Origin of the sequence: Amycolatopsis sp. NPDC026612, assembly GCF_040638285.1 — a bacterium.
Taxonomy (GTDB): Bacteria; Actinomycetota; Actinomycetes; order Mycobacteriales; family Pseudonocardiaceae; genus Amycolatopsis.
In genome coordinates this window covers 1-55,668 of the sequence record NZ_JBEZYB010000029.1, presented here as the reverse complement: position 1 = coordinate 55,668, position 55,668 = coordinate 1, and the positions used below count along the sequence as shown (strand labels likewise).

Annotated in this window: 53 protein-coding genes (1 of these 53 only partly in view); 26 read left to right on the top strand and 27 right to left on the bottom strand. The window is 71.7% G+C overall.

Annotated elements, in window-relative coordinates:
• Positions 1 to 610: the 5' portion of an NAD(P)-dependent oxidoreductase gene (locus tag AB0F15_RS25035; RefSeq protein ID WP_360274740.1), read on the bottom strand. It extends 194 nt beyond the left edge of the window; the window shows 610 of its 804 coding nt (coding positions 1–610); its start codon is at positions 608 to 610; its stop codon lies off the left edge, out of view.
• A 21-nt stretch (positions 611 to 631) separates the two neighbouring features.
• The gene (locus tag AB0F15_RS25030; RefSeq protein WP_360274738.1) at positions 632 to 1,441 is read right to left on the bottom strand and encodes an IclR family transcriptional regulator; all 810 of its coding nucleotides are present in this window, start codon (positions 1,439 to 1,441) and stop codon (positions 632 to 634) included.
• A gap of 159 nt (positions 1,442 to 1,600) precedes the next feature.
• Here AB0F15_RS25030 and AB0F15_RS25025 point away from each other — a divergent pair, with 159 nt between their 5' ends.
• From AB0F15_RS25025 to AB0F15_RS25000, 6 genes are all read left to right on the top strand, one after another.
• Complete coding sequence (locus AB0F15_RS25025; protein WP_360274735.1) at positions 1,601 to 3,106, top strand: sodium:solute symporter family protein; 1,506 nt, start codon at positions 1,601 to 1,603, stop codon at positions 3,104 to 3,106.
• Between the two features lie 51 nt (positions 3,107 to 3,157).
• Positions 3,158 to 4,093, top strand: coding sequence for a 5-dehydro-4-deoxyglucarate dehydratase (locus AB0F15_RS25020; protein WP_360274733.1), 936 nt, complete (start codon positions 3,158 to 3,160; stop codon positions 4,091 to 4,093).
• The gene (locus tag AB0F15_RS25015; protein ID WP_360274730.1) at positions 4,093 to 5,349 is read left to right on the top strand and encodes a glucarate dehydratase family protein; all 1,257 of its coding nucleotides are present in this window, start codon (positions 4,093 to 4,095) and stop codon (positions 5,347 to 5,349) included. The genes AB0F15_RS25020 and AB0F15_RS25015 overlap by 1 nt, the downstream gene beginning before the upstream one ends.
• Before the next feature lie 4 nt (positions 5,350 to 5,353).
• Positions 5,354 to 6,484 (top strand): hypothetical protein, encoded by a 1,131-nt coding sequence (locus tag AB0F15_RS25010; protein WP_360274728.1) that lies wholly within the window; start codon positions 5,354 to 5,356, stop codon positions 6,482 to 6,484.
• Positions 6,485 to 6,499: 15 nt separating this feature from the next.
• On the top strand, positions 6,500 to 7,954 hold the full coding sequence (locus AB0F15_RS25005; RefSeq protein WP_360274726.1) for an aldehyde dehydrogenase (NADP(+)): 1,455 nt from the start codon (positions 6,500 to 6,502) through the stop codon (positions 7,952 to 7,954).
• A gap of 177 nt (positions 7,955 to 8,131) precedes the next feature.
• Complete coding sequence (locus AB0F15_RS25000; protein ID WP_360274723.1) at positions 8,132 to 10,510, top strand: polysaccharide lyase 8 family protein; 2,379 nt, start codon at positions 8,132 to 8,134, stop codon at positions 10,508 to 10,510.
• Positions 10,511 to 10,598: 88 nt separating this feature from the next.
• On the opposite strand, the gene AB0F15_RS24995 is transcribed toward AB0F15_RS25000, so the two are convergent.
• Positions 10,599 to 11,228 (bottom strand): winged helix-turn-helix transcriptional regulator, encoded by a 630-nt coding sequence (locus AB0F15_RS24995; RefSeq protein WP_360274720.1) that lies wholly within the window; start codon positions 11,226 to 11,228, stop codon positions 10,599 to 10,601.
• 88 nt (positions 11,229 to 11,316) lie between these two features.
• On the opposite strand from AB0F15_RS24995, the gene AB0F15_RS24990 reads away from it, so the two are divergent.
• Entirely contained in the window at positions 11,317 to 11,685 is a 369-nt protein-coding gene (locus tag AB0F15_RS24990; RefSeq protein WP_360274717.1) for a VOC family protein, read from the top strand.
• 97 nt (positions 11,686 to 11,782) lie between these two features.
• On the opposite strand, the gene AB0F15_RS24985 is transcribed toward AB0F15_RS24990, so the two are convergent.
• The 6 genes from AB0F15_RS24985 to AB0F15_RS24960 form a co-directional block, all read right to left on the bottom strand.
• Positions 11,783 to 11,905, bottom strand: a complete 123-nt coding sequence (locus AB0F15_RS24985; protein WP_360274714.1) for a ribosomal protein bL36 — start codon at positions 11,903 to 11,905, stop codon at positions 11,783 to 11,785.
• 73 nt (positions 11,906 to 11,978) lie between these two features.
• A complete protein-coding gene (locus AB0F15_RS24980; protein WP_360274711.1) occupies positions 11,979 to 13,187 on the bottom strand; it encodes a VWA domain-containing protein in 1,209 nt (402 codons plus the stop codon).
• Entirely contained in the window at positions 13,184 to 15,367 is a 2,184-nt protein-coding gene (locus tag AB0F15_RS24975; protein WP_360274708.1) for a DUF5682 family protein, read from the bottom strand. Before AB0F15_RS24975 ends, AB0F15_RS24980 begins: the two co-directional genes overlap by 4 nt.
• The gene (locus AB0F15_RS24970; RefSeq protein WP_360274705.1) at positions 15,364 to 16,452 is read right to left on the bottom strand and encodes an AAA family ATPase; all 1,089 of its coding nucleotides are present in this window, start codon (positions 16,450 to 16,452) and stop codon (positions 15,364 to 15,366) included. Before AB0F15_RS24970 ends, AB0F15_RS24975 begins: the two co-directional genes overlap by 4 nt.
• Positions 16,449 to 17,834: a DUF5691 domain-containing protein gene (locus AB0F15_RS24965; RefSeq protein ID WP_360274703.1), complete on the bottom strand. Its 1,386-nt coding sequence runs from the start codon at positions 17,832 to 17,834 to the stop codon at positions 16,449 to 16,451. The genes AB0F15_RS24970 and AB0F15_RS24965 overlap by 4 nt, the downstream gene beginning before the upstream one ends.
• Positions 17,835 to 18,141: 307 nt before the next feature.
• Positions 18,142 to 19,449, bottom strand: a complete 1,308-nt coding sequence (locus tag AB0F15_RS24960; protein ID WP_360274817.1) for an SWIM zinc finger family protein — start codon at positions 19,447 to 19,449, stop codon at positions 18,142 to 18,144.
• Between the two features lie 103 nt (positions 19,450 to 19,552).
• Here AB0F15_RS24960 and AB0F15_RS24955 point away from each other — a divergent pair, with 103 nt between their 5' ends.
• A complete protein-coding gene (locus tag AB0F15_RS24955) occupies positions 19,553 to 20,062 on the top strand; it encodes a PadR family transcriptional regulator (RefSeq protein WP_360274700.1) in 510 nt (169 codons plus the stop codon).
• Positions 20,062 to 20,661: a GyrI-like domain-containing protein gene (locus AB0F15_RS24950; protein WP_360274697.1), complete on the top strand. Its 600-nt coding sequence runs from the start codon at positions 20,062 to 20,064 to the stop codon at positions 20,659 to 20,661. The genes AB0F15_RS24955 and AB0F15_RS24950 overlap by 1 nt, the downstream gene beginning before the upstream one ends.
• A gap of 2 nt (positions 20,662 to 20,663) precedes the next feature.
• Here the strand turns inward: AB0F15_RS24950 and AB0F15_RS24945 are convergent, their stop codons facing one another.
• Both AB0F15_RS24945 and AB0F15_RS24940 read right to left on the bottom strand, forming a co-directional pair.
• Positions 20,664 to 22,730: an AMP-binding protein gene (locus tag AB0F15_RS24945; protein ID WP_360274695.1), complete on the bottom strand. Its 2,067-nt coding sequence runs from the start codon at positions 22,728 to 22,730 to the stop codon at positions 20,664 to 20,666.
• A 274-nt stretch (positions 22,731 to 23,004) separates the two neighbouring features.
• Positions 23,005 to 23,943 (bottom strand): WYL domain-containing protein, encoded by a 939-nt coding sequence (locus tag AB0F15_RS24940; protein WP_360274692.1) that lies wholly within the window; start codon positions 23,941 to 23,943, stop codon positions 23,005 to 23,007.
• An 85-nt stretch (positions 23,944 to 24,028) separates the two neighbouring features.
• Here AB0F15_RS24940 and AB0F15_RS24935 point away from each other — a divergent pair, with 85 nt between their 5' ends.
• The 6 genes from AB0F15_RS24935 (at position 24,029) to AB0F15_RS24910 (ending at position 31,146) form a co-directional block, all read left to right on the top strand.
• On the top strand, positions 24,029 to 24,421 hold the full coding sequence (locus AB0F15_RS24935) for a VOC family protein (RefSeq protein ID WP_360274690.1): 393 nt from the start codon (positions 24,029 to 24,031) through the stop codon (positions 24,419 to 24,421).
• Between the two features lie 129 nt (positions 24,422 to 24,550).
• Positions 24,551 to 25,300: a 3-hydroxybutyrate dehydrogenase gene (locus AB0F15_RS24930; RefSeq protein WP_360274687.1), complete on the top strand. Its 750-nt coding sequence runs from the start codon at positions 24,551 to 24,553 to the stop codon at positions 25,298 to 25,300.
• Between the two features lie 31 nt (positions 25,301 to 25,331).
• Entirely contained in the window at positions 25,332 to 26,699 is a 1,368-nt protein-coding gene (locus AB0F15_RS24925; protein ID WP_360274684.1) for an MFS transporter, read from the top strand.
• Between the two features lie 60 nt (positions 26,700 to 26,759).
• On the top strand, positions 26,760 to 28,628 hold the full coding sequence (locus AB0F15_RS24920; RefSeq protein WP_360274681.1) for a GAF domain-containing protein: 1,869 nt from the start codon (positions 26,760 to 26,762) through the stop codon (positions 28,626 to 28,628).
• 136 nt (positions 28,629 to 28,764) lie between these two features.
• Positions 28,765 to 28,929, top strand: coding sequence for a hypothetical protein (locus AB0F15_RS24915; protein WP_360274678.1), 165 nt, complete (start codon positions 28,765 to 28,767; stop codon positions 28,927 to 28,929).
• Positions 28,930 to 31,146 carry a TOMM precursor leader peptide-binding protein gene (locus AB0F15_RS24910; protein WP_360274675.1) on the top strand — a complete coding sequence of 739 codons (2,217 nt, stop codon included), beginning with the start codon at positions 28,930 to 28,932 and terminating at the stop codon, positions 31,144 to 31,146. It abuts the gene before it with no gap.
• On the opposite strand, the gene AB0F15_RS24905 is transcribed toward AB0F15_RS24910, so the two are convergent.
• Entirely contained in the window at positions 31,143 to 32,345 is a 1,203-nt protein-coding gene (locus AB0F15_RS24905; protein ID WP_360274672.1) for a PHB depolymerase family esterase, read from the bottom strand. The genes AB0F15_RS24910 and AB0F15_RS24905 overlap by 4 nt on opposite strands.
• A gap of 172 nt (positions 32,346 to 32,517) precedes the next feature.
• Here AB0F15_RS24905 and AB0F15_RS24900 point away from each other — a divergent pair, with 172 nt between their 5' ends.
• Together AB0F15_RS24900 and AB0F15_RS24895 are read left to right on the top strand one after the other, a co-directional pair.
• A complete protein-coding gene (locus AB0F15_RS24900) occupies positions 32,518 to 33,873 on the top strand; it encodes a tannase/feruloyl esterase family alpha/beta hydrolase (RefSeq protein ID WP_360274669.1) in 1,356 nt (451 codons plus the stop codon).
• A 361-nt stretch (positions 33,874 to 34,234) separates the two neighbouring features.
• Entirely contained in the window at positions 34,235 to 34,639 is a 405-nt protein-coding gene (locus tag AB0F15_RS24895) for a hypothetical protein (RefSeq protein WP_360274667.1), read from the top strand.
• 5 nt (positions 34,640 to 34,644) lie between these two features.
• On the opposite strand, the gene AB0F15_RS24890 is transcribed toward AB0F15_RS24895, so the two are convergent.
• Genes AB0F15_RS24890 through AB0F15_RS24880 form a run of 3 tightly spaced genes read right to left on the bottom strand, consistent with a single transcriptional unit; the run spans position 34,645 to position 37,755 of the window.
• Positions 34,645 to 35,625: a hypothetical protein gene (locus tag AB0F15_RS24890; RefSeq protein WP_360274664.1), complete on the bottom strand. Its 981-nt coding sequence runs from the start codon at positions 35,623 to 35,625 to the stop codon at positions 34,645 to 34,647.
• Positions 35,622 to 36,833, bottom strand: coding sequence for an MFS transporter (locus AB0F15_RS24885; protein ID WP_360274661.1), 1,212 nt, complete (start codon positions 36,831 to 36,833; stop codon positions 35,622 to 35,624). Before AB0F15_RS24885 ends, AB0F15_RS24890 begins: the two co-directional genes overlap by 4 nt.
• Before the next feature lie 46 nt (positions 36,834 to 36,879).
• Positions 36,880 to 37,755, bottom strand: a complete 876-nt coding sequence (locus AB0F15_RS24880) for an alkaline phosphatase family protein (RefSeq protein ID WP_360274658.1) — start codon at positions 37,753 to 37,755, stop codon at positions 36,880 to 36,882.
• Between the two features lie 451 nt (positions 37,756 to 38,206).
• On the opposite strand from AB0F15_RS24880, the gene AB0F15_RS24875 reads away from it, so the two are divergent.
• Genes AB0F15_RS24875 through AB0F15_RS24865 form a run of 3 tightly spaced genes read left to right on the top strand, consistent with a single transcriptional unit; the run spans position 38,207 to position 40,077 of the window.
• Complete coding sequence (locus AB0F15_RS24875) at positions 38,207 to 38,791, top strand: suppressor of fused domain protein (RefSeq protein WP_360274655.1); 585 nt, start codon at positions 38,207 to 38,209, stop codon at positions 38,789 to 38,791.
• Between the two features lie 42 nt (positions 38,792 to 38,833).
• The gene (locus AB0F15_RS24870; protein ID WP_360274653.1) at positions 38,834 to 39,586 is read left to right on the top strand and encodes a Sir2 family NAD-dependent protein deacetylase; all 753 of its coding nucleotides are present in this window, start codon (positions 38,834 to 38,836) and stop codon (positions 39,584 to 39,586) included.
• Positions 39,583 to 40,077, top strand: coding sequence for a GNAT family N-acetyltransferase (locus AB0F15_RS24865; RefSeq protein WP_360274650.1), 495 nt, complete (start codon positions 39,583 to 39,585; stop codon positions 40,075 to 40,077). Before AB0F15_RS24870 ends, AB0F15_RS24865 begins: the two co-directional genes overlap by 4 nt.
• Here AB0F15_RS24865 and AB0F15_RS24860 read toward each other — a convergent pair whose 3' ends face one another.
• From AB0F15_RS24860 to AB0F15_RS24850, 3 genes are all read right to left on the bottom strand, one after another.
• A complete protein-coding gene (locus AB0F15_RS24860) occupies positions 40,078 to 40,389 on the bottom strand; it encodes a hypothetical protein (RefSeq protein ID WP_360274648.1) in 312 nt (103 codons plus the stop codon).
• A 233-nt stretch (positions 40,390 to 40,622) separates the two neighbouring features.
• On the bottom strand, positions 40,623 to 42,176 hold the full coding sequence (locus tag AB0F15_RS24855) for a protein kinase (RefSeq protein WP_360274645.1): 1,554 nt from the start codon (positions 42,174 to 42,176) through the stop codon (positions 40,623 to 40,625).
• Positions 42,177 to 42,224: 48 nt separating this feature from the next.
• Complete coding sequence (locus AB0F15_RS24850) at positions 42,225 to 43,190, bottom strand: SDR family NAD(P)-dependent oxidoreductase (protein WP_360274642.1); 966 nt, start codon at positions 43,188 to 43,190, stop codon at positions 42,225 to 42,227.
• A gap of 104 nt (positions 43,191 to 43,294) precedes the next feature.
• On the opposite strand from AB0F15_RS24850, the gene AB0F15_RS24845 reads away from it, so the two are divergent.
• Positions 43,295 to 43,855 (top strand): DUF6069 family protein, encoded by a 561-nt coding sequence (locus AB0F15_RS24845; protein WP_360274639.1) that lies wholly within the window; start codon positions 43,295 to 43,297, stop codon positions 43,853 to 43,855.
• A complete protein-coding gene (locus tag AB0F15_RS24840) occupies positions 43,852 to 44,277 on the top strand; it encodes a nitroreductase/quinone reductase family protein (RefSeq protein WP_360274637.1) in 426 nt (141 codons plus the stop codon). Before AB0F15_RS24845 ends, AB0F15_RS24840 begins: the two co-directional genes overlap by 4 nt.
• 4 nt (positions 44,278 to 44,281) lie before the next feature.
• On the opposite strand, the gene AB0F15_RS24835 is transcribed toward AB0F15_RS24840, so the two are convergent.
• The 5 genes from AB0F15_RS24835 to msrA form a co-directional block, all read right to left on the bottom strand.
• Positions 44,282 to 44,992, bottom strand: a complete 711-nt coding sequence (locus AB0F15_RS24835) for an MBL fold metallo-hydrolase (RefSeq protein ID WP_360274634.1) — start codon at positions 44,990 to 44,992, stop codon at positions 44,282 to 44,284.
• Positions 44,993 to 45,081: 89 nt separating this feature from the next.
• Entirely contained in the window at positions 45,082 to 45,885 is an 804-nt protein-coding gene (locus tag AB0F15_RS24830) for an ABC transporter permease (protein WP_360274631.1), read from the bottom strand.
• Positions 45,882 to 46,859 (bottom strand): ATP-binding cassette domain-containing protein, encoded by a 978-nt coding sequence (locus AB0F15_RS24825; protein WP_360274628.1) that lies wholly within the window; start codon positions 46,857 to 46,859, stop codon positions 45,882 to 45,884. The genes AB0F15_RS24830 and AB0F15_RS24825 overlap by 4 nt, the downstream gene beginning before the upstream one ends.
• 147 nt (positions 46,860 to 47,006) lie before the next feature.
• Entirely contained in the window at positions 47,007 to 49,283 is a 2,277-nt protein-coding gene (locus AB0F15_RS24820) for a M4 family metallopeptidase (RefSeq protein WP_360274625.1), read from the bottom strand.
• A gap of 321 nt (positions 49,284 to 49,604) precedes the next feature.
• Positions 49,605 to 50,120, bottom strand: coding sequence for a peptide-methionine (S)-S-oxide reductase MsrA (gene msrA / locus AB0F15_RS24815; RefSeq protein ID WP_360274622.1), 516 nt, complete (start codon positions 50,118 to 50,120; stop codon positions 49,605 to 49,607).
• A 174-nt stretch (positions 50,121 to 50,294) separates the two neighbouring features.
• Between msrA and AB0F15_RS24810 the strand changes: the two genes are divergently transcribed.
• Positions 50,295 to 50,675: an STAS domain-containing protein gene (locus AB0F15_RS24810; RefSeq protein ID WP_360274620.1), complete on the top strand. Its 381-nt coding sequence runs from the start codon at positions 50,295 to 50,297 to the stop codon at positions 50,673 to 50,675.
• 130 nt (positions 50,676 to 50,805) lie between these two features.
• On the opposite strand, the gene AB0F15_RS24805 is transcribed toward AB0F15_RS24810, so the two are convergent.
• Together AB0F15_RS24805 and AB0F15_RS24800 are read right to left on the bottom strand one after the other, a co-directional pair.
• Positions 50,806 to 51,516 (bottom strand): 2OG-Fe dioxygenase family protein, encoded by a 711-nt coding sequence (locus tag AB0F15_RS24805; RefSeq protein WP_360274618.1) that lies wholly within the window; start codon positions 51,514 to 51,516, stop codon positions 50,806 to 50,808.
• 43 nt (positions 51,517 to 51,559) lie between these two features.
• Complete coding sequence (locus tag AB0F15_RS24800) at positions 51,560 to 52,435, bottom strand: helix-turn-helix transcriptional regulator (RefSeq protein WP_360274616.1); 876 nt, start codon at positions 52,433 to 52,435, stop codon at positions 51,560 to 51,562.
• A 386-nt stretch (positions 52,436 to 52,821) separates the two neighbouring features.
• On the opposite strand from AB0F15_RS24800, the gene AB0F15_RS24795 reads away from it, so the two are divergent.
• On the top strand, positions 52,822 to 53,403 hold the full coding sequence (locus AB0F15_RS24795) for a hypothetical protein (protein ID WP_360274614.1): 582 nt from the start codon (positions 52,822 to 52,824) through the stop codon (positions 53,401 to 53,403).
• A 62-nt stretch (positions 53,404 to 53,465) separates the two neighbouring features.
• Here AB0F15_RS24795 and AB0F15_RS24790 read toward each other — a convergent pair whose 3' ends face one another.
• Positions 53,466 to 53,771, bottom strand: a complete 306-nt coding sequence (locus tag AB0F15_RS24790) for a hypothetical protein (protein ID WP_360274612.1) — start codon at positions 53,769 to 53,771, stop codon at positions 53,466 to 53,468.
• 122 nt (positions 53,772 to 53,893) lie between these two features.
• On the opposite strand from AB0F15_RS24790, the gene AB0F15_RS24785 reads away from it, so the two are divergent.
• The gene (locus AB0F15_RS24785) at positions 53,894 to 54,799 is read left to right on the top strand and encodes a hypothetical protein (RefSeq protein WP_360274610.1); all 906 of its coding nucleotides are present in this window, start codon (positions 53,894 to 53,896) and stop codon (positions 54,797 to 54,799) included.
• A gap of 77 nt (positions 54,800 to 54,876) precedes the next feature.
• The gene (locus tag AB0F15_RS24780) at positions 54,877 to 55,314 is read left to right on the top strand and encodes a L,D-transpeptidase (protein ID WP_360274608.1); all 438 of its coding nucleotides are present in this window, start codon (positions 54,877 to 54,879) and stop codon (positions 55,312 to 55,314) included.
• On the opposite strand, the gene AB0F15_RS24775 is transcribed toward AB0F15_RS24780, so the two are convergent.
• The gene (locus tag AB0F15_RS24775) at positions 55,269 to 55,646 is read right to left on the bottom strand and encodes a hypothetical protein (protein ID WP_360274814.1); all 378 of its coding nucleotides are present in this window, start codon (positions 55,644 to 55,646) and stop codon (positions 55,269 to 55,271) included. The genes AB0F15_RS24780 and AB0F15_RS24775 overlap by 46 nt on opposite strands.
• Positions 55,647 to 55,668: the final 22 nt, after the last annotated feature.

The window sequence follows — 55,668 nt, the reverse complement described above, 5'->3', positions numbered from 1 at the left end:
TCAGCCGGTAGCCCGGCGAAGGCGCCGAAAGGCAGGCCTCGAACAGCCGCGCGCCGTCGTCGGGGGAGAGCCACGTCGTCAGGCCGCGCGGCCCCAGCGGCAGCGGCGTCTCGAAGCACGACCCGATCCGGATCACGATGACGTCCATGCCGAAGCGGGAGTGGTACAGGCTGCCCAGCGCCTCGATCGCCGCCTTGCTGACGCCGTAGTACGTGTCCGGCCGCGGCGACGAGTCCGCGGGCAGGTCTTCGTCGATCCGGCGGAACCCGACCGAGTGGTTGCTCGACGCCAGGATGACGCGCTGGATGCCGGCCTCGCGGGCCGCCTCCAGGACCGTCCGGGTCCCGTTGATGTTGACGTCGAGAGTCGCCTCCCACGAGTTCTCGCGGCTGTGGCCGCCCAGGTGGATCAGCGCGTCGACGCCTTCGCACGCCGAAGCCATCGCCTCGGGGTCGGTGACCGAAGCGGTCACGACCTCTTCGCCCTCCGACGCCGTCTGCGGCGCCAGGTCGAGCAGACGCAGGACCCGGCCGTCGCGCTTGAGGCGGGGGCGCATCAGGGTGCCGACGACACCCGCCGACCCGGTGATGAGCACACGCTGGTCCGTCATGGGGTTCCTTTCAGGAGGGGTTCAACGGATGCCGGCCCGGCGCAGCTGCTGCCCGAGCTCGGCGGTGGTCTCGGCGAGCAGTTCGCCGACGCGGCGGGCGTCCTCGTCGGTCACCTGGGCGATCGGCATCGAGCAGCTCATCGCGTCGGTGGCCGGGATGCGGTAGGGGATCACCGCGGCGACGCACCGGACGCCCAGTGTGCCTTCCTCGACCTCGGCGGCGTACCCGCGTTCGCGGGTCGCGGCGAACTCGGCGTGCAGGCCTTCGAGCGAGGTGATGGTGTTCGGCGTCAGCGCGGTCAGCATCGGCGGCATCAGCGCTTCGATCTCGTCGTGCGTCAGCTCGGCCAGCAGCGCCTTGCCCAGCGCGGTCGCGTGCGCGGGCAGCGTGCGCCCGACGCGGGAGACGAGGTGGGTGGAGCGCTGCGACTCGCGCGTCTCCAGGTAGACGACCTCGGTGCCGTTGCGGCGCGCGAAGTGCGCGGTGAAGCCGGTCTTCTCCCGGATCCGTTCCAGCGCTTCGGTGGCGAACGGGACCACGGCGTCGCGGTCCAGGTACGCCGTGCCGCAGATCAGCGCGCGGACGCCGAGGCGGTAGCGGGCGGTGTTGGCGTCCGCCTCCAGCCAGCCGGCCTCCAGCAACGTCCGCAGCAGGCCGTGCAGCGACGAACGCGGGAAGCCGGTGCGCGCGTGCAGGTCCGACAGGGACAGCCAGACGTCGTTCGCCGCGAACGTCTCGATGAGGTCGACGGCCCGGCGCGCGGATTTGACGCCCGAGGTCTCGACGGGAACCCCGTCGGGCGCCGCCGGGTTGTCCACCTTCTGCGGCATTTGTGCGCCTCCGTCCGGCCGTTGACTTGTGACTCCGGCCATATTAGCGTCCCGAACAACGTTCTTATGGATGAACATAATCACTATAACAGACTCCGTTCATGGATGTGAATATCTCGTTCGAGACCGCATCACCGTGGACGCGGAAAGGAGCCTGCGGTGCACGCACTCGACTGGGCGATGGTCTGCGCGTACTTCGCGCTGATGATCGTGATCGGCTGGTGGTCGCACAAGAGAGTCAGCGACGTGAAGGACTTCTTCACGGCCGGTGGCAAGATGCCGTGGTGGCTGGCGGGCATCTCGCACCACATGTCCGGCTACAGCGCCGTGCTCTTCGTCGCGTACGCGGGCGTCGCGTACACCACCGGCGTCACCGTGTACTTCTGGGGCTTCGCGAGCATCGGCATCGGCGTGGGCATCGGCAGCTGGCTGTTCGCCGCCCGCTGGAACCGGTTGCGCTCGAAGCTCGGCGTCGCCTCGCCGCTGGAGTACCTGGCCAAGCGGTACAACGTGCCGACGCAGCAGGCGCTGGCCTGGAGCGGCAGCCTGCTGAAGATCTTCGACATCGCCGCCAAGTGGTTCGCCGTCGCGACGCTGCTGCACGTCTTCGCCGGGCTGGACTACAACCTCGGCATCCTCATCACCGGCGCGGTCACCCTGGTCTACTGCACCATCGGCGGCCTGTGGGCCGACGCGCTCACCGACTTCGGCCAGTTCGTCATCCAGGCCATCGCCGCGATCGTGATGATCGTCGTGGTGCTGGGCAAGCTGGGCGGGATCTCCGCGCTCTGGACGATGTGGGACAAGCTGCCCGAAAGCCACGTCGACCCGGTGACGTCCAAGTACACCACCATCTTCCTGCTCGTCTACGTGCTGGTGAAGACGCTGGAGTACAACGGAGGCATGTGGAACCTGGCGCAGCGGTACATGGCCGCGCCCACCACCCAGGCGGCCAGGCGCGGCGCACGGCTTTCGTCGGCGCTGTACCTGGTGTGGCCGCTGGTGCTGATGTTCCCGATGTTCGCGGCGCCGCTGCTCATCCCCGGCGTCAAGGACCCGACACAGTCCTACGCGATCATGACGACGACGTTCCTGCCGCCGGGCCTGGTCGGCCTGGTGCTGGCCGGCATCTTCTCGCACACGATGGCGATGGTTTCCTCCGACGCCAACGCGATCTCCGCGGTGATCACCCGCGACATGATCCCGGCGATGTTCCGCCGGACGCGGCAGTGGACCGACGTCCAGGGGCTCAAGGCGGCGCGGATCACCACGGTGATCTTCGTCGCGCTGACGATGGTCGTGGCGACGCAGGCGCAGAACCTCGGTGGGGTGCTGCAGATCGTCGTCAACTGGGTCGCCGCGCTGATGGGCCCGATCTCGATCCCGCTGCTGCTGGGCATGCTGCCGTGGTTCCGCAAGTGCGGCCCGCGCGCGGCGCTGGTCTCCTGGGCGGGCGGCCTGATCGACTACGCGCTCTGCTACTACGTCTTCAACGCGAACCAGACGGTGCTGATCGCGACGCCGATCCTGGTCTCGCTCGCCCTGTACGCCGGTCTCGGCCTGCTCGCTCCCGAGCGCAGCGCGGCCGCCGATGAGATCGTCGACACCGTGAACGCCGACGACGACGTCGATCGCACGAAGGAAGGCACAACCGTGCCGGCCTGACGTCGGCCACCCCCGGCCGAAACCGAAATAAGGACGAGAGAGCAGAAACTGATGGCACAGACCGAGATCGAGCTGGACGGCCTGCTGGCGTTCCCCCTCACCCCGTTCACCGAGGACCTCGAGGTCAACCTCGACGCGCTCGCGGAGAACGTGGAGAGCCACATCGCGGCCGGCGCCGGTGCGCTGTTCGTCGCGTGCGGCACCGGCGAGTTCAGCTCGCTCTCGCCCGCCGAGCAGGCCTCGGTGCTCACCCGGTCCCGTGAGGTGGCCGCCGGCCGCGTGCCGGTCTGGGTGGGCGCCGGGGGCGGCGCGGCGTCGGCGCGGGCCGGCATCGCGGCGGCCCAGGCCGGCGGCGCCGACGGTGTCCTGCTGCTGCCGCCGTACCTCGTTTCCGGGCCCCAGGCGGGGCTGGTCGACTTCGTCCGCTACGCCGTCGGCAACTCGTCGGTGCCGGTGATCGTCTACCACCGCGGTACCGGCGTGTTCACCGCGCCGGCCGCGGCTTCGCTGCTCGACATTCCCTCGATCGTGGGCCTGAAGGACGGCTACGGCGACGTCGAGGTGATGACCCGGATCGTCACCACCATCCGCGCGCTGGACACCGAGCGCTCGCGGAACTTCCTGTTCTTCAACGGCTTGCCGACGGCGGAGGTGTCGGCCAAGGCGTACGCCGCGATCGGCGTGGCCCGCTACTCCTCGGCGGTGCACTGCTTCGCGCCGGAGATCGCCCACCGCTTCCACCGCGCGCTCGGCGAAGGCGACACGCGCGTGATGGACGCCCTGCTGACCGGCTTCTACCTGCCGCTGGTGGCGCTCCGGGACGAGACGCCCGGCTTCGCCGTCTCGCTGGTCAAGGCCGCTGCGCGCCTGCGCGGCGACAAGGTCGGCCCGGTCCGGCCGCCGCTGGTCGAGCCGACACCGGAGCAGATCCGCCGGCTCGAGAAGGTCGTGGAGGACGGCTTCGTCACGCTCAAGGGCCTCGGCTGATGCGGATCCTCGACGTGGTGCTGACCCCGGTCGCGTTCGCCGATCCGCCGCTGCTCAACGTGATGGGCGTGCACGAGCCGTTCGCGCTGCGCAGCGTCGTCCAGGTCCAGTGCGAGGACGGGATCGTCGGGCTCGGCGAGTCCTACGGCGACGATGCGTTCCTCGGCGAGGTCCGCAAGGTGCTGCCGCGGCTGCGCGGCCACGACGTGTTCGACCTGCCCGGCCTGCACCGGCTGGTCGCGGAGGCGCTTTCGGGCACCGTGCTGACCGACGCGCACGGGCTGATCGGCGGGTTCTCCATCCGCAAGACCGTGGCCAGTGTGTACTCGCTGTTCGAGGTGGCCTGCCTGGACGCGCAGGGGCACTACCTCGGCCGTCCGGTGACCGACCTGCTCGGCGGGAAGGCGCGCGACGCCGTCGAGTTCTCCGCCTACCTGTTCTACAAGTACGGCAAGCACGTCGACGGCCGCGAAGACTCCTGGGGCGAGATCACCACGCCGGAAACCCTGGTGGGCTCGGCGAAACGGATGATCGACGAGTACGGCTTCCGCTCGATCAAGCTCAAGGGCGGGGTTTACGAGCCCGCCCAGGAGGTCGACGGGATCCGGGCGCTGGCCGAGGCGTTTCCCGGGCACCCGCTGCGGATCGACCCGAACGGCGCGTGGACGGTCGAAACCGGTCAGCGCGTCGCCGCCGAGCTCGACGGGGTCCTCGAGTACCTCGAAGACCCGACGCCGGGCATCGAAGGCATGGCGCGGGTGGCCGAACGGGCGTCGATGCCGCTGGCCACCAACATGTGCGTGGTCGACTTCGGTGACATCGAGCCGGGCTTCCGGGCCCGGGCCATCGGCGTGCTGCTGTCGGACCACCACTTCTGGGGCGGCCTGCGGGCGACCCAGTCGTTGTCGGTGACGTGCGAGAGCTTCGGCGTCGGCCTGTCGATGCACTCCAACAGCCACCTCGGGATCAGCCTGGCCGCGATGGTGCAGGTCGCCGCGGCGACACCGCACCTGACCTACGCCTGCGACACGCACTGGCCGTGGAAGGTCGAGGACGTCATCGAGCCGGGGGTGCTGGAGTTCCGCGAGGGCGCCGTCGCGGTGCCGGCGACCCCGGGGCTCGGGATCACCCTCGACGAAGACGCGCTGGCGAAGCTGCACGAGAACTACGTCCGATGTGGACTGACGAAGCGGGACGACGTGACGTACATGCGGAACTTCGTCCAGGGATTCGAGCCGAACACAACGAGGTGGTGAGCCGGTGAAGGTGACGGGATACGCCTATCCCTGGGACGTCCTGGAGGACGGGTTCGTTTCGCGCGCCCGGGCGCTCGGCGTCGACGAGGTGGCCGTGGCGCTGTCGTACCACAGCGCCCGGGCGGCGACCCCGTGGTCGGCGTCGCGGGCGGCCGTGGTCGCGCGGCACGCCGCGTCCTACCGGCCGGTGCGGCCGGAGGCGTGGGGCGCGCTGCGACCGTCCACACCGGACTGGGTGGCCGCGGAGGACTCGGGTGGCGACGCCGTGCGGCTGCTCAACGAGGCCGGGATCCCGGCGGCCGCCTGGATCGTCCTGACCCACAACTCCCAGCTCGGCTACGAGCACCCGGACGTCGTCGTGCGCAACTGCTTCGGCGAGGCCTACCCCTGGGCGCTGTGCCCTTCGCAGCCCGCGGTGCGCGAATACGCCGCGAAGCTGACCGCGGAAGCCGTCGCCGGGCTGGATCTGGCGTCGGTGATCCTCGAAGCCTGCGGCCCGCTCGGCGCGGTGCACCAGCACCAGCACGAGAAGACCGACGGCGTCTGGGCACCCGCGGTGGCCCGGCTGCTGTCGATTTGCTGCTGCGACGCCTGTGCCGGGGGCTGGGACCTCGACGCCGGTGCCGTCCGGGCCCAGCTGGCCAACGAGGTCCGGCGGCTGATCGCCACCGGCGACCTGAGCCTGACCACCGACGGCCTGCCGCCGGAGGTGACCCAGCTGCTGCTGCGGGTGCGGCAGCGGGCCACCGACGAACTGCGGTCCGCCGTTTTGGCCACGCTGCCGCCGGGAATCCGGATCGTGCTGCACGGCGCCCTCGACCCGTGGGTCACCGGCGCGCTGCCCGGGCTGACCCCGTCCGCGCCCGACGACGTCGACGCGGTCGTATTGTTCGGGTGGGCACCCGCCACCGGGGCCGAGGCCGTCGCGGCGGCCCGGGAGGCCCTGCCCGAACGGGTGGCGATCGCCAGCTACATCACCGCGGTCGCCGCCACGCCGGTGCCCGACATCGCCGCGTACGTCGGCGAGCTGGCCAAGGCGGGCGCCGCGGAGCTGCACCTGTACCACCTCGGACTGGCCGGTCCGGGTCGCTGGCCCGACCTGGAAACGGCCACCGCCGCCGCCCATGAGAACTGAGGAGCTGTCCCCGAAATGAGCCAGGCCACCGACGCCGCCACGCTCGAGAAGATCCTGGCGGGAGCCGCCGAAGCCGCCCGCCCCGCCGCCGAGGCCACCCCGGCCGAACGCGCCCGCTGGCTGACCGCGGTCGCCGACGCCCTCGACGCCGCCGCGGGCGAACTGGTCCCGCTGGCGCACGCCGAGGCACACCTGCCCGAGACGCCGCGGCTGGCCGGCGAGCTGAAGCGCACGACGTTCCAGCTGCGCCTGTTCGCCGAGGTGCTCACCGACGGCGAGTACCTCGGCGCCACCGTCGACCACGCCGACCCGGACTGGCCGATGGGCCCGCGCCCGGACATCCGCCGCGTCAAGACCGCGATCGGCCCGGTGCTGGTCTTCGCGGCCAGCAACTTCCCGTTCGCGTTCAGCGTCGCCGGCGGCGACACCGCGTCCGCGCTGGCCGCGGGCTGCCCGGTGATCCTCAAGGCCCACCCCGGGCACCCGGAGCTGTCCGCGCAGACCGGCTCCGTCGTGCGGGAGGCGCTGATCGAGGCGGGCGCTCCCGCCGGGCTGTTCAACGTGATCTTCGGGCAGGAGGAAGGCGTCACGGCGCTGAAGGACCCGCGCATCGCGGCGGCGTCGTTCACCGGCTCGATCCCGGGCGGCCGCGCGCTGTTCGACATCGCGAACGCCCGGCCGCGGCCGATCCCGTTCTACGGCGAACTCGGCAGCGTCAACCCGGTCGTGGTCACCGAGGCCGCGATCGCCGCGCGTGGGGAAGCCGTCGCCAAGGGCTACGCCGGGTCGTTCGGCATGGGCGCCGGCCAGTTCTGCACCAAACCGGGTCTGCTGTTCCTGCCGGAGGACCACGGCCTGACCGAGGCGCTGCGCTCGGCGTTGTCGGGGGTACCCGCCCAGCCGATGCTCAACGACCGCATCGCGAGCGGGTACACGACGCAGCTCGACAAGCTGCGCAAGGTGCCGGGCGTCGACGTCGTCACCGAGTCGCCGTCGGAGTCACCCGCGTTCACACCGACACTGCTGTCCACCAGCGGCAAGCAGTTCCTCGAGGGCGGCGCCACCGTGCACGAGGAGTGCTTCGGGCCGGCGTCGCTGATCGTCACCTACGCCGACCAGGCCGAACTGCTGCGCCTGCTCGACGTCATCGAACCGGGGCTCACCGCCACGATCCACGGCGAGGAGTCCGACGCGGACTGGATCCGGCCGGTGCTGCCGGCACTGGCCCGCATCGCCGGCCGGCTGCTGTGGAACGACTGGCCCACCGGCGTCACGGTGAGCTGGGCCCAGCAGCACGGCGGCCCGTACCCGGCCACCACGGCCCCGACGACGACGTCCGTCGGCACCGCGGCGATCGAGCGGTTCCTGCGCCCGATCGCCTGGCAGGGCTTCCCGGACGCCCTGCTGCCCGAATCCCTGCAGGAGGCCAATCCCTGGCAGCTGCCCCGCCGCACCGACGGCACCCGCTGACCCGCTGATCCCGTCGTGAGTGGTAATTCGGGTTAGAACCCGAATTACCACTCACGACCAGCCGCGGCAGACCGCTCACCCGCGGCCTGTTTCGCTCACCTCTTCCGCCGCCACAACCGAATTCCCGTTAGCCCATTCCCGCAAGCCAAGGATGTCTTGATCCTGGGAGGCGTTGTCATGCCCGTGAACCGGAGAAATGCCCTGCGCGGCAGCGCGCTGGCGGCCGCTTCCACCGTTCTCCTGACCCGCCCGGCCTTCGCCGCCGGAGCGGGGACCGCCACCACGGCGACTCCCGCGGCGAGCCCGGTGCCCGCCGCGACCGCGCCGATCGTCGCCGCCTACCGGCAGCTGCAGACCGGCATCAACCGGCCGTCGCCGGAACGCACCGAAGCACTGGCCAACCTGGGCCGCGTCGCCAAGGCCTACTACGCGAGCCTATCGGTGGCCGGCGGGGGCGCTCCACTGTGGACGGACCTGCCGCTCGGCCCGGGCAGCGACTACACGACGTCGATGTACGCGCGGCTGCGCGCGATCGCCGTCGACTGGGGCACCCCGGGTGGTGTGCTGTCCGGCGACCCGGTCGTGCTCGACCGCGTCAAGGCGGCGCTCGAACTGATCCACGCCAGCCAGTACAACGAGAACGTCGGCGAGATCGGCAACTGGTACACCTACGAGATCGGCATCCCGTACTACCTGCTGCACACGCTGTCGGTGGTCGCCGATCAGCTCACCGCGGATCAGCTGGCCCGCTACCTGGCGCCGGTCAAGCGGTTCGTCGGCAACCCGAACCTGCGCGCGAACAACGCGTCGGTGGTCGAAACCGGCGCCAACCGCGCGGACAAGGCGCTCATTTCGATCGTGTCGGGCGCGCTGCTCGGCGACACGGCGTGGATCAGGACCGGCATCGACGCGCTCACCGACGTGGCAGGCGGCGGTGCGGCGAGCGTCGTCGCGAAGCTGGACCGCGCGGCGGGCGACGGTTTCCACGTCGACGGCTCGTTCATCCAGCACGACACCATCCCGTACCCCGGGCACTACGGCATCGTGCTGCTGACCGCGCTCGCCGGCGCCATCCACGTCACGCAGGGCACCGCGTACGCGCTTCCGCAGGCGCTGAAGGACAAGATCTACGCGCTGGTCGCGGACAGCTACGCGCCGTTCGTCTACGCGGGTGCGCTGATGGAGCCGGTGCGCGGGCGGATGCTGTCGCGGCAGGGGGAGACCGGCCACGACATCGGCCACCAGCTCACCGTCGCGACGCTGGTCCTGGCGCGAACCGCGGCCGGCAAGACGAAGACGGACCTGAACGCCTTGGCGGCGAAGTGGATCAAGGAAGGCACCTACGCGCCGTTCCTGAAGATCCCGGACCCGGAGCGGTTCGCGCCCGGCCCGGACCTGGTGGCGACGCCGGGCCTCGAGTTCGCGCAGGACATGCTGGTGTCGGGGGCGCGCCCGGCGCGGGTGGTGGCGACGCACCGGATCTTCGGCCAGCAGGACCGGATGGTGCACGTCACCGAGGACTGGTCGGCTTCGCTGGGGGTCAGCTCGACGCGGATTTCGCGCTACGAAGCCATCAACGGCCAGAACCTGAAGGGCTACCACGTCGGCGACGGCGTGCTCTACACGTTCCTGCCGAACGCCAAGGGGCACTACACCGACGCCTACTGGCCGACGGTGGACCCGCTGCTGCTGCCCGGCACGACCGAAAACGACGGCCCGGCCGACCCGAAGTTCGGCGGGGTGCCGGTGGGCCCGAACGCCCACACCGGCGGCGTCCGCTGGGACGCGCGGCACGGCGCCTACGCCTTCGACTTCAAGTCCTGGGACGGGTCGCTGGTCGCGAAGAAGTCGTGGTTCTTCACCCCGGCGGGGATCGTCTGCCTCGGCGCCGGGATCACCAGCACGTCCGGGTACGCGGTGCGCACGACGATCGAGAACCGCAACCTCGGCGAGGGCGGCCGCGGGGCGCTCCTCGCGGACGGCCGGCGCGTGCCGACCGACCTCGGCAAGGTTTCCGCGCTGCGCAGGCCGGGCTGGGTGCACCTGGAGAACGTCGGCGGGTACGTGCTCATCGACGACGCCTCGGTGACGGCGTTGCGCGAAGACCGGACGGGCGCGTGGCGCGACATCGACACCGGCGCCAACACCAAGGGCACCACGACGCCGAACACCCGCCGGTACCAGAAGCTGGTCCTGGAACACGGCGTGCGGCCGACGGACGCGAAGTACGCGTACGCGGTGCTGCCGGGCGCTTCGGTGCTCGGCACGCTCACGGCGTCCTGGGCGTGGCGGGTCCTGGCGAACACCCCGGTGGTGCAGGCGATCCGGCTGGCCGACGACACGCTGCTGGCGAACTTCTTCGCCGCCGGATCGGTCGACGGCGTGCGGGTGTCCGGCCCGGCGTCGGTCGCGATCGGGTGGTGCGGGTTCCGGACCCAGCTGGCGGTGTCGGATCCGACGCAGCTGCAGGACAGCGTCACGGTGACGGTGCGCGGCCGGTCCGTGGAGGTGCCGCTGAAGGGCACTTTCGGTGCGACGCAGGTCGTTTTGGTGTGAACAGACCTCCCCGCCGGGCCGGTGCCCCGACCCGGTCCGGCGGGGGCCTCACCTCGGTGGGCAAGGCGGGCCGCGGGGGTGGAACTTCTCAGCTTGCGTGTTCGCGCAGCAGCCTGCGGACCGCGTTCCGGTCGCCCTCGATCGTCACCCTGCTGCCGGCGATGGCCTTCTCGAGGTGGGAAGGCTGCTCGAGCAGGGCGTTCAGCGTCGGGGGATCGGTCCGGATCGTGGCGTCCGGGGCGTCGGGCTCGCCCGGCTCGATCGTCAGGCGGCCCGGCTCGGTGCGGACCGTCCACACGCGAGCGTCCAGTTCGACGCGGTAGCACGCGGTGCCGCGCGGGCGGGCGGACCCGCGGAGGAACAGCAGCACGGAGGTGACGCCGAGTGACGCGGGCTGGGGAAGCGGGACTCGCGCGCCCCACGCGCCCAGCGCCAGCACGACCGGCTCCAGTTCGCGGCCCCAGCCGGTGAGCTCGTAGACCGTCGAGGCGGCCGGGAGCGGCAGCTGCCGGCGCGTCACGACGCCGCGGCCCTCGAGCTCGCGGAGCCGGTCGGTGACCAGGTTCGAGCTGGCGCCGGGGAGCGCGCGGCGGACGTCGGAGAACCGCTGCGGCCCGAGAAGCAGCTCGCGCACCACGAGCAGGGCCCAGCGTTCCCCGACGACGTCCAGGGCGCGGGCGATCGTGCAGGCGTCCCCGTAGCTGCGGCTCGTCGGCATGATTTCAATGTACAACGTAGTGGTTGTTTTTAACAACTGGACGAGCGTACGGTCGGTCGGGTCCGGATATCGACGGGAAGGAACGGTCATGGGTCGGCCAGTCGTGCACTTCGAGATCATCGGTACCGACCCCGAGCGGCTGCACGGGTACTACGGCGAGCTGTTCGGCTGGGAGTTCGACACATCCGGGCCGGTGTCGGACCAGGTGTCGGAACCGGGCAGCTACGGGTTCGTGGAGACCGACGGCATCCCGGGCGGCGTCGGCGGCGGCGCGGCCCATGAGAGTCACGTGGTGTTCTACGTGGGCGTCCCGGACGTCGCGGCGGCGCTGGCGGAGGCCGAACGCCTCGGCGGCACCCGCAGCATGGGCCCGGACCGCGCCCCGGGGCGGGATCTGGTGGTTGCCCACTTCACCGATCCCGAGGGCAACCTCATCGGTCTCGCGGGCCCGGCCTGACGCGACGCTCACGCAACCGGCCGCTTGCGGCTGTCGACAAAACGCAGCCGGGCCCCGGAACCGTGCGGTTTCGGGGCCCAGCGATGTCTTGTCCCGGTCAGCCTTGGCGGGCCTTCGAGCGCGGGTTGTGCTTGTTGATCACCAGCACCTTCGTCCCCCGGCGGATGACCTGGGCGCCCGGCTGGCGGGCGAGCGAGCGGAGTGAGCTGCGGACCTTCATGGCGAGCCGTCCTTCCTGCGGGAGCCCTCCCGCATCCCGCACAACCGCCACGCGGTCGGTTTCATTCCGCAACTCAGCTGCTCTCGCGAGCGACCCAGGCCTGCAGGTCGTCGCCGCGGATGGCGGCCGCCATCAGGTCCGGGAACTGGTCCGGCGTGCAGGCGAAGGCCGGGATGCCCAGCTCGGCCAGTGCCGCCGCGTTCTCGTGGTCGTACGACGGTGCGCCCGAGTCCGACAGCGCCAGCAGCGTGACCACCTGGACGCCCGCGCCGGCCAGCTCGGCGATCCGGTGCAGCAGCTCCTCCTCGTTGCCGCCCTCGTAAAGGTCGCTGATCAGCACCAGCAGCGTCCGCTCGGGACGTTCGACCAGGCCCTGGCAGTACGCGATCGCCCGGTTGATGTCGGTGCCGCCGCCCAGCTGGGTGCCGAACAGGACGTCGACCGGGTCGGCGAGGTGCTCGGTGAGGTCCGCGATCTCGGTGTCGAACGCCACGAACGACGTCTTCAGCGCCCGCATCGACGCCAGGACCGCCCCGAACAACCCGGAGTACACCACCGACTCCGCCATCGAGCCCGACTGGTCGACGGCCAGGATCACGTCCCGCTCCACCGCCTGCCGGCGCCGGCCGTACCCGATCAGCTTCTCCGGCACGATCGTGCGCAGCTCGGGGGAGTAGTGCTTGAGGTTCGCGTGGATCGTGCGCGCCCAGTCGACGTCGCCGGGGCGCGGCCGGTGCGTGCGCGACGCCTTGTCGAGCGCGCCCCGGATCGCCGCGCGGGTGCGTTCGGCGAGCCGCTCCTCCAGCTCGGTGACGACCTTGCGGACGACCTCGCGCGCGGTCTCCTTGGTCTCCTCGGGCAGCACGCCGTTCAGCGAAAGCAGGGTGCCGACCAGGTGCACGTCCGGCTCGACCGCCGACAGCAGCTCCTTTTCCAGCAGCATCCGGGTGAGCCCGAGCCGGTCGACCGCGTCCCGCTGCATGACCTGCACGACGGTGCTGGGGAAGTACCGCCGGATGTCGCCCAGCCAGCGCGCGACCCGCGGCGCCGACGCACCGAGGCCCGCGCCGCGCGGCCCGCCGGTGGCGTCCTCGTCCGGCTTGTCGTAGAGGGCCGCCAGCACCGAGTCGACCCCACTGTCCTCATCGGACAGACGGACATCGGCCAGTCCCGAACCTGGGGCCGCCCCTTCGCCGCCCAGTACCAGCCGCCAGCGCCGGGTGCGTTCGCCGGATGTGTTCATCGCCGCCTCCGCGGGAGGGAATGCGTCGGTGGTGCTCATGCCCCCACCCCCAGCAGGGTCGCCAGGACGGGCAGCACGCGCCCGGCCCGGTCCTCGTCCAGTTCGTCGGCCACCGGCACCGCGCGAGCCGTGCCGGTGAGCCCGGCCGCGCGGTGGCCGATCGCCCGCTTTTCGGGCCCGCTGAACGCGCCGAAAGTGCGGCGCAGCAACGGGAGCACCTCGGTGAAGACGTCGGCGGGGATCGCTGCCAGCCAGGCGTCGATCACCCGCAGCAGGCCTTCGTCGTGCACCAGCAGCAGCGCCCCGCCGTCGAAGAAGCCCTCGACGTACGCCGCGCCCGCCGACGGTACGACGCCCGGGGTGAGCGCCCGGCCCAGCCGCAGTTCGATGTCGAGCGCGTCGAGCAGCCCGGCGTTGTGCAGGATCCGGGTGAGCCGGCCCGCCAGCAGCGGCGGCAGCGACGGCCGTTCGGCCAGCCGGGCCAGCGCCGCCAGCCAGCGCTCCTTCGCGTCGTCGCCCAGCAGCGATGTCGCATCGTGCACTCCGTCGACCAGCGTGGCCAGCCGGGCCGCGGCGTCGTCGTCGATGCCGTGGGCCGCGGGCGGCAGCCCGGCGCAGATCCGGTCCAGCATCCGGTCGGCGACCGCCCGCAGCGCGCCGGTGTCGGTGCCGCGGACGTTGCCGTACCGGGTCGCCCTGGCCAGCGCGGGCAGGGCCGCCATCAGCCGGGCGACGTCCGCGTCCGCCGCCGCCCGGGCGTCGAGCGCCGCGAGCGCTTCGGGCAGCGCCTCCGGCAGGTCGGCGAGCAGGCAGTCCTCGACGGCCGTGGTGACCTCGTCCAGCGGTGGCGTGCCTTCGACGGTGCCGCGCACCGCGGCGGTGGCCGCCGACGGCACGGTGGTGCCGTGGACCGCGGCCGCGACCAGGTCGACCTCGAACGACGGTTCCCAGCACAGCGCCCAGGTTTCGCGGAACGTGCCCATGTTCCGCCGTGCCGACGCCTCCCGGCTGCCCCACTCGATGTCGAGGATCCGCAGCCGGTGCAGCAGCTTCGAGCGCTCGAGCCCGCCCGGCGTCCGCAGGTCGAGGTCGAGCTCCTTGACGACCGGGTCCTTCTTGAGCCGGAGGCGTTTCGCGGTCGCGGTCAGGTCCGCGGCCAGCGGCGGCTGCGGGACGCGGTCGGGGACCTCGCCGAGCCGTTCGCCGACCACCAGCCGCCGCATGACCAGCTCGACCTGCACCTCGTCGCCGCCGCACAGCACGGACCGGGTGGCCTCGGTGACCTCGGCGAGCCCGGCCGACGACCGGCCCCGCAGCGTCGCGAGGGTTTCGGCGAGCCGGACCGCCTCGATGACGTGCGCGGTCGAGACGGGCAGGTCCTCCTCCCGCAGCACCGCCGCGACGCCGGCCAGCCAGCGCGTGGTGACGTCTTCGGCCGTGGTGAAGAGGTGGTGGTACCAGCCCGGCGACCGCACCCCCGCGCCGTAGCCGCTGGCCGTGGCGAGCCGCCCGTGCGTCCACGGCACCCAGGTGCACGCGACCTTCCGCCTCGGAAGTCCTTTGAGGACGGCCTGGTCGTGCGACGCCGGCGGCAGCGGATCGGCCAGCGCCGGCACGTGCCAGGCGCCGCAGACGACGGCGATGTTGGCGAAGCCCTCCTTGCGGGTGCGGCGCAGCACCGACCGCATGTAGGCCTCACGCCGCGCTTCGTGGCCCCGCGGTGGTTCTTCGTCCTCCCGCAACGCGGTCATCGCCTCGGCGATCACCTCGAACGGGCTCTCGCCGCCGCGTCGTGACTCGACGACGTCGTCCCACCAGCGTTCCGGGTCGTCGTAACCGCCGGCCGAGGCCAGGGCGGCCAGCGGGTCACCGGGTGGCCCGGTGTGTTCGTCCGGCCCGGCGGCGAAGGTGTGCGCGGCCGGGAGGTCGCAGAACCGCACCGGGACGCCGGCCTCACGGGCGTAGGTGAGCGCCTGCCACTCCGGGCTGAAGACGGCGAACGGCCAGAACGCGGCGCGCGAGACGTCGTCGGTCGCGTAGGCCAGCAGCGCGACCGGCGGCGCCATGGCCGGATCTTCGGTGAGTTCGACCAGGGCGTCGGCTTCGGGCGGACCTTCGATGAGGACGACGTCGGGTTCGACTTCGGCGAGCCGCGTCGCCACGGCCCGGGCGGACCCCGGGCCGTGGTGGCGGATGCCGAGCAGGTGCGTCGAGGTCAAGAGATCTCCTGACCGGCCCGGTAGAAGTCGGCCCAGCCGTCGCGTTCGCGAACCACGGTTTCCAGGTACTCGATCCAGATGGCGCGGTCGGCCACCGGATCCTTGACGACGGCGCCGTGGATGCCCGCCGCGACGTCGTGCGGGCGCAGCACGCCGTCGCCGAAGTGGGCCGCCAGGGCGAGACCGCCGGTGAGCACGCTGATCGCCTCCGCGGTGGACAGCGTGCCGGATGGCGACTTCACCGCCGTGCGGCCGTCTTCGGTGCGGCCCGAGCGCAGCTCGCGGAACACCGTGACCACGCGGCGGATCTCGGCCAGCTCGGCGGCTTCCACGGGCAGCCGCAGCGAGGTGCCCAGCTCGGCGACCCGCCTGCTGACGATCTCGACCTCCGCCTCGGCACTGTCCGGCAGCGGCAGCACCACCGTGTTGAACCGCCGCCGCAGCGCGCTGGACAGCTCGTTGACACCCTTGTCGCGGTTGTTCGCCGTCGCGATCAGGTTGAAGCCCGGCCGCGCCTGCACCTCGGTGCCCAGCTCCGGGATCGGCAGCGTCTTCTCGGAGAGGATCGTGATCAGCGAGTCCTGGACGTCCGCCGGGATGCGCGTCAGCTCCTCCAGCCGGGCCAGCTTGCCGTCCCGCATCGCGCGCAGCACCGGGCTTTCGACGAGCGCGGCGGCGCTCGGGCCTTCGGCGATCAGCCGGGCGTAGTTCCAGCCGTAGCGGATCGACTCCTCGGAGGTGCCCGCGGTGCCCTGCGCCAGCAGCGTCGAATCCCCGCTGATGGCGGCGGACAGGTGCTCCGACACCCACGTCTTCGCCGTGCCGGGCACGCCGAGCAGCAGCAGCGCGCGGTCGGTCGCGAGGGTCGCGACGGCGACCTCGATCAGCCGCCGCGGGCCGACGTACTTCGGGGTGATCACGGTGCCGTCCGGCAGGGTGCCGCCGAGCAGGTACTCGACGACGGCCCACGGCGAAAGGTTCCAGTTCGGTGGCTTGTCCCGGTCGTCGGCGGCGGCCAGCGCGGCCAGTTCGGCGGCGTGCTGCTGTTCGGCGTGCGGCCGGAGGACGGTGGCGGGGGCGGTCATGCGAGCTCCTCGTACATTTCGCGGCGGAAGTTCAACGTCTCGGTGAGCGCCCGGCGCCACGGCCCGGCGTCCAGGGTCAGGCGGGTGGTGGCCAGCGGGTGGCGCAGGCAGCCGTGGGGGACCGCGCGGGCGATCACGACGGCGGCGTGCGAGACCAGGCGGTGGTCGTCCTGGCGGGCGATCCAGTCGAGCAGCGCGGTGCCGAGCTGCTTCGTCCACGGCCGGGGCAGCTCGTGCACCAGCCGGGCGAACGATTCGGTGGGCAGCCGGCTCACCAGGTGCCCGATGGTGGCGGCCTGGCTCGCCGGGCTCAGCACGCCGAGCAGCGGCGGGGTGGTGCGCCCGCCCGGGTCCGCGCCGATCAGCGCCTGCGCCCAGGTTTCGTCGCGCTGGCGCAGAGCGGCGACGGCCCAGGACTCGCGCAGCACACCGGCCGGGCAGCCTTCGACGGTCATCCGCGCGACCTCGGCCGGCGGCCCGAACTCGGCCCAGAAGGACAGGGGAACGGCCGCGACGAGCGTGCGCAGCCGGACCGTGCCGTCGCCGCGTTCGCCCTGGGGCAGGGACACTTCCAGCACGCGGCCCCGGCGGCGGAGCAGGGGACGCAGCCGGTCGGCCATGCCCTGCCCGTAACGCGTGCCCGGCAGCCGGCCGAGCAGCTCGGCGGCCTGTTCGCGGACGGCGGCGGCGCGGTCGGTCAGTGCGGCTTCGAGGAAGGCTTCGTCGCCGGCCCGGAGGCGCCCGGAGAGCACGCCGAGGAAGTCCGCCCGGACGTCGGCGGGTTCGCTCTTCCACGACGCGGCCAGGGCTTCCCGGGCGGTGTCCGGATCTTCGGCGAGCTTCGCCGCGAGCCAGCGGCGGCGCTGGGCGAGGCTGCCGTACTGCCAGACGTCACCGGACTCTTCGGCGGGTGCAGCGAGAAACGCCCAGTCCGGGTTTCGCTGCCCGAGCCACGCCCCGATCGGCCCGGCGACGGCGACCAGCGGCCCCCGCAGGGCGGCCTTGGTGCGGGCGGCCTCGGCCAGCAGCGGCAGGGCTTCCGGCGGGACCCGGTAGTCCGTGCCCGCGACGATGCCGAGCCATTCCAGCAGCAGGTCGGGATGGCTGGCGGCGAGCAGCCGGCCCAGCCGTTCCCGCGCGAGCGGCGGCACGAACGGCCGCTCGTCGGGGGCGGCCGGGGGCAGCGGCCGGACGTCGTGCAGCGGCTGCCGCCCGGCTCGCCGGTAGGCGGTGAGCACGGCCGCGGCGGAGAGCAGCCGGTCCGCGGGGTCGGTGCGGTCCGCGATCAGCTGCCGGACGGCCGGCGGCTGGGCGGCCGGGTCGAGGGTGCGCCGCCGGGTGCCGAGCAGGGCGGTGCCGACGAGGTCTTCCCAGGCTTTCACGGCTTCACCGCCTTTCGGAGTGGCTGGGTTCGCGGGATCGCCGCGTACGTGCGGCGGGGGTTCGGCGGCGCGCCTTCGGGCACGAGCCGCCAGGCCGGCTCCGCAGCGGAGGCCGGGCCCCGCGGCTCGAGCCGGCCGGCGTCCATCCGGTCGACGAGCGGGCTTCGGCGCGGTCGTTCGCTCCGGTGCCGTGGGCTCGCCGCGGTTGCGGTGCCGCGCGGCGCCCAGGAATCCGGGCGGGCCGGGACCGCCCGGCTGACGATGGCCGGCGAGTCCCCGCTGAACCGCATCGGTGCCGCTGCACGCTTCACAGCCGCACCGCCCGATCCTCGTGCCAGCAGGTCAGGGGCCGCAGCCCCGCCCGGCTCCACTCGCCGGCGACCGTCAGCGGACGGCCCGCCGACAGCGCCAGCAACGACCACGGGTACGCGTACGGCACCAGCGGCAGCGCCGTGCCGTCCTTTTCGGACAGACACCAGCCGCCGGCGTGTTCGGCCGGGGTGACACCCGACAGCAGGACGGGCCAGCGTTCCAGCCACGGGTCCGCCGCCATCGCCCGCGCGTACGCCGCCAACGCGTCGCCGATCGAACCGCCGTCGGCCGCCGGTGCCGGGGCGGGGATACCGCGCTCCGCCACGAGGGCCCGCAGCGGTGCCGCGCCCGGGTAGAACGCCAGCTCGGCGGTGAGCAGGTGCCCGGCAGGCAACGACGCGTCGAGAGGGCGGCCCGGCGGCGCGAACGACAGCACCAGTGCGTCCCGGCCCGTGCGGCGGCCGCGCAACCACGTGCGCCGCGTGAGCAGCCGATCGGTTTCCTCGTCCGCCGCACCGGTGATCAGCCACTCGTCGGCGACGCGCTCGCCGTTTTCCAGGACGCGCGCCGTCTCCACCGAAAACCCGAGCCGCGTGCGGACGGTCTCCGCCAGCGCGGGCGGCAGCTCGTCCAGGCGGGTCGCCGCGTCGGCCAGGAGGTACAGCTGGGCAAGCTCGGCGAGCAGTGCCTCCGGCCAGTCGCGGCGACCGACGATCCCGGCCGCCCGGCGCAGGCCGCCGGCCAGCCCGGATGCCTGTGCGTCGACCATCCGCGCCGCGACCGTGCGCAGCTCTTCGCCGCCGTTGCGCTCGAAACCCGCCAACCCGGCGCCGATCCGGTCGGTGAGCCAGACCTTCAGCTCCGCGACACCCCCTTCGACGCGGGCGGCGCGTTCGCCGGCGCGACGGGCCGCTGCCTCCTCGTCCTTCGGTCCCGCCGCCTCCGCGCGTTTCTCCGCCCGCTGCGCGCGGTCGGCGCGTTCGGCCAGCCACGTGTGCACCCACTCCGGTGGCTCCGCCGGGTCGAGCCGGCCGGTCGCCCAGAGCAGCAGCAGTCCCAGCGCGTGCTTGCACGGGAACTTCCGGCTGGGACAGGAACACCGGAACGCGGGCTCGGCGAGCTCGACGCACGTCTGGTACGGCTTCTTGCCGCTGCCTTGGCAGAAGCCCCACACGGCGTCTTCGGACGCGCCCGCGCCCGACCACTTCGCCGGCGTGGCCAGCGCCCGGCCCGCCTTCTCCGAAGCGGGATCCGGCGCGAGCCCGGCCACGCGTTCCGCGGTCCACGGCACCGCCGTCACCACCTGTCCCCCCACTGTGCTCCCTCGCTTTCCGGTACTCGCTGAAGCATGCCAGCACCCACCGACATTTTCCGGAAGCCGAGTATTCTAGTGCTAGAATATGACCGTGTTGACCGACGCGGAATTGACGGTGCTTGGCCTGGTGGCCGAGCGGCCGAGGCACGGCTACGAGCTGGACGAAGTCGTCTCGGAACGCGGCATGCGCGACTGGACCGCGCTCGGCTTCAGCTCGATCTACTACGTGCTGGGCAAACTCCGCGACCGCGGCCTGGTCGCCGAGGTCGCGGGGGAACGCGCGCACCCCAAGGCCAAGAAGACGTTCACGGCCACCGAAGCGGGCCGGAAGGCGTGCGCGGCCGCCGCCGAAGCCGCCATCGCGGAGCTGCGCCCGGTGCACCCCCCGGTGCTCGTCGGCCTGGCGAACAGCCCGGTCGTCCCACCCGAACGGCTCGCGGCGGCGCTGGCCCGGCGCGCGGAAGCGGTCGAGGACCGGCTGGCCGACGTCCGCCGCGCCGCCGCGGCCCAGCCCGGCGCGCCGCCGTTCGTCCGGGCGATCTTCGGCTACTCCATCGCGCAGCTCGAGGCGGAAGCCGGGTGGCTGGAAGGACTGACCTGATGCCCTACGACGTCAAGAAGGACCTCAAGCAGCTCTACGCACCGAAGAACACCGCGTGGGCCCTGGTGGACGTCCCCGGTCAGCAGTTCCTCGCGATCGACGGCCGCGGCAACCCGAACACGGCGGAGAGCTACCGGAAGGCCGTCGAAGCGCTCTACGCCTTCACGTACACGATCAAGATGACGGCGAAGAAACGCGGTGAGGACTTCGTCGTCGGCCCGCTGGAAGGCTTGTGGTGGGCCGAGGACTACGCCGCGTTCACGGTGCGCGCCAAGGATTCCTGGCAGTGGACGATGCTGATCGCCCAGCCGCCGTGGATCGGCGAAGACGCCGTCGAGGACGCCCGGGAAACTTTGCGGCACAAGAAGAAGGTCGACGCGCCGGTCCGGCTGGAGAAGCTGCACGAGGGCCGCTGCGCACAGGCGCTCCACATCGGCTCGTACGACGACGAGGGGCCGCTGCTGGCTCGCCTGCACGACGAATTCCTCGCGCAGCAAGGCGTGAAGCCGACCGGCTTGCACCACGAGGTCTACCTCGGCGACCCGAGACGCGTCGAACCCGCGAAGCTGAAGACCGTGCTGCGGCAGCCGGTCGGCTGAGCTCAGTACTCGCTGGTCGCCGGCCAGGTGTCGTCGTGCAGGAGGCGCTTGAGGATCTTGCCGGTCGCGTTGCGGGGCAGGTCCGGGACGAAGTAGACGTCCCGCGGCACCGCGAACCGGGCCAGCCGGTGGTGGATGTACTGCCGGATGTCCTCCGCGTGCAGCGACGCGCCCCGCCGCGGGACGACGTAGGCCGCCAGGCGCTGGCCCCACTCCGCGTCCGCCACCCCGACCACCGCGGCGTCGTGCACGCCGGGGAGCGCCACCAGCGCCTCCTCGACCGGGCGCGGGAACACGTTCTCACCGCCGGAGACGATCATCTCGTCGGCCCGGCCGGTGACGAACAGCCGGCCCGCCGCGTCGAGGTAGCCGACGTCGCCGCTCGCCATCATGTCCGCCGCGCGGGCCGGGTCGGTCCCGCTCGTGTAGCCCTCGAACAGCATGTCGTTGCCGACGAAGATCTGGCCCTCGCCGCCCGGCGGCACCGGCTTGCGGTCCTCGTCGAGGATCGCCAGCCGCGTGCCGAGCGGGCAACGGCCGGCCGTCGTCGGCGCCGCGCGCAGGTCGGCCGGGTCGGCGATGCTCGCCCAGGACACCTCGGTCGAGCCGTAGAAGTTGTAGAGGACGTCCCCGAAGGTGTCCATGAAGGACGTCACGAACGGCCCGGACATCGCCGAGCCGCTGCTGGCCACGATCCGCAGCGAGGACAGGTCGTAGCGCGCGCGGACCCGCTCGGGCAGGTCCATGATCCGCTGCAGCATGATCGGCACGGCGAACAGCGCGTCGCACTTCTGCTCGGCAATCGTCCGCAGCGTCTCTTCGGCGTCGAACTTCCGGATCAACGCGAGCGACGCCCGCAGGGCCATGCCGATCTGCATCGCGGCGAGGCCCCACGTGTGGAACAGCGGCGCCGCCACCAGCAGCCGGTCGCCGGAGCGCAGCGGGATCCGGTCGAGGATCGCCGCGGCGGTGCCCAGCCCCTTCGGCGTGGGGCGGCGGGCGCCCTTCGGCGTCCCGGTGGTGCCGGAGGTGAGCACGATCAGCCGTCCCGGCCGGTCGACCGGCTTCGGGCGGTCGGCGGGGGCGGCGTGGATCAGCTCGTCGACGGTCGGGTAGCCGGTGTCGGCGTCCGGCCAGGTGCTGATCCGGGCGAAGTCGCCCGGCACGTTCGCGATGGTCTGCGCGAACTCGTCGTCGGCCAGCACGGCGGACGGCTGGTGCTCGGCGAGGACGTCCTTGACCGAAGCCGCGGACAGGCCGGTGTTCAGCAGGATGACGTCGGCGCCGAGCTTGCTGGCGGCGACGAACGACTCGATCATCGCGGAGTGGTTGCGGCACATCAGCGCGATCCGGTCGCGCTCGACGACGCCGAGTTCGCTCAGCGCGTTCGCGAGCCGGTCGCTGCGCTCCTGGACTTGGCGGAAGGTGCGCAGGCTGCGCTCGTCGTGCAGGGCGGGCTCGTCCGGAACGCGGGCCGCGGCGGCCTGGTAGCCGCCCGCGACCGTGGCGCCCCACTGCGCGAGGGAGTTCAGCTGACGCGCCAGCTTGTCCGGCCGCCCGGCGCTGAGCACGCCGGCGCGCAGCAGGATGCTCGTGGTGCGCAGCTTGGAGGCCTTGTTGCCGTCGCTGTCGGCTTCGGGGTCGTGTTCCCCGGACAGGTGCAGGTCGAGGCGCCGGGCGAGGGAGCGGAGGTCCTTCTTGATCGACGACACCAGTTCCAGGTGCGACGGCGGCAGCATCATCCGCACGAACAGCTCGGTCTTGCCGCCGGCCAGCGCTCTCAGTTCCAGCGAGACCCAGGTGCCCTCGTCGGGGACCCCGCACCAGACGACGTGCTCGCCCGGCCGGTACACGACGGCCTGCATCTGCGTCTCCAGCATCGGTCCCCGCGCGGGGACGATCCGGACCATGCCCTTCGGGCCGCGCCCGCGCCCGGCCGGCTCCTGGATCTCGCACCAGCTGATCTCCGGCACGAACCGCGAGTACCACTCCGGCGATCCGACGATCTGCCACACCACGTCCGGCGGGTGCCCGACCACGGCGCTCGCTTCGATCACATCGTCACGCATCGTCTGCCCTCACCGAAGTGTCACCGAACGCACGTTCAGGTCACGGAGGCGTCACATTAGCAGCAAACGGGTGATCAGGGATACTCCGAACGGCCAGATACCGGCGGGTAACGGCCACTCGCGGTAGGTCCTCCGAAAGTCCACTGTAGACCGATTAACGGCGTTCACCGAGGATAGCGGCAATCGGGGCCGGCCGGGCGGCGGCGACAGGATGTTCGAAAGGGGCGAAGGAGCCGTCCGGGATGCGCGGAGGAGCGATGAGGCATTTGCGACATCAGGCGCCATAGCGGGCGACCAGCTCTGCGCCGAGGCGGGCCAGCTCGGCCCGGACGGACTCCGGGCCTTCCACTTCGACCAGCGCGCCCCAGCCCGCCAGCTCCTGCGCGATCATGACCGGCGCCGGTGCGGCGACCCGCGCGCGGACGCGGTCCCCGGGCAGCTCGGCGACCAGCTCGCAGTGCCGGCCGAACCGGTCCCGCAGCACCCCGAAGTACCGGCGGCCGAGTACGACGTCCGCGCTCAGCAGGGAACGGTGCTTCTCCACCTCCTCGACGACTTCCCGCCACACCGCGGCCAGTTCCAGGTCCGACGGGCGGTCGGCGGGATCGCCGGTCGGGGTGGCCGAGACGATCCGGTCGACGCGGAAGGTGCGCCGGCCCTTCGCGGTTCCGGCGACCAGGTACCAGACGTCGTCCTTGTCGACCAGGCCCCACGGATCCACCAGCCGCTCGGACTTCTCGCGCCCGGCGTAGGTCAGGAGCACCTGACGGCGGGCGATGACCGCGTCCCGCAGCAGCTCGACCATCGGCGGGCGTTCCTTCGGGCGCTCGCCCCAGCCGGCCTGGTCGACGACGACCGCGTTCGCCGCCGCCTCGGCCTCCGCGCGGAACGTGCCGGGCAGGGCGCCCATCAGCTTCCGCAGGGCCGACTTGACCTCCGGCGCCCCCGCCGCGGCCGGGCCGGCCAGCAGGAAGAGTGCCTGCGCCTCGCGCGCGCTCAGGCCCGAGAGGTCGGTGCGCGCGCCGCCGACGAGCTGCCAGCCGCCGCCGCGGCCCGGCTGCGGGTAGACGGGCACGCCGGCGGCCGAGAGAGCTTCGAGGTCCCGGCGGGCGGTCGCGACGGAGATCTCCAGCTCCGAAGCCAGCTGGGCGGCCGTGACGCGGCCGCGCGTCTGCATCAGCAGGAGGGTGGCCACGAGGCGGTCGGCGCGCATGGGGGAAGTGTCGCAAACAAAGTGGTCACTCAGTGAGCACTTTTACTCGGCATGATGGCTCCACACCGCTTGAGAGGAGCAGGACATGCTGCGAGGAATGGCCACCGTCTCGTACTACGCCGCCGACCACGAGGCCGCGAAGGCCTGGTACACGGAGTTCCTGGGGATCGAGCCGTACTTCCAGCGGCCCGGGTACGCGGAGTTCCGGATCGGCGACTACCAGCACGAACTCGGGCTCATCGACCGCAAGTACGCGCCCGCCGGCCAGGACGCGCCGGGCGGCGAGGTCGTCTACTGGCACGTCGACGACCTCGAGGCGACGGTCGCCCGCCTGCTCGAGCTGGGCGCGAAGGAGTTCGAGCCGATCACCGAGCGCGGGCCCGGCTTCGTGACGGCGTCGGTCGTCGACCCGTTCGGCAACGTCCTCGGGGTCATGACGAACGTGCACTACCTCTCGGTGCTGGCCGGACGTTCCTGAGCCGATCGGGCGGCGCCCACGAAAGCTCCGCCCGATCGTCGGTATGTGCGCGAGCACCACTGGATCTTCCTCAGGTGTAGCCGCCGCGCACATGGCTGGCGACCGGCGTCACGCTTACCGTTCCCGTCCATGACCAGCGATCTGGACGGGCGCACCGCCCTCGTCACCGGCGGCGCCGGCGGCATCGGCCTCGCCTGCGTCCGCGCCCTCGCCGCGGCCGGGGCCAAGGTGCACGTCGTCGACTTGGACCGGGACCGCGCCGAGGCCGCCGCCACCGAGGTCGGGGGCTGGGCGCACGCCGCCGACCTCAGCGATCCCGCTTCGATCGGCGAGCTGCCCGGCGAGGTGGACATCCTGGTCAACAACGCCGGCGTCCAGCACGTCGCGCCCATCCAGGACTTCCCGCCCGATCGGTTCACCCACATCCAGGCGCTGATGGTCACCGCGCCCTTCCTGCTGATCCGCCACACGCTCCCGGCGATGTACGCCAGGGGCTGGGGGCGGATCGTCAACATGTCGAGCGTCCACGGGTTGCGCGCTTCCCCCTACAAGGCCGCGTACGTCGCCGCCAAACACGGCCTCGAAGGCCTCTCGAAAGTCGCCGCGCTCGAGGGTGCCGAACACGGCGTCACCAGCAACTGCGTGAACCCCGGGTACGTCCGCACCCCGCTCGTCGACGGCCAGATCGAGGCACAGGCCGCCGAGCACGACATCCCGCGCGAGGACGTCGTCGCCGAAGTCCTCCTCAAGCGCGCGGCGATCAAGAAGCTCATCGAACCCGAGGACGTCGCTTCCCTGGTGGTGTGGCTGTGCTCCCCGCACGCCGGCCACATCACCGGGGCTTCCATCCCCCTCGACGGCGGCTGGACCGCAGCTTGAAAACCAACCCCACAAGGAAGTGGAGCCCGCAGTGAGCCAACCCCAGCGGTCGGCGATCGCCAAGATCGTCGGAGCGAGCCTGATCGGTACCACCATCGAGTGGTACGACTTCTTCCTCTACACCTCGGCCGCCGCGCTGGTGTTCAACAAGCTGTTCTTCCCGACGGCGAACCCGCTCACCGGCACGCTGCTGGCGTTCCTGACCTACGCCGTCGGGTTCCTCGCCCGGCCGATCGGCGGCCTGGTCTTCGGTCACTTCGGCGACCGGCTCGGCCGCAAGAAACTGCTGGTCGTCAGCCTGGTGCTGATGGGTGGCTCGACCTGCCTGATGGGCGTGCTGCCGACGTACGCCACCGCGGGGGTCCTGGCTCCGGTGCTGCTCACGCTGCTTCGCCTCGTCCAGGGCTTCGCGCTCGGCGGGGAGTGGGGCGGGGCCGTCCTGATCGTCTCCGAACACGGTGACGCCCGCCGCCGCGGCTTCTGGGCGAGCTGGCCGCAGTGCGGCGCGCCCGGCGGCAACCTGCTGGCCACGGCGGTGCTGGCGACCCTTTCCGCGACGCAGTCCGACGCAACGTTCATGGCGTGGGGCTGGCGCGTCCCGTTCCTGCTCTCGGGCGTGCTGCTGCTGATCGGGCTGTGGATCCGGCTGGCCGTTGCCGAGTCGCCGGTGTTCCTCGCGGCCCGGCGCCGGGCTGAGGCCCGCGACGGGAAGCACGTGCCGGTCGTCGACGTCTTCCGCAACAACCGGCGCCAGGTGCTGATCACCATCGGCGCCCGGATGGCCGAGAACGTGTCGTACTACGTGATCACCGCGTTCATCCTGGTGTACGTCACGACCGGGCTGCACCTGCCGAAGGGGGTCGGCCTGACCGCGGTGCTGATCGGCTCGGCCGTGCACTTCGTGACGATCCCGGTGTGGGGCGCGCTGTCCGACCGCGTCGGCCGCCGTCCGGTCTACCTGTTCGGCGCGATCGGGATGGCGTTGTGGAGCTTCGCGTTCTTCGCGCTGCTGGACACGAAGTCCTCGGCGGTGATCGTGCTGGCCACCACTGTCGGGCTGGTGCTGCACGGCGCGATGTACGGCCCGCAGGCCGCCTTCTTCGCCGAGCAGTTCCCGACCCGGGTGCGCTACACCGGCCTTTCCGTCGGCGGTCAGCTGTCGTCGATCGCCGCCGGAGCCGTCGCTCCACTGATCGCCGTGGCGCTGTTCTCCAGCTGGGGCAGCACGCTGCCGGTGTCGATGTACGTCACGGCGATGTGCGTGATCACGGTGATCGCGCTGCTCGCCGCCCGCGAAACCCGCGGCGAATCGCTGCACGACGACGTCGAGGCGGAGACGGCCACCGTTTCGCCCACTGTGCCGATCGGTACCAATCCGACCACAGCCACGGCCGAATGACTCCGTGGCAACGGTTACGTGCCGCGTGGGCGGCGGCCTGCTTTTGGCCGGATTAGTACCATGACCGCCGTGACCGCACCCTCGGACGCGTTGCGCCGGCTGCTCGACCTGCTCGCCTCCGGGGCGAGCACCGAGCAGCTGGCGCACGTCGTCGTGGCCGCCCGCGCCGAGGGCGCTCTCGACCCGGCCGACCTGGCCGCGCTGGCCAGCGCGGGGGAGCTGGCCCTGCGGATCCGCGAGAAACTGGCCGAGCACCGGCGCCGCGAGGCCCAGCTCACCGCGCTGTTCGAAACCGCGAGTGAGCTCGCCGCCCTGTCCGATCCGGACACCGTGCTGCGCTCGATCGTCCGGCGGGCGCGGGCGTTGCTCGGCGTCGACGTCTCCTACCTCAGCCTCAACAACGAAGCCGAGGGCAAGACCTACATCCGGGTCAGCGACGGCTCGGTGTCGGCGGAGTTCCAGCAGATCGTGCTCGGCATGGGGGAGGGCCTCGGCGGGCTGGTCGCCCAGACCGCGCGGCCGTACGCGACCTCGGACTACTTCAACGACGACCGGTTCAAGCACACCCGGCCCATCGACTCCGGCGTCGAAGACGAGGGCCTGACCGCGATCCTCGGCGTTCCCCTGGCGATCGGCCCGAAGGTGCTCGGCGTGCTCTTCGCCTCCGATCGCGCCGCCCGGGAGTTCTCCGCCGGCGAAGTGGCGCTGCTGTCGTCGCTCGCCGACCACGCGGCGATCGCCCTCGACAGCGCGAACCTGCTCGACCAGACCCGCCGCGCGGTCGCCGAGCTCAACGAGGCCAACGCGACGATGGAACGCGCCGAGGACGCGCACGACCGGCTGACCGACCTCGTGCTGAGCGGGGGCGATCTGCCGGACGTCGCCGACGCGGTCGCCGACGTGCTGCACGGGGATCTCACGGTGTACGACGCCGACGGCACGCTCCTGGCGAGTTCGTCGGCTCCGGTGGTGCTCGACCCGGCTCCGTTCGACCAAGACGTGCTCGCCGCGGCCCGCACCACCGGACGCGCAGTGTCCACAAAGGACAACTGGGTGTGTGCGGTGCAGGCGGGCCCCGAACTGCTCGGCAGCCTGGTGCTGACCGGCCGCGCCGGGCTCACCGACCCCGACCGGCGGCTGTTCGAACGCGCCGGCGTCGTGACGGCGCTCCTGCTGATGCTGCGGCGGTCGGTGGTGCGCGCCGAGGACGAGGTCCGTGGCGAGCTGCTGACCGACCTGCTCACCGCGCCGGGCCGCAACCCCCGGGCGCTGCTGGCCCGCGGCCGCCGGCTGGGGATCGACCTGTCGGCACCGCACGCGGTGCTGGTGGCGCACGCGGACGGCGGCTCGCGACGGCGGCTGGCGAGCGCGGCCGCCCGGCACGCGACTCTGGTCGGAGTGCACGCCGAAGAGGTGGTGCTGCTCGCCGCGGGCGATCCGGACGAGCTGGCCCGCCGCGCGGCGGCCGACCTCGGCTCGGCGACCGGCCGCCCGGTCACGGTGGGCGCGGCCGGCCCAGCGAGCGGGCCGTCGGCGATCGCGGAAGCCCACGCGGAGGCCGCGCGGTGTGTCCGGGCGCTGCTGGCGCTCGGCCGGACGGGCGAAGGCGCGGCCATGACGGGGCTGGGGTTCCTGGGCCAGCTCCTCGGGGACCGCGCGGACCTGGACGCGTTCGTCCGGCGGACGCTGGGTCCCGTCCTGGACTACGACGAACGCCGCGGTACCGAGCTGGTGGCGACGCTGCGGGCCTACTTCGCGAACGGATCGCAGCTGGCGCGCACGAAGGATGTGCTGCACGTCCACGTGAACACGGTGGTGCAGCGGCTCGAGCGGGTCGCGACGCTGCTGGGGGAGGACTGGCAGGCACCGGACCGGGCGTTGGAGATCCAGCTGGCGCTGCGGCTGCACCGGCTCGGCGGGCCGCGGTGATTTCTCCGAGAATGCCGCGGACCAGTATCCGTTGCGCTGCTCGGCAGTCCGGTGGGTCCGCCGCCCGGCGCTAGCGGATCACCGCGTGGGCACGGCATGGTGGAAACCGACGGATACCGAAGGACCTGGGGGTCTCATGAAGGAATTCGAAAGCGCACTCGCGGCGGCGTTCGAGGTCGGCCCGGCCGCGGTGCCCGGGCTGGCGATCGACCGGCTCGACGGACGGCCGACCGGATCCGGCCCGGCGCCGTGGTGCTACACCTGGGTGGCCGAGCCGGCTCAGGCCGGTCAGACCCGGTAGGTGACCGAACCGTCTCCACCGGTCGTCGGGTTCAAGCGGCACCTCCGTACCGCGGTGGTGCCCGGCGACGCGGTCTACGTGCTGTCCGAAGACGGTGCGACGGCGCTGAGCGGGCCGCACCTGGAGTCCCTGGTCCCGTTGCTCGACGGCACCAGGGACTTCGCGGCGCTGCGCCGGGAACTGCCCGCCGGCATCCCCGCCGAAGAGGTGGCCGGGGTGCTGACCCGGCTCGCCGAAGCCGGGCTGATCGGCCTGCGCCCGGCGGCTCCCCAGCCCCAAGCGGCCTACTGGGACGCCGTGGGCACCGACGGCGAAGCCGCGGTGGCCGCCGTCGCGCGCGGCCGGGTGGCCTTGATCGGTGCGGATCCCGCGGCGGCGGACGTCCTGCGCGCGGCTGGGCTCACCGTGGCCGAAACCGCCGGGGAAGCCGATCTGTCCCTGGTGCTGTGCCACGACTACCTCGACCCGTACCTGTCCGAAGTGGACGCCGAGCACCGCGCGGCCGGGCGGCCGTGGCTGCCGGCCAAACCGGTCGGCGCCCGGGTGTGGATCGGCCCGTTCTTCACTCCCGGCGACGGTCCGTGCCGGCACTGCCTGGCCGCCCGGCTGTGGGGCAACCGGCCCGCCGAGGCCCACGTGCGCGACGCGCTCGGCCTGCCAGGACCGTTGCCGCGTCCCCAGGTCACGCTCACGCCGCTGACCGCCGTCGCGCTCAACCTGGTCGCCCTCGAAGCGCTCAAGTGGCTGGCCGGGCAGCGGTATCCGGGCCAGCAGGCACTGTGGACGTTCGACAGCCGTGACCTGACCGGCGAACGCCACGAAGTGCGCGCCCGCCCGCAGTGCCCGTCCTGCGGGAACCCGGACCTGGTGCGGGAGCGGACGCGCCGGCCCGTGGTGTTCGCATCCCGCCCCAAGGCCGGCACCGGCGACGGCGGGCACCGCGCACTGTCGCCGGAACAGGTCCTCGGCACCTACCGGCACCTGGTCAGCCCGCTGACCGGCGTCGTCAAGGAGCTGCGCCGCGACACGCGCGGACCGGCCCTGTTCAACTCCTTCCGTTCCGGCCCGAACGTCGCGCTGGGGCGGCGCGGCGCCGAGCGGCTGCGCACGGCGCTGCGGAGCGAGAACGGCGGCAAGGGCGTCACCCCGATCCAGGCCGAGGTGAGCGCGCTGTGCGAAGCTCTCGAACGGCACAGTGGCCATTACGACGGCGACGAAGAACGGGTGCGTGCCGGCTTCCGCGAGCTGGGCGACAAGGCGGTGCACCCCGGCACGTGCCAGCTGTTCCACGAACGCCAGTTCGCCGACCGGGTGCGCAGCAACGCGAGCCACGGGCCGTTCCAGCACGTCGTCGAGCCGTTCGACGACGACGCCGTGCTGGACTGGACGCCGGTGTGGTCGCTCACCCGGGGCGAGCACCGGTGGTTCCCGACCGCCCTGCTGTACTTCGGCGCGCCCGGGCCGCCGTCCCTGCTCGCCGACTCCAACGGCAACGCCGCGGGCGGCACGCTGGAGGACGCCGCGCTCCAGGGCATGCTCGAGGTCGTGGAACGCGACGCCGTCGCGCTGTGGTGGTACAACCGCACCCGGCAGCAGGCGGTCGACCTGGACGCGTTCGGCGACCCCTGGATCGCCGAACTGCGCGAGGCGTACGCGGGGTTGGGCCGCGAGGTCTGGGTCCTCGACGTGACTTCCGACGTCGGAGTGCCCGTGCTGGCCGCCCTGTCCCGGCAGACCGGCGGGTCCGGTGAGGCGATCATGATGGGGTTCGGTGCGCACCTCGACCCGGCCGTCGCCCTGCGCCGCGCGCTGACCGAGCTGAACCAGATGATGCCCGCGCTCCTGGACGGGTGGGACGGCGGCGGCGACCCGGACGCGAAGCGGTGGCTGAGCGACGCGACCGTGGCCACCGAGCCGTACCTGCGGCCCGACCCGGCACTCGGACTGGCCCGCCTCCGGGACGCCTCCTCTCCCGACCTGCTGGCGGACGTGAAACTGGTGCAGACCAGGCTCGAAGCCGCCGGGCTGGAGGTGTTCGTGCTCGACCAGACGCGGCCCGACATCGGCCTGCCCGTGGTCAAGGTGATCGTGCCGGGCCTGCGCGGGTTCTGGGGGCGCTTCGCGCCAGGGCGGCTCTACGACGTGCCGGTGCGGCTCGGTCGCCTGGCCGAGCCGACCGCCTACGAAGACCTCAACCCGATGCGGATCTTCCTTTAGCACTGCCCGTCGGCGAGGATCCAGTAGCCCGGGGACGTCTCCCGCAAGGCGTGGAAGGTGAAGGTGTTCCACAGCCCCATGGCCTGGTTCGAACCGTTCGCGTAGGTCTGGCCGGCGCTCTGGTGCGCCCGGCCGGCCTGCGTGTGGGCGTAGTTGCTCGCGCTCACGCAGGTGCCCGACGGCGTGGTGCTGGTGGTGGTGGTCGTCGTTGGGGGTGCGGCCGTCGTCGTGGTGCCGGTTCCCTTGTCCAGGCCGAAGAACACGCCGGTGTAGTAGCTCGAGCAGATCCCGGCGAGGAAGTACGCGCCGGTGCTGCCGCACTGCGTCGTGCCGGTGCCCGGGTCGACCGCGGTGCCGTGGCCCATGCCCGCGATCGAGTACAGCTGCACCTTGTCGGCGTAGTTCGTCAGCGTCGTGCCACCGGGCAGGGACTGCGTGTTCGTCGGCGTCGGGGAGACGCCGTGCACCGCGGTCCACTGGTCGCGCAGCTCGGTGCCGTTGACGGGGTAGACGGTGTAGTCCGCGGTGCCCTGCCAGATCGCGACGCGCGGCCACGGTCCGCCGTAGCCGGGGTACTGCGCCTTGACCTTCGACGCCCACTGCGCCGGCGTCAGGTGCTGGTCGTTCTGCTGGCAGTTCGTCGCTTCGGTGACGCTCGTCGCGCACTGGGCGGGCAGCCCGGCGTCGATGCCGCCCGCGGCGAAGACGTCCGGGTACGCGGCGAGCAGGTCGGCGGTCATCCCGCCGCCGGCCGACAAGCCGGTGACGAACACGCGCGACCGGTCGGCACCGTGGTCGGCGATCGCCTTGTCCACCATGGACTTGACGGACGCGGCTTCGCCGTTGCCGCGGGTGTCGTCCGCGGTGGAGAACCAGTTGAAGCACTTCAGCGAGTTGTTCGCGGTCGGCTGCTGGGGGAACACGACCTCGAACCGCCAGCGGTCGGCCAGCGCGGGCCAGCCCGAATGGGCGTAGTAGTCCGCGGCGCTCTGCGTGCAGCCGTGCAGGGCGACGACCACCGGACGGCCGGTCTCGAGCCCGGCGGGGGTGTAGGTGTACATCGCCAGTGCGCCGGGATTGGCGCCGAAGGAGGGAATCTGCACGAGGGACGACGGCGGCGGGTCGGCGGCGGCCACCCCGACGGTGGTGAGCACGGCGGCGGTGATCGCGGCGAGTCCGGCGAAGGCGAGCTTGCGCATGGTGAGTTCCTTCTCGTCGTTGAGAGGGGCCTCAGCGACGCTAAAACGGCTCCCGGGTTCAGGCCATGTGGCCGCCCACCACATCGTCCCGGCGATTCATGGTGACCGGCGGGGTGGCTCCCGAGCGCCGCACGCGCTTGGGTTCGGTCCATCGGAAGACCGGAGGTGAACCGTGCGGGGTTGGCTGGTTTGGGTTCTGGCGGGAGCGCTCGCGGCGGGGCTGCCCGCGTCGGGGTCGGCGTCCCCCGGGCACTGCGGGGTGGACGTGCCCGGCGCCGAACGACAGGTCGCCGTCTGCCTGGACGATCTGACGACGACCGGCACCGTCGCGTCCGGGCACACGGTCGAGGCCGATTGGGCCGGGCTGACGTCGGCGGGGCTGCCGGCTTTCCGCGGGGTGCCCGGCGTGCAGGTCGACGGGTACTTCCCGGACACGTCGACGGCGAACACCAACCACGGCTGGAACCACGACGCGCAGTTCGTGCTGCGCCTGCCGGACCGGTGGAACGGCGGCCTCGTCGTCGCCGGGGCCCCCGGCGTGCGGCGCCAGTACGCGAACGACCGCGCGATCGGCGACCAAGCGCTCGCGGAGGGGTACGCGTTCGCCGCGACCGACAAGGGCAACACCGGCGCGGCGTTCTTCACCGACGGCGTCCGGCCGGGGGACGCACTGGCGGAGTGGAACTCACGCGTCACGCAGCTGACGGTGGCCGCGCGGGGCGCGGTGGCGCGGCGCTACGGGCGCCCGCCCGCGCGGACCCTCGCCGCTGGGCTGTCCAACGGCGGGTACCTCGTGCGGTGGCAGCTGGAGAACCGGCCGTGGCTCTACGACGGCGGCGTCGACTGGGAGGGGACGCTGTGGCGGGCCGAGGGGCCGAACCTGCTCACGTTCCTGCCGCCGGCCCTGCGCGCGTACCCGGCCTACGCGGCGGGCTCGGCGTCGGCCCACCAGTCCATTTTGGACGCCGGGTTCGCGCCGGGGTCGGAGTTCCTGTGGGACTACCACTACCGCGTGTACTGGGACCTGACCCAGCGGATCTACCGCGAGGAGGTCGACCCGTCGTTCGACGGCGCCCTTGCGGTCGGGATCCCTTTCTGCGCTTCGGGAACGCCTTCGTGCGACGCGGACTACGCGTATGCCACCCGGCCGGCTTCGGTGGCGCGGGCGGTCGAGCGGATCTCGCTGACCGGGCGGATCGGCAAGCCGCTGCTGACGCTGCACGGCACGCTCGACACGCTGCTGCCGATCACGCGCGACTCCGACGTCTACGACCGGATGATCACGTCCGCCGGGCGCGGGGCGCTGCACCGGTACTACCGGATCGACGGCGGCAACCACGTGGACGGGCTCGTCGACCAGTTCCCGGACCGGCTGCGCCCGCTGGGCCCGTGCTTCCGGACGGCGTTCGACGCTCTCGCGGGCTGGCTGCGCGGCGTGCGGCCGCCGGCCTCGGCGACGATCGCCCGCCCCGCCGGGGCGACCCCGGCGGAGCTGGCGAAGACGTGCGACCTGGCCGGCCGCCCCTGATCGGGGATCAGCCGGTACCGGGCCGCCGGACCCGAACCGGGTCGAAGTGCGCATTTCCCCGAGCATGCCGCGGCGGCGTGCGCGAATCACGGAAAATAAGGTGAACCGGATCGAACCGGCGTCCGTACTACTGGGTGAGGGGCCCGGTCTACCCGCCGCGAAAGCCGCTTCTACCTGCAGTTTTGCCATCCGGATGGTCGACCCCGTTCGGCCGCTTGCGGGAGTGCGGCGCGTCATTCATGATGGGCTTCGGGGTCCGCAAAATTCGTTGATTTCGCATAACCAGGTGTCGGCCATGCTGCGGAAGAACCGTCCGTCCGGAAGTGAACGTCATGCTGCTACCTGTGCCTGGGGCCCCCTGATGGCCGCGGACCTGCCGGGCCTCGCGATCGTCGCCGGGCTGCTCCTGCCGGCCTTGGCCGCCGCGGCCTGGGCGATCTCCCTGGAACGGCGTCCGCGCCGGACCCCGTCCGAGCCCGAGGCCGAGCCCGACTTCACCGTGGCCGGCATCCGGTCGCGCCTCTTGCAGGAGCACGCCGCGCGGCAGCTGGCCGAAGCGCGCACGGTCGCCCTGCCGACCCTGCCGATCCCCGTGCAGACCCGGCGTGAACCGGCGCGGGAACGGCTGCCGGCGCGCGTGGCCGGTAGCTTTCCGCCGCTGACCCGCCCGCGGGCCGCCGCGGTCCTGGCCTCCCCGTACGCCTTCGCACCCCCGGACATGGACCTGATGCGGCGCATCCTCGACGGCTTGCGCAAGCTGGACTGACGCCGTCAGGAACCCAGCGCGGCGGGGGACTCGCCCTCCGGAACCAGCAGCCGGGGTGCGCCCGAGCCGTCGGCGGGCACCGACCAGACGTCCGCGTGGCCCGGCCCGCGGGGCACGGCGTAGCCGATCGTGTGGTCGTCGAGCCAGGCGGGCTGGTCGTCGATGCTGCGGGTCTCCGCCAGTGCCGTCACCCGCGAGGCCGCCAGGTCCAGCACCGAAAGCCGCCAGCCGCGGGCCGGGTCGCCGTCCACGGCGGACTTGAACGCCACCCGCGTCCCGTCCGGGGACAGCGACGGGCACTCGACGTTCTCGCGCAGCGTGCGGACCGTGTGCGCGGCGAAGTCGCCCGCGACCAGGTAGCGGTGGCCGGCCGTCGACATCGTCGCGTAGAAGTGGCGGTCGTCGCGGGTGAACGTGACGCCCCAGAAGTTGAGGTCGGCGGCCTGGTACGGCCGGCCGTCGAGCGTCACCGCGTAGTCCTCCAGCGTGCCGGCCAGGTCACCGGTCGCCGTGTCGAGGATGCCGGCGCGGGTGGAAAACAGGCCGCCGTTGTACGAGTCGCCGGTGACGAAAACCGTCCACGCGAGCATCCGGCCGCTCGCCGACACCCGCGCCCGGTTCGGCAGCCCGACCAGCGGGATTTCCCGCTGCACCGCCAGTCCCCGGTCGAGCACCGCCAGCTGGTAGGTCGTCAGGTCGCCGTCCTGGCGCAGGCAGAGCCCGGTGCCGCCGGCGGCGTACACCCGCGTGCACGACAGCGGCGACACCGTGCGCGGGCCGGCCGGATCGGTGGCGGACACCGTGGCGACGTGCCCGCGGTCGGCGTCGGCGGTGCTGCGGAACAGCAGCCGCGGGCCGGGGGAGAGGCTGACCGCGCCGGTCGCGGTGACGTCGTGGCCGCGCGCGCTCGCGAACCCGACGTACGCGACCGCCGCGCCGGCCAGCACGAGCACGCCGGCGACCGCGATGAGGATCCGGGTTCTCACGCCGTCACCTTGCGCGGGGAGAGCACCACGAACGTCACGGCGATCGCGACCACGGCCCCGCCCGCCGCGACGGAGATCGCCGGACCGGCACCCCAGAACTGCCAGGCCAGCCCGAACAGGATGGACGAGGTGAAGTAGGCAAGCGCTTGCGCGGTCTGGACGAGCGAGATCCCCGTCGTGCGCAGCGACTCCGGCAGCAGCGGGCCGGCCAGCGCCATCAGGACGCCGTCGGTCGCCGCGTAGAACGCGCCGTACAGCGCCAGAGCCGCCGCGAACAGCGGCCAGCCGGACACCGGCCCGGCCAGCAGCAGGTACACCAGCGCCAGCGCGCCGTACCCGCCGAGCACCACGGGCAGCCGCCCGACCCGGTCGGCCAGCGCACCCAGCGGCGCGGCGAGCAGCAGGTAGCTGAGGTTCGTGCCGACCGCCAGCAGCGGGAACCAGCCGGTGGCGATGTCCTCCTTGTGCTGCAGCAGCAGGTAGACGAACCCGTCGCCGACGGTGGCCAGCCCGAGCACGCACGCCGCGACCAGCAGCCGGCGAACGCCGCTGCCGCGCAGCAAGGCCGCCGCCGCGCGGGGCGAGACCGCGTTCGCGGCCGTTTTCGGCGTCCGGCGGTCGCGGACGAACAGCACCAGCAGCAGCACGCCGATCGCGGCGATGCAGAAGCTGACGACGAACACGGCGTTGAACGCTTCGGGGTCGGTGGCGCCGACGGCGGCCAGCACGGCGAGCGCGACCAACGGCCCGGCGAACGCGCCGACGCTGTCCATCGCGCGGTGGATGCCGAACGCGCGTCCGAGCAGCGGTTCGGGCGCCGACAGGGTGATGAGCGCGTCCCGCGGTGCGGTCCGCAGGCCCTTGCCGGTGCGGTCGAGCGTGATCACCGCGCCGATCGCGGTGGCCGACGCCCCGGCCGCGAGCAGCCCGAGCTTCGCCACCGCGGACAGCGCGTAACCGGCGCCGGCCACGACCTTGCGCCGCCGGACCCGGTCGGCGACGTACCCGCCGACGATCCGCAGCAACGCCGTCGCGCCGGTGTAGAGGCCGTCGACCAGCCCGTACGCGGCCGGGCTCAGGTGCAGGCCGAGCACCAGGTACACCGGCAGGACTGCGGTGACCATCTCCGAGGAGACGTCGGTGACCAGGCTGACGGCACCCAGCGCGAAGACGTTCGCGCCGACCGCCGAGAGCTTGCGCCGGGACATCGCCCCAGCATGCTCTCGGCGGCCGATGGTGGACAGGTACACGCGGTTACTGCCAGACGTCGAGGATCGGCGACTTGCTCGCGGCGTTGCCGATGCCGGGCAGGCCGGCGGACGCCTCGATCGTGCGCAGCACGGTGTAGTGGTTGATCGACTCGCTGTAGCTGCCGACCTTCACGTTCGCGCCGGTGAACGTCGTGAAGATCTGGTTGACCGACGTGCCGCTGTCCTCGTCGAAGGTGGTGATCAGCAGGCTGTTGTGCGCCTTGGCCCACTGGGCGTAGGCGTCGAGGTGGTTCTTCAGCCAGGTGTCGCCGGTGCCGATGGAGCAGTCGTGCATGTCGTTGCACATGTCCGGCGTCACGAAGGAGACGGCCGGCAGCCGGGTGAAGTCCGTGGGGAAGCTCGAGAACTGGACGTTGCTCGCGGCCGGGACGTTCGAGAAGTCCACCCAGCTGTTGTGCTTGCGCCGGTAGGTGCCGCTGGAGCAGCCGGTGTAGCCGTCCGACGGCATGGCTTCGGAGTAGCCGGTGAAGGTCTTGCCCGCGCCGATGAGCTGCTGGCCGAGGTTGGCCTTCGCGCCGAGGTTGGCGGGGCAGGTGTCGTCGGTGACGCCCTGGGTGGCGCCGGAGAAGAGGGCGACGTAGTTGGGCTGGCTCGGGTGCGTGATCGCGAAGGAGTTCGTGAACTTCGCGCTCTGCGAGGCGAGGGTGTTGAAGTAGGGCGCGCTGGAACTGCCGTTGATCGAGGAGAACTTCTTGTTCTCGAACATGACGAGGACGATGTGGTCGAACGCCGGCACGGCGGTCGCGGCCGGCCGGACGGCGGTGGGCTCGTCCGTTCCGGTGACCACGGCCGCGGTGACCGCACCGGCGGTGACCAGGGTGGCCGCGGCGAACGCGGCGAAGATCCGCTTGCGGATCATGGGTCCTCCAGCGCTGAGGGGGTGGGCGCCTCATGGTGCCCACGGGAGAAGACCGGTTCGTGAGGTGCTGTGGTCCGGCTCGTGAACACCAGGAAACCTCCGGCGGACAACGGAAAGAGTGAGTGAACCACTTTCCGGTGTCAACCTCCTTTGGTACTGTCCACAATGGTCGGTCAGGGGTTTGACAGGTCGCTCCCAGCTCGCTCGAAGGAACGGCGCCGACACGGGACGCCCGCACCGCCGCGGCCGCGCAGGTCCGCCGCCGCGACGGCTTCGATCAGCCGGTCACGGCCGTCTTCGCCGTGGTAGGCGATCCAGGGCACGACGCCGTTGCGGCGCCGGTGGCCGGCCAGGTCGAGCCGGTGCGGGGGCAGGCCGCGGTGACGCTGCGTGCCGCCCGGTCGAAACGGTCCGCCGTCGTCGCGAACGAGCGCGCCGGGAGTCTCCGCGGGTGGAACCAGGTGAGAGTGCTCCGGGGTGGGACGCGATCGAAGCCGCGGTCGCCGCGCACGTCCCGGCGCAGGAACCGCTGCACTGGGGGACGGACACCCTGCCCGGCCGGGGTGGCATCTACGGCATCAGCGCCTACCGCGGCGCCGGGCACTGGCTCCTGGTCACCTTCGGCCTGACCGAGCTGTTCGCCAAGGAGAGCGACGACCCCGGCACCAGCGGGTGGGGGTTCGAGCTGACCATGCGCGTCCCCGCCGCCGACGGACCGCCCGGGGCCTGGACCCTGAACCTGCTCCGGCAGCTCGGCCGGGCCGTCTTCGTCACCGGCCGGGTGTTCGCGGCCGGCCACCGCCTGGATCCGGGCGGCCCGATCACCGGCTCGGCGGACACCCGCCTCACCGCGATCGCGTTCGCCGACGACCCGGTGCTCGGGCCGATCGCGACGCCGCACGGGGCGGCCCGGTTCCTGACCGTTTTCGGCATCACCGCGGCGGAACTGCGCACCGCGCAGGAGACGAGCACCGCCGAACTGCTCGCGCCGTTCCGGGCCGGCAACCCGTTGCTGATCACCGACCCGGCGCGGTAATCCGGTCGTGCGGCCGTGGTGGAGCCGTTAACCTCCGGCACCATGGACGGCAAGCTCCTCGACCGGATCCGCGGCGCCCGGCGGATCGCCGTGCTGACCGGCGCGGGCATCTCCACCGCTTCCGGGATTCCCGACTATCGCGGCCCCGAAGGCATCTGGACGCGCACGCCGAGTGCCGTGCACGCTTTCACGCTCGAGAACTTCATGGCCGATGCCGCGGTGCGCCGGGAGTTCTGGCGTACGTACGCCGGCCACGCGGCCTGGCGGGCCGGACCGAACGCGGCACACCGCGCACTGGCGGAACTGGACGGCACGGGCGTCGCCGTCCGGGTGCTCACGCAGAACGTCGACGGCCTGCACCAGCGGGCCGGCCTCGCCGCGCGGAAGGTGCTCGAACTGCACGGCACCATGCACACCACGCGGTGCACCGGCTGCGCGGCCGCGTTCCCGTCCGCCGATGTGCTGGCACGGGTCGAAGCGGGCGACGACGATCCTTCGTGTCCACGCTGCGGTGGGATCCTCCGGCTCGGCGTTGTCCTGTTCGGACAGATGCTGGACGGCGAAGTCCTCGGCCACGCGCGGACCATCGCGGCGGCGAGCGGGCTCTTCCTGGCGATCGGCAGTTCGCTGCAGGTGGAGCCGGCGGCGTCGCTGTGCGCGGTCGCCGCGCGGGCCGGAGCGACGCTGGTCATCGTCAACCGCGACCCGACGCCGTACGACGAGGACGCCGATTTCGTGCTGCGGAACGACATCGAGGCCGTCGTCCCGGAACTCTGCGCCGCGGTGAACGGATGATCCGCGAGGCCCGCGACGACGACTGGCCCCCGATCTGGCCGATCGTCCACGATGTCGTCACCGAGCAGCGGACGTTCCCCTGCGACCCGGCGATGACCGAGCAGGAGGCGCGGCGGACGTGGTTGCGGGCTCCGCCGGCGCGGGTGGTCGTCGCCGTCGACGGTGACCGGGTGACGGGGACGGCGAACATGTACGCCAACCGGCCCGGCCCCGGCAGCCACGTCGCTTCCGGCAGCCTGATGGTCGCGAAGGCGGCGCGCGGCGAGGGCGTGGGGCGAGCCCTCGTCACCGACCTGATCGGCTGGGCGCGGCGGAGCGGGTTCGCGGCGATCCAGTTCAACGCCGTCGTCGACGTGAACGTGGCCGCGATCCGCCTCTACGAGAGCCTGGGGTTCGTGACACTCGGCACGGCCCCCGGCGCGTTCCGCCATCCCACCGCGGGCGACGTCGGGCTCCGCATCATGTGGCTGGACCTTTCGCCGCGACGGTGATCAGTTGTCTGCGCCCTCGGAAATCGGGTCCCTCGGCGCCGGTTCGGACAGTTCTTCGGCGAAGATGGTGTCGATCTTCCGGGTCGCGGTCCGCAATTTCGCGACACTCGCGGCGACCAGCACGAACGCGGCAGCCGGCACCACGAGCAGCACGGGCGGCCACCCGAGGCCGGTCACGGCACCGGCGCAGAACAGGGCGAAGATCAGGAAGACTGCCCGCCCGGCGACCCGCGGCCACGCGGGGCGGGGCTTGGCGTGCCGGCCGCGCGGCGTGCGGAGAACGGGCCGCGCGAGGGCAGCGTGGACACTCATCCAAACCTCCGGAAATGTCGTCGAACCGGCCGGGAGGGATTCCGGCGGCAGTGCCGGCGCGTAACCACGCACGGACGGCACGTGAAGTGTGTCGGCCAGAACCGCGCTCCGGTTACCGGTCGTTATTGGTTCGAGTCCCAATTCGTGAATCGAATTATCTGTCGTTTCCAAAGCTTTTCCGCACCAGGGCCGTTGGACCCGGATCCGCGTGCCGGAGGTCCCGTGCGGCCGGCTCAGGAGCCGTGGCCCTTGCCTTTGCCCTTTCCGGGGTTGTCGGTCTTCTCGGGCTTGCCCTGCTTCGGCGGCTCGGCGGTGGCGATCGGGGTCGTCTGCGTGACGGCGGCGGGTTCGAGCGACGCCGGTCCGCTGCTGGTTCCCGGCTGCGGACCGGTGCCTCCCGCGCCGGAGTGCGGCGCCGGGGTGCGGGATTCCGCGAGCGGAGGCGACGACGGCGGCGTTGAAGAAGCGGCCGGGGAGTTCGCGGCGGGCAGCTGGGCGGGGGAGCCGGTCCCGGTGTCGTGCTGGACGAGCAGCACCGCGGCCACCGCAGCCACCGCGGCGGCGGTCAACCCGGCCGCGGCGGCCAGCCGCCGGCGTTTCGGGCGGCCGACGGGCGGCGAAGTGACGGGCGTGACGTGGTGGACGTGCGTCGGAGCGTCGGCGGGGGTGCCGCCGGCGGCGGCCTCACCGCGGCGTGCGGGGCTGGGGGCCGCGGCTGTGGGGTGCGCCGGATCGGCGGCTGGGTCTGCGCTGGTGGCGGCCGAGCCGTGGGCGGCCGCGGTGGTGTTGTCGGCGGCCCAGGTGCGGCTGCGCTCCGGTCTGCTCCACGGCAGCGTCGGCGGCGGGGCGTGGAGCATGGCCAGCACCTTCGCGGCCGTGGGCCGGTCGGCGGGTTCGCGTTGCGTCATCCGGCGCAGCGTGTAGCCCAGGGCCCTCGGTACGTCTTCCGGGATCCGGGGCGGTCTGGTCAGCCGCGCCATCGCCGCCTCGGCCATTGTGCCCAGGTACTCCCGTTGGCCCGTCAGGCATTCCAGGAGGATCAGGCCGAGGGCGTAGACGTCCGCCGGCGGGCCCGCCGGCTCGCCGGACACCTGCTCCGGCGCCAGGTAGGCGGCCGTGCCCGGGATCAGGCCCGTGCCCGTGATGTGGGTGGCGTCGAGGGCGTGGGCGATGCCGAAGTCGCCGATCAGGGGACCGTCCGCGGACAGGAACACGTTGGCCGGCTTGAGATCGCGGTGCACGATCCGCTGGGCGTGCACGTGGGCCAGTGCCTCGGCGAGCCCGTCGGCCAGTGCCAGCACGTCCGACGCCGGCATCGGGCCGCCCAGCAGCCGTTCCGCGAGGTTTTCCCCTTCGACCAGCTGCATCACCAGGTACGTCCGGCCGTTTTCGGTGCCGCTGTCGAGCAGGGCCACCACGCCCGGGTGGCTGATGCTGCCCTGGATCGTCATCTCGCGCAGCCGGCGGCGCTGGTCGAGCGCCACCGCGTCCCGGTCGTAGATCTTGACGGCGACCTCGCGGGCCAGCCGCACGTCGTAGGCGCGGTAGGCGCGGGCCGTGCCGCCGCTGCCGATCAGCCTGCCGACCTCGTAGCGCCCGCCCAGCAGCGCGGGCGGCCGCTCGTCGTCGAGGGCGCGTCGCGGGGTGATGGCGAATTCGCCCAGTGCGTAACGACCGGACGTGACCTCCGCCTCGTCGCTCGTCGGCGGGCGCTTCGTTCTCCCGGCTTCGTCGGCCACGAGCGCCGGGTACCCCGGACCCTGGCCCGGCAAACGTCGGAAGATCACGAAGAAAGTATCGTCCGCGGGCCCGCCGGCGTGACAGTCAGGTCGCGATCACCGCCCCGCGAACGCGTCCACGCCGGTGAGCTGCGCCGACAACGTCCACAAGCGCGCGGCCTCCTCGCGGTCCAGGGCGTACCGCCGGACACCCCCGGCAGCGAGGCCCTCGGCGTCCTCCGGCGCGAGCTCGGCGACGTCGCAGTCCTCCAGGTACAGCCCGCCGAGCCCGGCCAGCTGCGGCGAAGTGGCGGCCCAGACCGTGGTCGCCGCGCCCTGCTCGGGAGTCTTGAACTGCACGAGGTAGTTCCCGGCTTCGTCGATCCAGCCGCGTTCGATCATTTCTTCACGGGGCAGGTGCCGCTGCAGCGGCGTCATGATGCCGCCGGGGTGCAGCGCGAACGCGTGGACGCCCTTCTCGGCGCCCAGCTCGTCGAGCCGGACGGCGAAGAGCACGTTCGCGGTTTTGGCCTGCCCGTAGGCCGCCCACTTTTCGTAACCGCTTTCGAACTGGACGTCGTCCCAGCGGATCGGCGAGTAGTGGTGGCCGCGCGAGGACAGCGAAACCACCCGGGCGCCTTCGGCGATCGCCGGCCACAGCCGGTTGACCAGCGCGAAGTGGCCGAGGTGGTTGGTGGCGAACTGGGCCTCCCAGCCGGGCCCGACGCGGGTCTCGGGGCAGGCCATGATGCCGGCGTTGGCGATGAACAGGTCGATCCGCCGTCCGCTCGCCAGAAAGCGTTCGCTGAAGGTGCGGACGCTTTCGAGGTCGCTCAGGTCCAGCTCGTCGACCTCGACGTTTTCGACGTCGGCGAGCGCTTCCTCGGCGGTCTCGCGGCGGCGGGCCGGGACGACGACGTGGGCGCCGGCGCGGGTCAGCGCGCGGGTGGCTTCGATGCCGATCCCGGAGTACCCGCCGGTGACGACGGCGAGCTTCCCGGTGAGGTCGACGCCGGCGACGGCCTCGGCGGCCGTGGTGGTGGCGCCGAAGCCCGAACCGATCTTGTGCTGTGCGGTGGTCATGGATCCGACGCTACGGGCTGGAGTGCACTCCAGCGCAAATCGCGGCCGGGGCCGAAACGGGGGACAATCAGGGGGACAGGCGCAGCCGACCCAGGAAGGCTCTGATGTCCGACTACTACGGGAACCAGCCCCAGGACGTCCGCCCGGGGATCGACGCGCGCCGCTTGTGGGCGGGCGGCGTGGCGACGGCGGTCGTCGCGGCCCTGCTCGCCGTCGTCGGGCTGCTGATCGCGCGCGGGATCTTCGAAGTCGAAGTGCTCGCCCCAAAAGGCGAAGGCGTCTGGGGCAACGCGAGCACCACGACGTACGCGCTGGTCGCCGCCGCGGTGGCCCTGCTCGCCACCGGGCTGATGCACCTGCTGAGCGTGGCGACGCCGGCGCCGTCCCAGTTCTTCGGCTGGATCATGGTGCTGGTCACGCTGATCGCCGTGGTACTGCCGCTGACGCTGGCGGTCGCGCCGAGCGCGAAGATCGCCACGGCGGTGATCAACCTGGTGATCGGGCTGGTGATCGCCGCGGTGGTGAACAGCATGGCGGCCAGCGCGCGGACGCTGCACCGGCGCCGCAGCCAGCAGAGCGCCGCGCCGCCGCCGAACCGGCAGCAGCCGCCGACCCGGCAGCAGTGGACCGAGCAGGACCCGCCGACCCGCTACTACGACCGGTGACCGTGGTGGACATCCGGGAGACCAACCGCCGGGTGATCGAGCAGTTCCGGGCGGGCGGTGAGGTCGAGGGCATGCACCGGGAGCGGCTGGCGCTGCTCACGACGACGGGGCGCCACACGGGGGAGCCCCGCACGGTCCCGATGATGGTCCACCGCGACGGCGACCGGCTGCTCGTGGTCGCTTCGAACGTGGGCGCGCCCCGGCACCCGGACTGGTACCTGAACCTCGAAGCCGACTCACGGGTGCGGGTGGAGGTGGACGGTCGCGAGTTCGACGCGGAGGCGCTGCCGCTGCTCGGCGCGGACTACGTGCGGACGTGGACGGAGCTGGAGGAGCACTACCCGTTCCTGGCCGATCACCAAGCGAAGGCACGGCAGGCCAAACGGGCGATCCCGATCGTCGAACTGTCCGAAGAGGACTGAGCCGCTACCGGCGCTTTCCCCACCGCTCGTCGGCCGGTTCCTCTCCGCGCCGCAGCGCGTCCAGGTAGGCCCGATCGACGGCGAAGCGGGCCGCCACCTCGGGACCTTCGGCCACGGCGCCGTGGCCGGGGATCACCACGTCGACGTGCCGGGTGGCCTCCTCCAGCCGGTCGAGGGCCGCCCGGTAGGCGGCAGGCTGACCATCGGGGCGGCGCGGGTCGAGGAGCGGGATCAGGACGTCGGAGAGCATGTCGCCGGCAATCAGGACGCCACGGTCGGCGAGGAGGACGGCGGCGTGGCCGACGGCGTGGGCGTCGTGCTCGATGAGCTCGCCCGGCACGGGGCTGCCGTCCGCGGGCAGCGGGGTGAGGAGCGCGACCAGGTCGAGCGGGATGCCCGACGCGCTCTCCGCGGCCATCGCCTGCGCCCGCTCCCGGGCTTCCGTGGCCACCTCCGCGGCGGCGGGAGTGGCGTAGCGGGGCACGTCGCCGAACCGGGGGTGCCAGAGCAGGTGGTCCCAGTGGGGGTGGGTGCAGAACCCCGCGACCACCGGCAGGCCGAGCTGCTCCACGTCATCGGCGAGCTGGTCCAGCTCGGCACCGTTGATCCCGGGATCGACCAGGACCAGGCCATCGTCCCCGCGCACGACGGTGGTGTTGCTCCAGACCCACTCGCTCTGCCGGACCCAAACGCCGTCGGCCACCTGCTTCAGCATCGGTACACCGTGTCAGTCGGCTCCGCCCGGCGCAATCAAGTCCGCCGGGCGTGTCCCACCGCGGAAACCGCCGGGCACGGGCGGCGGGGCTACCTGCTCGCCACCCGCCGGTACCGCGCCGTGGCCAGCGGAGCGAAGACCGCGATGATCACCACGCAGCACAGGATCGCGTACAGCGCCGCGTTCTCCGCCGGCCACCCCGACGGCGGGGCGCCGAACCGGTTGCCGAACAGGTCCCGCGTCGCGTTGATCACCGCCGTGAACGGGTTCCAGTCCGCGATCGCCTTGAGGAACGGCGGCAGCGTCTGCGTCGGGACGAACGCCGACGAGATGAAGCTCAGCGGGAACATCCAGACCAGCCCGAGGCTCTGGGCGACCTCGACGCTGCGCGCCGCCAGGCCGATCAGCGCGCCGACCCAGGACAGCGCCCACGCGAACATCAGCATCACCAGGTAACCGAGCAACGCGTCCCAGAAGCTGCCGCGGATCCGCCAGCCGACGAGCAGCCCGCACAGCGACATCACGACCAGCGCCACCACGCTGACGACGAGGTCCGACGTCGTGCGGCCGAGGACCACCGCGATCCGGGACATCGGCAGCGAGCGGAACCGGTCGATGATGCCCTTCTGCAGGTCGTTGGCGAAGCCGATGACGGTGAACGCCGAGTTGAAGGCCACCGTCTGGGCGAAGATCCCGGCGATGAGGAACTCGCGGTACGCCGCGCCGCCCGCTTCGCCGCCGATCGCGTTGCCGAAGACGTAGGCGAACAGCAGCACGAACATGATCGGCTGCAGGGTCGCGGCCATCAGCCAGTCGGGGTTGCGGCGGACGTTCATCAGGTTGCGCCACGTGACGATGCCGCCGTCGGAGATGCCTTTCGCGAACGCGTTCACTTCGCCGCCTCCTCGGTGGCTTCGGCACCGTGGCCGGTCAGGGACAGGAAGACGTCGTCCAGCGTGGGCCGGTGCAGTCCGACGTCCTGGACCGCGATGCCGTGGGAGTCGAGCCGGCGCAGGGCCTCGATGAGCGCCTTCGGCCCGGTGTCGACGAGGATTTCGGCCCGCCGTGTGTGGTCGTCGCCGGTCGGTTCGCCGGTGCCGACCTCGCGCAGGACGTCCAGGGTGACCGGCAGGTCCGCGGCCGAAGCGACGACCAGCTCCAGGCGTTCGCCGCCGATCTGGGCCTTGAGCTCGTCCGCGGTGCCGCGCGCGATCACCCGGCCGTGGTCGATCACCACGATCGAGTCGGCGAGCTGATCGGCTTCTTCGAGGTACTGGGTGGTGAGCAGCACGGTCGTGCCGTCGGCGACGAGCTCCTTGATGACCGCCCAGGTGTCGAGGCGCCCGCCGGGGTCGAGGCCGGTGGTGGGCTCGTCCAGCACGACGACGGCCGGTTCGGCGACCAGCGCACCGGCCAGGTCGAGCCGGCGGCGCATCCCGCCGGAATACCCCTTCGCCGGCCGGTCGGCGGCCTCGGCGAGCCGGAACCGCGCGAGCAGCTCCCGGGCGCGCGACCGGGCCTGAGCCTTCCGCCTGCCGTAGAGCCGGCCGACCATGTAGAGGTTCTCGAAGCCGGTGAGGTTCTCGTCGACCGCCGCGTACTGGCCGGACAGCCCGATCCGGCGCCGCACCTGGTCCGGCTCGGCCAGCACGTCGTAACCCGCCACGAACGCCTCGCCCGAGTCCGGGCGCAGCAGTGTGGTCAGGATGCGCACGGTGGTGGTCTTCCCGGCGCCGTTCGGGCCGAGCAGCCCCAGCACCTGCCCGGCCGGGATGTCGAGGTCGACGCCGTCGAGCGCGCGGGTCGAACCATAGGTCTTCACGAGCCCGCGTACCCGGACGGCGACGTCCGGTTCCGGCTGTGGCATGTCGGCTCCCCTTCCGGTGACACCCGACAAGCTAGGCCACCCTGTCTGGTTTGTCCTCCGGGTTTCTCCCGGAGACGCCCCGGACGTGAAGAGGCGGGGAGACCGGATTTCCCGGTCTCCCCGCCTCGGCGGTGCCTGTGCTTCAGGTCAGCTCAGGGTGACGGCCACGTCGTCGATGACGAACGAGGTCTGCAGCGAGCTGTCCTCGGTGCCGGTGAACTTGAGCGCGAGCGTGCTGCCGGCCGCCGACGAGACGTCGATGGTCTTGAGCGCGTACCCGGTCGCCTTGTTCAGGTTGGAGTAGCTGCCCAGCGTCGCGCTGCCGTTGGCCACGGTCAGCTTGTCGTAGGCGGTGGAGGTGGTCGTCTCCGCGGTGTCGATGTGCAGGTAGAACGTCAGGCTGGCGTGGCAGCCTGCCGGGATGGCGACCGACTGCGCGACCGACTCGGTGTGGGTGGAGCCGTAGCCGTCCAGCCAGGCGCTGTACGTGCCGCCGTGAGCCGCTTCACCCGACGAGCTCCACTGGCCGATGGCGGCCGTGGTCCCGGTCCAGCTGCCGCTGCCCGATTCGAAGCCGCCGTTGACGATCTTCTGGCCGGAGCAGCCGCCGGTGGTGCCGACGGTCCAGGTGAACGACGCCGTGCCGGTCCTGGCGGCCGCGTCCTTCGCCGTCACCGTGACGTTCGAGGTGCCCGCGGTGGTCGCGGTGCCCGAGATCGTGCCGGTGGAGGCGTTGATCGACAGGCCGGCCGGGAGGCCGGTGGCCGACCAGGTGTACGGCGCCGTGCCGCCCGAGGCCGACAGCGGCAGGTTCACCGCGGCGCCGGTCGTGGTGGACTGGTTGCCCGGGCTCGAAACGGTGACCGTGCCGGTCGCCGAGCACGTCGGGTCGGCCGACTGCGCCGGCACGCTGATCGCGTCCCACGCCGCCTTGACGGTGTTGAACTCGGTGCAGCTGCCCGGGAAGAGGTTCTTCGCCGCGGTCAGCGTCCAGGTGCGGTACTTCAGGTACGAGCTGCCGGAGGTCTTGAGCAGCATCGCGTTGTAGAAGATCTTCACCGCGGTCTGCACGCCGAGGCCGGTGACCGAGGAGCTGTTGCACGTGGTGCTGGTCGGCTGCCCGTTGGTCGGGTTGGTGCCTTCGGCCAGCAGGTAGAACCAGTGGTTGCCGGGGCCGGCGGCCGCGTGCACCTCACCGTTGGGGACGGAGCTGTCGTAGCAGTTCTTGTCGCCCAGCGCCGACGGGTTGTACATGTTGCGGATCGGGCCGGAACCGACCAGGTTCACCTGCTCGCCGACGAGGAAGTCGGGCTGGTCGTAGGGAGCCGGCTCGTTCGCGAACCACTCGGTCGAAGCACCGAAGACGTCCGCGACGAACTCCTGGGTGCCCGAGCCGGAGATGCCGCCGGGGGTGTGGTCGTCGATGCCGTGGCCGTGCTCGTGCGCCACGACGTCGATCGAGCCGATCCAGCCGCCGGCGGTGTTCTTGCCGATCTGGACCTGCGTGCCGTCGTAGTAGGCGTTCTGGTCGTTCAGGCCGACGCGGATCGGCCAGCCGCCGCCGCTGCCGTCGAAACCGTTGCGGCCCAGCCACTGCGAGAGCATCTTGTTCTCGGTCTGGGCGGCGAACAGTGCGTCGACGCAGCCGGTTTCGCGGTTGCTGGCGGTGCCGTTGCCCCACAGGTCGTCCGGCCCGCTGAACGTGGTGTTGTTGGCCGCGTCCTGGCAGGCCGTGTTCGTGATGGCCGGGTCCTTCAGCGTGTACGTGCTGCCCGAGTGCGTGGTGTCGAGGTGCACCGGGTTCGGGCCGTTCCACGCGCTGGTGCCGTCGCCGTTCATGACGTGCTCCTGCGTGTGGAGCACCTTGCCGGTGGCGGCGTCGACGACGACGTCGAGCCGGCTCGGCCCTTCGGCGTCCCGGCCGACGACGGTGCTCTTCCACGCCAGCGTCGGCGTGCCGAGCGCGTAGACGACCTGCTCCGCCGGGCTCACGCTGTCCACGGCGGACAGCTGCTGCCGCGCGGTCGCTTCGGCCGCGGCCTTCGACACCTTCGCGGTGGTGGTGGCGAGGTTGATCGTCTGGTCCTGGGCGACGGAGGTGCCGAGCACCTGGCCCGTCGAGTTGGTCGCCACCACGAAGTCGCCGCCCACCACGGGCAGGCCCTTGTAGCTGCGTTCGTAGGGGATGTACTGGAGGCCGTTGGTCGAGGAGATCGCCTTCTTGGCCAGGAAAACGTCGTCCGCGCCGGCGTGCAGCACGGCGGGCTTGCTCGCGACGAGACCGGCCGCCGCGGAGACGGCCATGGTCTGGGCGTCCTGGACGGCGTTCGGGGCGGCGGGCTGGGCCTGGGCGGTCGTGGTCGTGCACACCGCGGCGATCAGCGCGCCGCTCGCGGCCAAGACGATAGGACGTCTCAGTTGCATCGAGAGATCTCCTCCGGGCAGGGCGAACCGACCCGGGGACAAAGCCGGGCCGAGAACGGGGATGGCGGGGAAAATGGTGCGGCTTAGCGGAAATCAGGATCCGGTGTACAAGCCTCGTGAACAAGCGACGAACGTACGGTCTTATCCGGAAGTCGCAATACCTCCTAAATAGGACATTCGACACCATTAGGACTTCGGCTGCTGACTGTCCATTGAGGACTTGATCAGGATCACCGCCGTTCGGACGATCTTGACTGCGTCCGAACGACGAGGGCCCCTTCGCCGGAGTGATCGGCGAAGGGGCCCTCGGTGGTGCTGGGGTCAGGCGGTCTTCTCACGCTTCGGGAGCTTCCAGCCCGGGCGCACGAAGTGGCACGTGTACCCGTTCGGGATGCGCTGCAGGTAGTCCTGGTGCTCCGGCTCGGCCTCCCAGAAGTCACCCACCGGGCTGACCTCGGTGACGACCTTGCCGGGCCACAGCCCCGAGGCCTCGACGTCGGCGATCGTGTCTTCGGCGACGCGCTTCTGCTCGTCGTTCTCGAAGAAGATCGCCGACCGGTAGCTCAGGCCGATGTCGTTGCCCTGGCGGTTCTTCGTCGTGGGGTCGTGCACCTGGAAGAAGAACTCGAGCAGGTCGCGGAACGTGGTCCGGGCGGGGTCGTAGACCACCTCGATGGCCTCGGCGTGCGTGCCGTGGTTGCGGTAGGTGGCGTTCGGGACGTCGCCGCCGCTGTAACCGACCCGGGTCGAGAGCACCCCGGGCTGACGGCGGAACAGCTCCTGCATCCCCCAGAAGCAGCCGCCGGCCAGGACGGCCCTTTCGGTTGACGTGGTCACGGCGTCACTCCTTCTCCTCGTGCGGTGTTACCGCCTGTACAACTTCCCCGGGCCCCCGATGATTCCACGCGGGCATTACGGAAGCCTGACGTCCGGTGCCCCCGATTCGCCGTCGCTTCCGGCGGTGCGACGTGGGACGATGGGCCCGGGACGGGATGACTCCCGGGAGGCGCGATGCGCGACGACATCGCCTCGGAACAGACTGGCGGCGCGTTGGTCGCCGAAGTGCAAGGCGAGTTGGACATCGACTCGGTGTTGCGGTGGACGACGGTGCTCGAAGCCGCCATCTGCGAGCTGCCGGGGCCGCACCTGCTGGTGCTCGACCTCGGCAGGTTGGAGTTCCTTTCGGTCCGGGGGGCCGTCGGCGTACTGCGCGTGTTCGCCCTGTGCCGGGAACGCCGGATGGCGGGCTGCCTGATCGCGCCGTCCGGCGGCGAGGTCGAGCGAGCGGTCCGGCTCACCGGGCTGAACGTTCAGGTGCCGGTGTTCGCCCACCGGCTGCTCGCGATCGCCGCGTACCAGCCGGTCGAAATGCGGTGGTGGCTGTCGTGCTAGCTCGCGCCGTTCAGCGGCGCGGCCAGGATCTCGGTCAGCCGCGGTCCGACATCCACGACGCCGTCACACTTAGTGGCGACCGGCTCGGCGCACACCGAGACCGGCCGCCGCAGGCTTCGGCGGAGCGGAGTCAGCCGAGCCCGTAGGTCTGCGGATAGTCCGCTGTGCACACGAGCGTGTCGCGGTGGGGGCGGTCGCCTGGCGGGGCGATCAGCGGGCTGGTGGTGTGCATGAACCGAGCATCCTCGAACACGATGAGCTGTCCGGGTTCCAGCCGCTGCGCGTGAACGGGCGTGCCTGGGTCCTCCGGGCGGAACAGCGACGTCGAGGCGCCGGTGCCGGCTCGGTCCACGACATAGATGAACACGAGCTCCTCTCCGTCGGCGTGCGGTCGGGTCACGATGTTGGTGAACGTCCGGAAGATGTTGACACCGAACGTCCCCCGCGGCCGGCGGCGGTATACCGGAACCAGGCTCAGCGCGGCGCGGATCCAGGACGCGAACAGCGGATCATGGGCCACCGGGGTACGCGAGTACTCACGGCGCTCGGGGCGTCCGCCACGGTCTTCGATGGCGATCTCGGGGTGCTCGGTCAGGGCCGGGGTCTCGCCGTGCCACGCGTACTCGACGACATCACGGGCGCGTTCCCGGTCGGCGGGGATGTCGCCCGGGTAGCGGCGGAGCACGTCCGGGGTGAAGTACGTGCGCAGCAGGTGGTCGCGCAGCCGTGTGCCGGGCAGGCCGAGTTCATCGTCCGACACGACCACGTAGCCATCGGTGTCGAGTTGCTTGCGAACCAGCGAGAGGTCTTCACCGGCAGAATCGGAAAGGTCGAGAGCCATACGTTCGTCCCAACGTGGAGGAAGGGGAGCGTGCGGAGTTGGTTCAGCCGAACTGCTCGGCCTGGACCCGGCGGATCAGCGCGCGGCTCTCGTCGGGTTCGAGGGAGGCGGCCACCAGAGCGCCGTGGTACCCGCGGTAGTACTCGACCGTCTTGGCGGTCTCGATGTGCCGGAATCCGGCGTGGGTTTCGATGTGCACGATGTCGCGGTCCAGCTCGTTCTCGAACTCGAAATAGGCGTACATGCAGGTCATCGAGAATTCCGGGGGGTGGGAGAACGGGAACACGCGCAGTTCGATGTTCGGCGCGGTCGACCGTTCGACCAGGTGGTCCAGCTGGGCGCACATGATCTCGCGAGACCCGACCAACTGCCGGACGGCGCACTCGTGGGTCACCGCGACCAGCTTCAGCGGGGGCATGTCGTCGCGCTCGGTGAGGACGTGCTTGCGGTGCTCCCGCAGTTCGACGAGCCGCTCGACCTCTTCGGCCGACCACCACGGCTCGTGCGTCGAATACTGGGCGCGGGCGTAGTCGGGAGTCTGCAGGAGCACCGGCAGCAGCGGGATCGTGTAGATCCGGGCCACCGCCGCTTCGGACTCGTACGCGAGGTGGGCGTCGAGCCCCGGGGTCGCCGTGGTCTGCGAGTAGTCGGTCCACCAGCCCTGCCGCCCGGACGCCTTCACCCAGCGCATCAGCTGCTCGGCCAGCTGCGTGTTCTCGATGCCGTAGAAGCGGATCAGGTCGCGGACGTCCCTGGCCTGCGGGCTGCCCTGCGCGTTCTCGAGCCGGGAGAGCTTCGACGTCGAGACCAGCAGCGCTTCGGCCACTTCCTCGAGGGTGCGGCCGGACTCGTCGCGCAGGCTCTTGAGCGTGTCCGCGATCCGTCGGCGCGGCACGATCGGGCCTTGCGTGGTGACCATGGGACCTTCGTTCTTGCGATACGCTGGGTTGCAGGGCGGGAACTGGTGTTTTGGGATTCCCGCTGAGCAAGACAGTACCGGAGCCGGGTCCGCACTTCCGCCGTTTTGCCTCGTATGGGCTAGCGAAAGGCCCCGTGTACGTGGTCCAAGGCGTACCTGCCGGACGGCCGGATGGGTTGCGGGATGCAACCCCGCAGTGTGGGATTTGCATCGGACGGGTTCGACGGAACTTGGTTGCGGCACGGAAATTGACGTAGAGAATTTCCGGCTCTATGAGTCTCGGGGCGAGGTCTGTCCCATTACGAATCTCGCATCGACTTTACTTTTCGTCGTCCCGGCGTGCTACTGATGACAGTGTCAGTCTGCTCGGGGACGGAGTCCGGTCGATGATGAATATTCTTGTCTCGTGGATATCTCTGTTGGCGTCGATCGGCGCTGTGGGCGCGGCGATCTGGGCGACCCGTCGAAACAGTGTGTCCTTGCTGAAGGCGAATTCGCTGCGCGTAACCACCGAAGTCTTCCAGCAAGTTCGTTCGGTCGAGTTTCGTGAGCATCTGACCAAGGTGTTCGCTGGAATCGGTGAGGATCCCCCCGAGGGGGAAGGGATCGACTCGCTCTCGGCGGCACACCGAGACAGCGTGTATGCAGTATGCTACTTCTTCGATTACTTGGGTGTATTGTTGGCTTTTGGCATGATAGAGAAGGATGTTATCCTGAGTTCTTTGGGGACGCATATCATGCGGGCCTGGTATCTGCTGCAGCCCTATATCATGGCGGAACGCGTATATCGGATACGTGTGTGTCCGAGTGATGCACCCACCGGTTTCTTGGTTTACTTCGAGTATTTGGTCGTTCTGGTGCGAAAATCGGGTGGTCGAAGCGCAAGCGAGGTCATCGTGCGGCGACTGGGACTGCCTAAGCTTGACATGCCTGCTGTCGGTGGCACGAGCGACGGAATGCATGTTTGATCCCTGTACGGTCGGTAACCGCCCTGCCCGGTGGACGCGCTCCCGGTCCACCGGGTTTCAGGTCACTCGCCGCGCATCGAGCGGCGGATCTCGGCCAGGCGGTCCTTCGCCGCCTGGTCGCGGTCCGCGATCTTCTTGTCGAGGGTCTCGGCCGTGTTTTCCGTGCCGAGGCCGGCGACATCGGCGGCGCCGAGCGACGTCGTGTACCGGTTCTCGATCTTGTCCCGGACGAAGTCGAAGCTGGGCACGCCGCCTTCGCTGTAGTCCGGGTCCGGCAGCGGTGCCGGCGGGATCGCCAGTGCCGCGGTCGGGGTGTCGTCGACGATCTCGCCCTCGACCACGTTCGGGTCGCCGTCGGGTGTGCTCATCTCCCGACCTTAGCGCCGGTGGGGGCAGTCCGGCCGGGACCAGTGGGTAATTCGGCCGTGGGCCGGGCCGGTGCGGTGGGGAATTCTCGACGGGCACAGCCGGTGTCCGGAGGGAGCAGACCATGAGTGCCGGGACCTACCGCGCCGAAACGGCGGAGATGGCAGCGGTCGTCGAGGCGGTCGAAGACGTCGGGTCGGCCTTCCGGTCGGCGACCCGCGACCTGGAAGGCCTGGTGCTGGACGCACTGTCGTTCGCCGGGATCGGCAGCGCGGTCGCGGCCGCGAACTCGGCGTTGCACTCCTCGCTGGCCGGCGCGCTCCAGAAACTCCTCGACCTCGTGACGAACGTGAACCAGAACGTCCGGACGGCCGCGGAAGGCTACCGCGCCGCGGACTCCGACGTCGCCCAGGCCTACGGCGGCGGGCAGGGAGGGGGTGCCGCGGCCGCGGCGGCGGCGCCACGGCAGCTGGATCCCCGCGTCGTCGACTCGATCATGCGGTCCGAAGGCGCGACGGGGGAGCAGGGCGGCGTGCCCGAGGCCTACGGCTTCCGGCAGAACATGCACAACGGCTACGACCGGATCATCGCCGCGCGCGAGCGCTACGGGATCGGCAGCGCCGAGGAACGCGCGGTCGTCGCCGACCTGATGACCGCGAACGCGCGCACGGCAGGCGCCCTCGAATTCACCGATCCCGGCACCCAGGCCGCGATCATGTCCGGGGCGCACATGCGCGGGGCCGGCGGCGTGCGGGCCATCCTCAACCACCTGGCGGGCGACGACATCGTGCGGAGCTCACGCACGCTCGGCGACGCGGCGATCCAGCACGTGCAGGGCCTGACGCCCGAGCAGTTCCAGCAGGAGTTCCGCGACGCGCGCATCGAATACGACCGCCGGATCTACGGCGGGACGACGACCACCCAGGGCGGCCACACGCAGAACTGGTGGGACCGCTACGGCACCGGCCTGACCCGGCGCTACGACCGCGAACAGACGGAGTTCCTCGGGCTTTCCCGGCCGCCGGAGTGATTCCCGGTTCTCCCGATTCGAAGATCGGTCGGCTGGGCACTCTCTTTGCGTAGCCGAACGACAACGGGAGGCGCACGATGAACCGGAGGATGATCGCACTACTGGGCGGGGTCGCCGCGATGGCGGGGACCGTGGCGTTCGCGGGAACGGCTGAAGCGGCGTCGACGCCGTGCAGTGCCGAAGCGAAGGCCTGCGTCCAGCGCAGTTCGAATACCGCGTGGCTGACCGACGGCGCCGGGAACGTCACCTACGGCGGCGTCCCGATCACCGTGGGACTGCCGAAGTACCCGACCCCGCTGGGGAAGTTCCACGTGCAGTACAAGGACATCGACCACTACAGCAAGCAGTACAACGGGCCGATGCCGTACTCGGTGTTCTTCACCACCACCGGGGTCGCGTTCCACCAGGGCAGCCTGAAGGCCAAGTCCCACGGGTGCGTGCACCTTTCGCACGGTGCCGCGGTGACCTTCTACAACTCGCTGCACCCGGGTGACGTCGTCGAGGTCGTGCCCTGATCCGTCCGTTGTGGACGGTCGAGCAGCGCGCCGGTGACGGCGCCGAACACCACGTGATCCAGGATCTGCGGCCCCCGCGGCAACGCCCGCACGGCGGGGTACGCGCGGGCCGCGATCCCGAGATCCAGCGCCGCGATGGCCAGACCGGCGACCGCGCCACCACCGGCGCCGAGCCGCCGGCGACGCGCGGCCGCGGCGAGCACGCAGGTCCAGGCGCCGGAGACGACGACGTGCGCGACCAGCCCGGCGGCGACGCCGGGCCCGGCGCGCCGGCCCGGCAGCGCCGTGGCCGCCCCGCCGGTGGGCCGCCAGTACTCCCCCCCCGGGAGGATGGCCGACGCGGGCGTCGGGTTA

Excerpts from the sequence above, each read along its gene's own strand:
- AB0F15_RS25030 (WP_360274738.1), bottom strand. The coding sequence starts at position 1,441 with ATGCCGCAGAAGGTGGACAACCCGGCGGCGCCCGACGGGGTTCCCGTC.
- AB0F15_RS25020 (WP_360274733.1), top strand. The coding sequence starts at position 3,158 with ATGGCACAGACCGAGATCGAGCTGGACGGCCTGCTGGCGTTCCCCCTC.
- AB0F15_RS25015 (WP_360274730.1), top strand. The coding sequence starts at position 4,093 with ATGCGGATCCTCGACGTGGTGCTGACCCCGGTCGCGTTCGCCGATCCG.
- AB0F15_RS25005 (WP_360274726.1), top strand. The coding sequence starts at position 6,500 with ATGAGCCAGGCCACCGACGCCGCCACGCTCGAGAAGATCCTGGCGGGA.
- AB0F15_RS25000 (WP_360274723.1), top strand. The coding sequence starts at position 8,132 with ATGCCCGTGAACCGGAGAAATGCCCTGCGCGGCAGCGCGCTGGCGGCC.
- AB0F15_RS24995 (WP_360274720.1), bottom strand. The coding sequence starts at position 11,228 with ATGCCGACGAGCCGCAGCTACGGGGACGCCTGCACGATCGCCCGCGCC.
- AB0F15_RS24990 (WP_360274717.1), top strand. The coding sequence starts at position 11,317 with ATGGGTCGGCCAGTCGTGCACTTCGAGATCATCGGTACCGACCCCGAG.
- AB0F15_RS24985 (WP_360274714.1), bottom strand. The coding sequence starts at position 11,905 with ATGAAGGTCCGCAGCTCACTCCGCTCGCTCGCCCGCCAGCCGGGCGCC.
- AB0F15_RS24980 (WP_360274711.1), bottom strand. The coding sequence starts at position 13,187 with ATGAGCACCACCGACGCATTCCCTCCCGCGGAGGCGGCGATGAACACA.
- AB0F15_RS24970 (WP_360274705.1), bottom strand. The coding sequence starts at position 16,452 with ATGACCGCCCCCGCCACCGTCCTCCGGCCGCACGCCGAACAGCAGCAC.
- AB0F15_RS24950 (WP_360274697.1), top strand. The coding sequence starts at position 20,062 with ATGCCCTACGACGTCAAGAAGGACCTCAAGCAGCTCTACGCACCGAAG.
- AB0F15_RS24945 (WP_360274695.1), bottom strand. The coding sequence starts at position 22,730 with ATGCGTGACGATGTGATCGAAGCGAGCGCCGTGGTCGGGCACCCGCCG.
- AB0F15_RS24940 (WP_360274692.1), bottom strand. The coding sequence starts at position 23,943 with ATGCGCGCCGACCGCCTCGTGGCCACCCTCCTGCTGATGCAGACGCGC.
- AB0F15_RS24935 (WP_360274690.1), top strand. The coding sequence starts at position 24,029 with ATGCTGCGAGGAATGGCCACCGTCTCGTACTACGCCGCCGACCACGAG.
- AB0F15_RS24930 (WP_360274687.1), top strand. The coding sequence starts at position 24,551 with ATGACCAGCGATCTGGACGGGCGCACCGCCCTCGTCACCGGCGGCGCC.
- AB0F15_RS24920 (WP_360274681.1), top strand. The coding sequence starts at position 26,760 with ATGACCGCCGTGACCGCACCCTCGGACGCGTTGCGCCGGCTGCTCGAC.
- AB0F15_RS24915 (WP_360274678.1), top strand. The coding sequence starts at position 28,765 with ATGAAGGAATTCGAAAGCGCACTCGCGGCGGCGTTCGAGGTCGGCCCG.
- AB0F15_RS24905 (WP_360274672.1), bottom strand. The coding sequence starts at position 32,345 with ATGCGCAAGCTCGCCTTCGCCGGACTCGCCGCGATCACCGCCGCCGTG.
- AB0F15_RS24895 (WP_360274667.1), top strand. The coding sequence starts at position 34,235 with ATGGCCGCGGACCTGCCGGGCCTCGCGATCGTCGCCGGGCTGCTCCTG.
- AB0F15_RS24885 (WP_360274661.1), bottom strand. The coding sequence starts at position 36,833 with ATGTCCCGGCGCAAGCTCTCGGCGGTCGGCGCGAACGTCTTCGCGCTG.
- AB0F15_RS24880 (WP_360274658.1), bottom strand. The coding sequence starts at position 37,755 with ATGATCCGCAAGCGGATCTTCGCCGCGTTCGCCGCGGCCACCCTGGTC.
- AB0F15_RS24870 (WP_360274653.1), top strand. The coding sequence starts at position 38,834 with ATGGACGGCAAGCTCCTCGACCGGATCCGCGGCGCCCGGCGGATCGCC.
- AB0F15_RS24865 (WP_360274650.1), top strand. The coding sequence starts at position 39,583 with ATGATCCGCGAGGCCCGCGACGACGACTGGCCCCCGATCTGGCCGATC.
- AB0F15_RS24860 (WP_360274648.1), bottom strand. The coding sequence starts at position 40,389 with ATGAGTGTCCACGCTGCCCTCGCGCGGCCCGTTCTCCGCACGCCGCGC.
- AB0F15_RS24850 (WP_360274642.1), bottom strand. The coding sequence starts at position 43,190 with ATGACCACCGCACAGCACAAGATCGGTTCGGGCTTCGGCGCCACCACC.
- AB0F15_RS24845 (WP_360274639.1), top strand. The coding sequence starts at position 43,295 with ATGTCCGACTACTACGGGAACCAGCCCCAGGACGTCCGCCCGGGGATC.
- AB0F15_RS24835 (WP_360274634.1), bottom strand. The coding sequence starts at position 44,992 with ATGCTGAAGCAGGTGGCCGACGGCGTTTGGGTCCGGCAGAGCGAGTGG.
- AB0F15_RS24825 (WP_360274628.1), bottom strand. The coding sequence starts at position 46,859 with ATGCCACAGCCGGAACCGGACGTCGCCGTCCGGGTACGCGGGCTCGTG.
- AB0F15_RS24820 (WP_360274625.1), bottom strand. The coding sequence starts at position 49,283 with ATGCAACTGAGACGTCCTATCGTCTTGGCCGCGAGCGGCGCGCTGATC.
- AB0F15_RS24810 (WP_360274620.1), top strand. The coding sequence starts at position 50,295 with ATGCGCGACGACATCGCCTCGGAACAGACTGGCGGCGCGTTGGTCGCC.
- AB0F15_RS24805 (WP_360274618.1), bottom strand. The coding sequence starts at position 51,516 with ATGGCTCTCGACCTTTCCGATTCTGCCGGTGAAGACCTCTCGCTGGTT.
- AB0F15_RS24800 (WP_360274616.1), bottom strand. The coding sequence starts at position 52,435 with ATGGTCACCACGCAAGGCCCGATCGTGCCGCGCCGACGGATCGCGGAC.
- AB0F15_RS24795 (WP_360274614.1), top strand. The coding sequence starts at position 52,822 with ATGATGAATATTCTTGTCTCGTGGATATCTCTGTTGGCGTCGATCGGC.
- AB0F15_RS24790 (WP_360274612.1), bottom strand. The coding sequence starts at position 53,771 with ATGAGCACACCCGACGGCGACCCGAACGTGGTCGAGGGCGAGATCGTC.
- AB0F15_RS24785 (WP_360274610.1), top strand. The coding sequence starts at position 53,894 with ATGAGTGCCGGGACCTACCGCGCCGAAACGGCGGAGATGGCAGCGGTC.
- AB0F15_RS24780 (WP_360274608.1), top strand. The coding sequence starts at position 54,877 with ATGAACCGGAGGATGATCGCACTACTGGGCGGGGTCGCCGCGATGGCG.